This is a genomic window from Arthrobacter sp. 9E16, from assembly GCF_002929435.1.
Taxonomy (GTDB): Bacteria; Actinomycetota; Actinomycetes; order Actinomycetales; family Micrococcaceae; genus Arthrobacter_B; species Arthrobacter_B sunyaminii.
On the sequence record NZ_PJIU01000002.1, the window covers coordinates 171635 to 227177 of the forward strand.

The following is a 55543-nucleotide window of genomic DNA, read 5'->3' on the forward strand; positions in this document are numbered from 1 at the left end:
TCCCACAAGCCGGGTTTCGGCGTCGACAATCGGGAGCACCAGGACTTTCGCGTCGGCGCAGTACCTGGCCGCTTCCTCTGCATCCAGGGTGGCGGGGGCGGACAGCGGGTCCTTCATCAGGCTCGCCACAGGGTCTGATTCCGCGGCGCGCAACACATCCCGCAGGGAGACCACACCCACCAGGCGACGGCCCTCGTCGACAACCGGAATCGTGTAGATGCTTTCAGCATCATCCAGTTGGGCCCGGACGCGGGCCATTGTCTGGGCGGCGGTGAACCAGGGGCGGGCCGTGACAAACTGCGGGCTCATATAGCGGCCCACGGCACCCTGCGGGTAGCCGAGCACGGTGTTCGTAAGTGCACGGTCCTTGTCGCTGAGTCCCAGCAGCAGGCGCTTCGCCACTGACGCGGGCAGCTCATCGAGCAGCGCCACCCGGTCATCGGGGCTCAGCCCGGCAAAGACCTCGGCCACCTGCGCGTCCTGCAGCCCCGCCACGAGGTCCGCCTGGAGCAGGGCATCGAGTCTCTCGAAGACCTCCAGGGCCCGCCCCTTGGGCAGTGTGCGGAAGGCAAGCGCCCGGTCAATGCTGTTCAGCCGTTCGAGCTGCTCCATGGTCTCTGCCACGCTCAGCCGGTCCAAGGCGCGGGCAACATCGGGCAGGCTGTTTTTGTCCAGGGCGTCGGCCAGCAGTTCGGCGCGTGCATCAAAAGTCAGGGTGGGGGACTTAATCATGGTCCGGGGTTCCTCCGGTGGGGCACACCCAAAGGCAGCGGCATTACCGCGGCGGGTGCGGGAAAATGAGCGGGGATGCGAAATACCGCTGCCGCACAAGCTCACGCCCCAAAGAGCAGGTCGAGGTGCTTAGGGGACCCGGATGGGGAGGCGAGGCTCGCGCGGCGCGGTGGATCGACTATGTCCGTCGTCCATGCGTGCGGTTCACCTCCTGTCCTTCTAACCCTTCATAACCGGGTGGACGCGCCAAAGCAGCACATCAAACCCGGATTGTGCTCCGATCCTACTCCAGATGAGGCGTTGACCCGCCCCGATAGTGCGGGAGGACACCTTACCCCTGCATTTCTCCGGGACCTTGCTGGCGGACCCAAGGGATCAGGCGTTCGGACTGCAGCCTGGCGAAGAGGTCCTTGAAGGCGTCTTCGGTGCGGCGGTAGCCGGTGAACCCTGCCAGGCGGCTCTTGCTCATGTCGGTGAGGACCTCGATGTTTCGGCCCAGGTCGGCGTCGGTGTGCCACCAGGTTGCCAGCCGGGCGAGGTTCGGTTCAGCCAGGCCGTGGCGGGCGGCCAGCTTTTCCCACGCCTCGTCCATGTCCGCCATCTGCTCTTCGAGGGGGCGCAGCTTGGTGTCGAATCCGACCGGTTCCACGCCGAAATACTCCGCCAGGCGCGGCCACAGGGAACGCCAGCGGAACACATCGCCGTTGACCACGTTGAACGCTTCGTTGGCGGTGTTCGGGGCGGTTGCGGCCCACAGCATGTGCTCGGCCAGCAGGCCGGCATCGGTCATGTCGGTTACCGAATTCCACTGGGTTTCCGAGCCCGGGAAAACAAACGGCAGCCCAAGTTCGCGGCACAGCGTCGCCTGCGCAGCCAGCGTCTGGCCCATGTTCATGGCGTTGCCGACGGCGAAGCCTATGACGGTGTGTGCCCGGTGCACGGACCAGGCGAAACCCTGCCGCTGCGCGGCCGCCATCAGCTCGTCTTCCTGGGCGTAGTAGAAGTTGTCCACCGGAAGCCGAGGTTCATCCTCGGAGAACGGAGTGTCCGGCATGGGACCTTCGCCGTAGGCCTCGAAGGGGCCCATGTAGTGCTTGAGTCCGGTCATCAGGGCCACGTGTTCCAGCGGTGCGTGCTCCAGCGCCGTGAGGAGATTGCGGACCATGGCGGAGTTGACCGCAATGTTCTCCACTTCGGTTTCCTGGCGGGACCAGGAGGTGAAGAAGACATGCGTCGGACTCTTGTCAGCCAGCGCGGCAGTGAGGCTTTCGGCGCTGGTCAGGTCCGCGGCAACGGGTACGACGCCGGGACGCGCCGGATCGGGGGCGCCTCCCTTGCGTGACAGTGCCAGGACGGTCCAGCCCTGGTTGACAAGCAGGTCAACGATGGCGGCGCCGGCAATTCCGGTCGCTCCGGCCACCAGTGCAGTAGGGACAGCGCCGTTGGGCCGGGGTGCGGGGGTTTCTCGAAGCATGGTTCTCCTGAAGACTTGGGGGTAGTGCTTAGAGGCGACAACCGGGCACCGCCCGGGGAAATTCCTGACGCCGGCGCCCAATGCCCCTAGGCTGGGCCCATGGCACTCATCTATCACGCAGAATTGCACCCGGACAAAATGGAACTTCTTGCCTCCTGGCTGCCCACGAGGTCGTGGTTTCCCCGCGTGGGGCAGCTGCCCATAGAGCGCGTCGGCTCGTTCCGCTTCGATGACCCGGACGGCGAGGTGGGTATTGAGACCCACCTTGTCGCCGTCGGGGCCGATGTGGTGCAGGTTCCGCTCACCTACCGCGGAGCTCCGCTGGAAGGTGCTGAGAAACACCTGATTACCACCATGGAACATTCGGTGCTGGGCACACGGTGGGTCTACGACGCCTGCGGGGATCCCGCTTACGCTCAGGCGCTGACGGCGTCGATCCTTTCCGGACAGGGCCAGGCGCCGCAGTATTTTGAGAACGGCGGCGTCCGGGAAGACATTCCGGAGTCCGTCAGTGTGGTTGCCAGTGGGCTGCCGGGCGGCGAAGAGCTCGCCGAAGGCCCGCAGCCGGGTCCGGCCGATCTGACTGTGGCGCGGATCCGGGCCGGGGACTGGGACCTGTCCGTGGTGCGGGTGCTGGAGCTTGGGGGAGAGGCAGTGGCCGATCCGTCCCTGACCGCCACCTGGCCCGGGCAGGACGTTCCTGTCCTGCTGGCTTGGGCTATGCCGGCTCAGTAACGAAGCGGGGCCCGACCAGCCTCCCGGCGGGTCGGGCCCCGTCCAGCGGGTATCCGCCGTGCTTAGCCGATGAAGGAGTTCATGAAGCGGAAGAAGATTGAGGCGGCAGTGGCCACCCACAGGAGAGCCACAATGACCCAGGCCCATTCTGAAAGGAACTTCACCAGGCCTGCCGGGGCAGGAATAACGCCGTGGGCAAGATTGCGCACGGTCGTGAAGACGAAGAGCGGAATCATGGCGGCCCACACAACAATGCAGTAAATGCAGAGTACGTAAATGTCGAACAGTGCCTGGCTCCACAGCCACACGACAAACACCATGCCCAGTGTCACCCCGGCCTGCATGCCGAGCCAGTACCAGCGGGCGTACCTGGCTCCGGCCAGCATTCCCATGGCGGACGTGATGATCACGGCGAAGGCCACGATGCCGATCAGCGGATTGGGGAATCCGAAGATGGCCGCCTGCCAGGTTTTGAAGACGGTGCCGCAGGAAACCCAGGGATTGATGTCGCAGCTGGTGATGTAATTGGCGTCGGCAAAGACACGCAGCCGTTCCAGGACGAGGACGCCCGAGGCCAGCCAGCCGACGACTCCGGTCACGAGCATGATCCACGCAAAACCGCGCTCCGCACCCTGCTGCTCCGGGGCCCGGCGGATGGCTTGCTGATGGGCTGCGCTGGAAGGCACGAAGAACTCCTTTTGGCTGGTGGCGATACGGAATGAGTCTATGCGTTGTTGCGGGCCAAAAAGACGGCCGTGTGAGATAATGGCTTTGGCTGATGGCGGAACCACATTCCGGCACCGGTCCAGCGACAGGCTTCCGGTTCTGTCGGTGACGCTTCCCAAGCAGTTCGCCCATCAATCCGGATGGGAACCAGGGAATCCGCCGATAAGACCTACCCGCAGCGGCAACGTCGTGAACGTGCCGCGAGTAGCAGGAAAAGCGCCGCTGGTCTTCGAGTGATACCGCGCCCTACAGATGGCGCGACCTCGGATGACATCCAGACGACTTCCGGCTGGCGGCAGCAACTGATGCGCCGCACAGCCGACACATTGCCCGCTGGGCATTGGAATGTGGCCAGTGCCGCAGGGGCCGGAGCGAAGTTTTTTATGAGTGATGCACTGAATAATGACCTAGCAGCAAATGAAAGCAGCATCGAATCCGCACCTGCGGCAGATGCGTCCCAGGTTAAGGAACCGGCAAAACGTGCCACCCGCAGCCGCCGCAAGTCGGTGGCTGCTTCTGCACCCGCTGCCGATGAGGCAGCCAAGGGAAGCCCGGTAGCCGCCGATTCTGCGGATACTGCGGCGGCCGAACCTGCCGCCGAGAAGCCCAAGCGCGTGCGGGCCCCGCGCCGCAAGACGGTTCCGGCAGGGGAAGCCCCCGCCGCTGCTGCTGAAGTCACTGCAGAGCCGGCAGCCGAAAAGACCGGCACCGTTGAGACCGCTGCGGGAACTGAGCCTGCCGCCGCAGAGGCCGCGCCTGCTGTCGAAGCGCCCGCTAAAGCCGTGCGTCGTCGTCGTGCCCCCGCCAAGAAGCCGGTGACTGAGACCGCAGCGGCGGATGTTCCGACCGCTGAATCATCTCCGGCCGCTGAATCTGCTCCGTCCGAGGAAACCCCGGCCGGCGCTCCCGAGGTCAAGGCAGCACCCAAGACCCGTGCCCGCCGCCGCCCCGCAAAGGCTGCCGAAACACCGGTGGAATCCGCCGGGGGTGCGCCGGCCGACGTGCCTGCCGCCGACGCCGCAGCGGATGACACGGTTGCCTCCGCTGCCGCCGCGCAGACCCTGTCTCGCGAGGGGACCGCGGCCGCTGAAGCAGCCCCGGCTGGAACGGTGGAGCAGCAGGAAGCGAAAGCCGAAGAAGAGGATGCTCCCTCCAGCCTGAATCCGTTCGCGATTCCGGCGCTGCCCCTGTTCCATGCACCGGACCTGAGTGTTGTCCGTCCGGTCCCGGCGCACGCCGCCGAGGAGAGTGCCGAAGCCGATGAGGATTCCGAGGACAACCGCAGCCGCCGCCGCAGCCGGCGCGGACGCAGCCGTACCCGCAGCGAATCTTCCCAAGCCGCTGCAACTGAGGGTGAATCCGAAACCGGGGCTTCCCCGGAAGAGGCAGCCGCCGCCCCGGACGCCGCTGAAGGTGTCACCTCCCGCCGTCGCCGCCGGCGCCGCCGCGGGGACGCTGATCTTGAGCTCACCGGCGGGACCGACGATGATCCGCCCAACACGGTAACCCGGGTCCGGGCACCGCGCGCCCACGCCGATGCTCCTGTTTCCGACCGGGTGACCAGCGTCAAGGGTTCCACCCGCCTCGAAGCCAAGAAGCAGCGCCGCCGCGAGTCCCGCGAGTCGGGCCGCCGCCGCCACGTAATTACCGAGGCGGAGTTCCTGGCCCGCCGCGAGTCCGTTGACCGGCAGATGATTGTCCGCCAGCGCGACGAACGGATCCAGATCGGCGTCCTCGAAGACGGCGTCCTCGCCGAGCACTTTGTCTCCAACACGCAGCAGGACTCCCTGATCGGCAACGTCTACGTCGGCAAGGTCCAGAACGTGCTGCCCAGCATGGAAGCCGCCTTCGTGGACATTGGACGCGGCCGCAACGCCGTGCTGTACGCCGGTGAAGTCAACTGGGACGCCGCCGGCTTGGATGGCCAGCCGCGCCGCATTGAGCTCGCGCTGAAGTCCGGCGACTCCGTCCTGGTCCAGGTCACCAAGGACCCGGTGGGCCACAAGGGCGCCCGCCTGACCAGCCAGATCTCCCTGCCTGGCCGCTACCTCGTGTACGTGCCGGGCGGCTCGATGACGGGCATTTCCCGCAAGCTGCCCGACGTTGAACGCAACCGGCTGAAGAAGATCCTCAAGGACCACCTCCCCCAGGATGCCGGCGTCATTGTGCGCACGGCCGCTGAAGGCGCGTCCGAAGAGGAGCTGATGAATGACATCAACCGGCTCCGCGCGCAGTGGGAGAACATCGAAGCCAAGGCCAAGTCCACCAAGACCCTGGCACCTGAGCTCCTGTACGGTGAGCCGGACCTGACCATCAAGGTGGTCCGCGACGTCTTCAACGAAGACTTCTCCAAGCTGATCGTTTCGGGCGAGGAAGCCTGGGACACCATCGAGGCCTACGTCACCTACGTGGCACCGGACCTGGTGGGCCGGCTGGAGAAATGGACCAAGGACGAAGACATCTTCGCCGCCAGCCGCATTGACGAGCAGATCGCCAAGGCGCTGGACCGCAAGGTGTTCCTTCCTTCGGGCGGCTCCCTGGTGATCGACCGCACCGAAGCCATGACCGTGGTGGACGTCAACACCGGCAAGTTCACCGGCACCGGCGGCAACCTCGAAGAAACCGTCACCAAGAACAACCTGGAAGCGGCCGAGGAAGTTGTCCGGCAGCTGCGCCTGCGCGATATTGGCGGCATCATTGTCATCGACTTCATTGACATGGTCCTTGAAGCCAACCGGGACCTGGTCCTGCGCCGGCTCGTGGAGTGCCTGGGCCGGGACCGGACCAAGCATCAGGTTGCTGAGGTAACCTCCCTTGGGCTAGTCCAGATGACCCGCAAGCGCATGGGCACCGGCCTGCTCGAAGTCTTCGGTGAAGAGTGCGAGGCATGTGCCGGCCGCGGTGTCATCACGCACGACATTCCCGTGGAGCACCGCCGCAGCACCAGCTACAACGGCAACCCCGCAAACAGCGTGGTGGCTCATGCGGTGTCCGAGGACAACCACCAGCAGCACCTGAAGCAGGAGAAGCAGTCCCGCGGGGACCGCAAGCGCAACCGCAGCCGCGGCTCCGGCGCTCCGCAGCAGCACAACGCTGCAGCGCCGGCCGAGGAGCCGGCCAAGACGGTGGAATCCGGTCAGAGCGAAGCCGAGCGCCAGGCCAAAGCCAAGGCCGAGGCCGCCCGCGCCGCCCTGGCTACGATCGCTGCCGCCACCGCTGCAGCCCATGACACCGTCGAGTCGGGGGAGAAGGCCGCAGACCGGAACCGCCCGGAACAGCCCGGGTCGGAGCCGGCGGCCGCGTCCGCCGACGCCGGGGTCCCCGAGTCTGTTGCCGGCGCCGTCCTGAACATTCAGGGCGAGACCGTGGTGGTTCCGCGCCGGGACCGGCGCCAGCCGGCCCGGGAAGAGTCCCGGTTCACCCTTGAAAGCCTCACGGAGGCCTTCAATGAGGTAGCTGCAGCGGCGGCACCGGAGGAAAACCGCGAGGCGGAGGAGAAGCCTGCACAGGATACGCCGGCACGGCCGCCGCGCCGGTCCCGCCGAAGCAGTGCTGCCGCGCGGAACGTTCAGGCTCCCGCCGCCGCTGAAATGCCCGCCCGGGCGCCAGCTGCCACTCCGGCCCGGACAGAGGCGCCGGAGTCATCTGCTGCACCGGTTGCAGTTTCTGCGCCCGTGCGGCCTCCGCGCCGTCGTCGTGCTGCCGGCAGCCCCCAGGGTGCCTCAGGGGCGGACGCCATCCAGACCGGCGACACAGCCTCCGCTGTTCCTGCCGCTCCGGTGGCTGTGCGCCGCGCCGTTGCTCCCGCCGCGGTCCAGAAGCAGGAAAAGCGCCGCGAGAGCGGTGGCAGCGCGCCGGTGATCCTGGGCGTTGGTGTCCCTGCATCGGAACTCTAAGAAGCTGAGCGGCGCTCTGAACTGAACAGCGCAACGGAGGCGGCCATCCCCATCAAAGGGGGTGGCCGCCTCCCTCTTTGCCCGGGGGACACGGTGCAGCGCGAAATGCTATAAAGTAGAACGAGAGCAGTGACGTCCGAAGAGGCGGCGCGCCTGGAAGCCCAGCATTTGCGGGTTATCGGTTGCGTAGCGTAACCTTGAACTTCGGTGCGAACGCCTTCGAAACCGTTTTCGGTACAGGGCGTGACTGCATGGCGCAAGGCGGGCAATTTGAGCCCAGCCAAATGCGCATCCAAGTATTAACGTCGAGAGAAGTGAGTTCCCAAGTGGTGTACGCGATTGTCCGCGCTGGCGGCCGCCAAGAAAAGGTTTCCGTTGGAGACCTCGTAACCCTGGACCGCGTCCCCGGTGGAGCCGGCAGCACATTTGAGCTGCCCGCCCTGCTATTGGTTGATGGCGACCAGGTCACCTCTTCCGCACAGGACCTGGCCAAGGTCACCGTGACGGCAGAGATCGTTGAGAATTTTCGGGGTCCGAAGATTGTCATCCAGAAGTTCAAGAACAAGACCGGCTACAAGAAGCGTCAGGGCTACCGCTCCTCGCTGACCAAGGTCAAGGTTACGTCCATCAACTCCTGATTCTCGTGCCGGCTCCACCAGGAGCCGGGAACGCGGGAAGCATCCCGCCCCTGAGTTTCATAATCAGTTAGCAAAGGCAGGCAGTAGAAAATGGCACATAAGAAAGGTGCGAGTTCCACTCGCAACGGTCGCGACTCCAACGCCCAGTACCTCGGCGTAAAGCGTTTCGGCGGCCAGGTTGTTAAGGCAGGCGAAATCATCGTCCGCCAGCGTGGCACCCACTTCCATCCGGGCGAGGGCGTTGGCCGCGGAGGCGACGACACACTGTTCGCCCTCGAAGCAGGCGCAGTTGAATTCGGCAGCCGTCGCGGCCGCCGCGTCGTGAACATCGTGGCTGCTGCAGCCGCCGAGTAATCACCGGCAATTAGCTTTTCCGACGGGGCGGGCCTGATGGCCCGCCCCGTCGTCTTTTAAGCCAAGTAGAATTGGCATGATCAAGTAGTTCCTTTGAAGGAGAACCATGGCCAGCTTTGTAGACCGCGTAGTGCTGCATGTTTCGGGCGGTACAGGCGGCCATGGTTGCGTGTCCGTCAAGCGTGAAAAGTTCAAGCCCCTGGGCGGACCCGACGGCGGCAACGGCGGCGACGGCGGCGACGTCATCCTGCGCGTTGACTCCAGCTCCACCACCCTGCTCGACTACCACCACCTCCCGCACCGCCACGCCACCAACGGCGGCAACGGCATGGGGGACTGGCGCAACGGCAAGACCGGCGAGACCCTCATCCTGCCCGTTCCGGACGGCACCGTCGTCAAGAACAAGGACGGCGAAGTCCTCGCCGACCTCGTGGGTGAAGGCGCCGAGTACATTGCCGCCGCCGGCGGCCAGGGCGGGCTGGGCAACTCCTCTTTGTCCTCCCAGAAGCGCAAGGCTCCGGGTTTCGCACTGCTGGGTGTGCCCGGTGACGAGCGGGACATCGTCCTTGAACTGAAGTCCATTGCCGACATCGCACTGGTGGGCTTCCCGTCGGCCGGCAAGTCCTCGCTGATCGCCGCCATGTCCGCGGCCCGGCCGAAGATTGCCGACTACCCCTTCACCACCCTGGTGCCGAACCTGGGCGTGGTGCAGGCCGGCGACGTCCGCTTCACCGTGGCCGACGTTCCGGGCCTCATCGAGGGCGCCTCCGAAGGCAAGGGCCTGGGGCACAACTTCCTGCGCCATGTTGAACGCTGCGCCGCGCTGGTGCACGTCCTGGACTGTGCCGCGCTGGAAACGGACCGCGATCCGCTGGGCGATCTGGACATCATCGAAAAAGAGCTCGAGAAGTACGCCGTGGACATGAGCTTCGCCGGCGCCGACGGCGACGTCGTTCCGCTGAACCAGCGCCCTCGGCTTGTCGCCCTGAACAAGGTGGACGTCCCCGACGGCCGCGACATGGCCGAATTCGTGCGCCCGGAACTGGAGAAGCGCGGCTACCGCGTCTTCGAAGTCTCGGCCTCCAGCCACGAGGGCCTCAAAGCCCTGGGCTACGCCATGGCAGAAATTGTCCGTGACGCCCGTGCCTCCGTTGAAAGCGCGCCGCCCCGGGTCAAGACCCCCACGCTGCGGGTCCGGAACGCCGACGCCAAGGGCGGCTTCACCATCCGCAAGGAAGAGCGCAATCTGCAACCGCTCTTCCGTGTCCTGGGTGACAAGCCGGTTCGCTGGGTGCAGCAGACCGACTTCACCAACGACGAGGCAGTGGGCTACCTGGCCGACCGCCTGGCCAAGCTCGGCGTGGAAGACAAGCTCTTCAAGGCCGGTGCCAAGCCCGGCGATGCCGTGGTGATCGGCGAGGGCGACGGCGTCGTCTTCGACTGGGAACCGACCATGATCGGCGGCGCCGAGCTGCTGGCAGCCTCCCCGCGCGGATCTGACATCCGCATCGAGGAGTTCTCCCGTCCCACCCGCGAGGAAAAGAAGGAAGACCACCAGGCACGCCGGGACGCCCGCGCCGCAGCACGGGCCGAGCTGGAAGCCGAGCGTAAAGCCGGCATCTGGACCGAATCGGTGAACTATAAGCACAATCCGCCGGCAGCTCCCAAAGACGGCGAATAGCGGCTTCACACTGCCCGGTTGGGCGCAGGATATGCATAAAGTGGTGGGGACATGACTGAACACACAGCATCCCCGACCTCTGTTCCTGCGCCCAAACGGGCGCTTCGCTCCCGCTCCGGGCTCGCCCGGGCTCAGCGCATCGTCGTCAAGGTGGGCTCATCTTCCCTCACCACCGTTGCCGGCGGCATTTCCGATGAAGCCCTCACCGCTTTGGCGGATGTCCTGGCGGTCCGGCGGGCAGCGGGCACCGAAATCATCCTGGTGTCCTCCGGCGCCATCTCCGCCGGACTGGCGCCGCTGGGACTGGCCAAGCGCCCCACGCAGCTGTCCTCCCAGCAGGCTGCTGCCTCCGTGGGACAGGGACTGCTGATGGCCCGTTACACGGAAGCCTTCGGACGCCACGGCGTCACCGTCAGCCAGGTCCTCCTCACCGTTGAGGACCTGATGCGACGCACCACCCACGCCAACGCCAACCGGGCCATGGAACGGCTGCTGAACTTCGGCGTCGTGCCCATCGTGAATGAAAATGACACCGTCGCCAGCCACGAAATCCGTTTTGGCGACAATGACCGGCTGGCCGCCCTTGTTGCCCACCTCGTGAAAGCCGACGCGCTGATCCTGCTCTCCGACGTCGATGCGCTCTATGACGGGCCGCCCTCCGAAGGTGCCGTGCGCATACCGCAGGTCACCGGCATGCAGGACCTGGAAGACGTCCGGATCGGCAAGGTCGGCAAAGCCGGTGTGGGCACCGGCGGGATGGCCACCAAAGTGGAAGCCGCCACCATCTCGGCCCAGTCCGGGATTCCCGCGCTGGTGACGTCCACGGCCAATGCCGCAGCTGCCCTGGCAGGCGAGGACGTGGGCACCTGGTTTGTGGGCCGCGGCCGCCGCCAGCCGGTCCGGCTGCTCTGGCTGGCGCACGTAGCCCGGATCCAGGGCACGCTGGTGGTGGACGACGGCGCCGCCAAGGCTGTTGCGGACCGCCGCCGGTCGCTGCTGGCGGCGGGCATCACCGCCGTGACGGGACACTTCGAGCCGGGCGATCCGGTGGCCATTTCCGACCCGGCCGGAAACGTTATTGCCCACGGCCTGACCAACTACGCGTCCGATGAGCTGCCGCAGATGCTTGGACGGTCCACCCGTGAACTGTCCAAGGAACTGGGGCGCAGCTTCGAACGCGCCGTGGTGCACGTGAATGACCTGGTCATCCTGCAGGACCACAAATCCGGGGGAGCGCCTTCCGGACCGCCGTCCGGTGCGTCCGCGGCGCCCGGATCCGCCGTTGCCAGCCCCGAGTCTGCCAATACACTGGGAGGATGAGCACCGTGAATGCACATTCCGACACCGTCGAAGATGTAACAGCCGAAAGCGAACAGGCCGGATCCGGAACACCGGAGGAATCCGGTTCCCGAACTGCAGCCGAAGACGTCGAGGCAGGCGTCCACGCAGCGGCCGACCGGGCCCGAATTGCGGCCCGGCGCCTGGCCCGGGCGAACCGCGCCTGGAAGGACCTTGGCCTGCAGGAGATCAGCAGGAACATTGTTGCCAAACGGGACCTGGTGCTGGCTGCCAACGCGAAAGACGTTGCCGCCGGGAAGGAAAAGGGAACCTCCGAGGCACTCCTGGACCGGCTGACCCTGACGCCGGAACGGATTGACGGCCTGGCGGCCGCCCTGCAGATGCTGGCCGGCCTGCCGGACCCGGTGGGCTCGGTGGCGCGCGGGCAGACCCTGCCCAACGGGCTGCGGCTGCGCCAAGTGCACGTTCCCATGGGGGTGGTGGCAGCCATCTACGAAGCCCGCCCCAACGTGACCGTGGATATTGCCGGGCTGGCACTGAAGAGCGGCAACGCCGTCCTGCTCCGCGGCGGCAGCGCGGCGGAAAACACCAACGCCGTGCTCGTGGATATTATCCGCGACTCCCTGGAGGCCGTCGGGCTCCCGGCGGACGCCGTGCAGAGCGTCGACGCGTACGGGCGGGCCGGCGCCAATGTCCTGATGAAGGCGCGCGGAAAAGTTGATGTGCTGATTCCGCGCGGGGGACGCGACCTCATCCAGACCGTGGTCGCCAACGCAGCCGTGCCGGTGATCGAAACAGGGGAGGGCAACGTCCACATCTATTTGGATCACAGCGCCCCGGTGGAGATGGCCGTGGACATCCTGCTCAACGCCAAGACCCAGCGGCCCAGCGTCTGCAACACGGTGGAAACCCTCCTCGTGCACCGCGATGCGGCTGCCGCCGGGGACGTCCTGGCGGCACTGGCTGCGGCTGGCGTACGGCTCCATGCCGATGAAAGGGTTCGGGCGATGCTTCCGACCGGTGTCGATGCACAGCCGGCTGTCGATGACGACTGGGGCCGTGAGTACATGGACCTGGACCTCGCAGTGGCCATGGTTGATGACATGGATGAAGCGCTGGCCCACATCCGCCGCTGGACCACCGGCCACACGGAGGCGATTATCACCAATGACCTTGCCAATGCCGAACGCTTCATCGCGGAGATCGACTCCGCGGCGGTGATCGTCAATGCCTCCACCCGCTTCACCGACGGCGGGGAACTTGGGCTGGGCGCCGAAGTGGGCATCTCCACGCAGAAGATGCATGCCCGCGGCCCGATGGGGCTGCGGGAACTGACCACCACCAAATGGATCGTCCAGGGCGACGGCCAAATCCGGATCTGATGCGCAGCCGCAGCGGGTCCGGCGTGCGCGCATTGCGCCCCGGACCCCGCCGGGTGCGGGTCACCCGCGCTTACGCGTAGACTTGTTGGAAACCACTACTCCGTCTGCTGCGGCCGGCGGGCTCAACTACTCATAGCTCTCTAGGGGAGATTCATGCTGACCCAGCTTTCCAGCGCCGTACTTGCTGCCAGCGAGACGGCCGAACACCACGTCTCCATTCCGATGGACCCGATCATGTACGGCGCCATTATTATGGGTGTCTTCCTGGTGCTGATGTTCGCAACCATCTCTTTCCAGAGCGTGGGACAGCGTCACGACGCAACCCCCGAGCACGTTGATCCCCAGCGTCAGTTCCCGAACAAGCACGACCACGGCCAGGGTATCGAGGGCTGATTCCCCAGTGGGATCACAGGAAACGTATCTGCCGACGGCACAGCCGGAGCAGGAACACGCAGGCCGGCGGGTCCGGCTGGGCGTTATGGGCGGGACGTTTGATCCCATCCACCATGGTCACCTTGTGGCGGCCAGCGAAGTGGCCTCAGTTTTTGGTCTGGACGAAGTTGTCTTTGTGCCCACCGGGGAACCGTGGCACAAGTCGGCACGGGAAGTCAGTCCGCCGGAGCACCGGTACCTGATGACCGTCATTGCAACGGCATCCAATCCCCGTTTTACGGTCAGCCGCGTGGACATTGACCGTCCCGGACCGACCTACACCATCGACACGCTGCGGGACCTGCGGGAGTCGCGCCCTGATGCGGAACTGTTCTTCATCACCGGTGCGGATGCCATGGCACAGATCCTCTCCTGGAAAGACATCCAGGAGCTGTGGTCCCTGGCCCACTTCGTGGGTGTGACCCGTCCGGGACATGTGCTGGAAAACATGGGCCGGGATGATGTCAGCCTGCTTGAGGTGCCGGCCATGGCCATCTCCTCGACAGATTGCCGGGAGCGGGTGGCCGATGGAGAACCCGTCTGGTACCTGGTGCCGGACGGAGTGGTGCAGTACATCGCCAAGCACGGGCTCTACGCCGCTGAATCCCAGCATGGCAAAGAGCCCGCAACCTCAGAGCCAGTAGCTTAATCAAAGAAACCGGATGGGTAGGAAATGACTAACGGTCCAGAGTCCGCAGACGCACCGCGGCGCAGCCGCCGCGCGGCTGACGTACCGGTGGACGCCCCTGTAGGGCCCCGCGAAAGGGAGTCCCAGCAGCGGGCCAGGGACCGTGAGGCCCTGCGTGCGTACAAAGCCCTGGCCGACAAGCAGCCGCGCCCGGATGACTCGGCGAATCCGCCGACCCGCCGCCAGCTGAGGTTGATGCAGCAGCAGCGGGCCGGATCCGACCCCGCCCCCAAACCGGTTCCCTCCAAGCCTTCCGCCGACGCCGACGCCGCCGCTGTTGTGGACGCACCGCCCGCAGCGCTGCCTCCGGTCCGGGAAGGCGGACGCCGTGACCGGCGCCGCCGCGCCCAGCAGGACACTCCGCCGCAAGGCACACCGGCGCAGGATTCGGGATCGGAAGGGAAACCTGCCGCAGCCGCTTCGGCTGGCGGCAGCGGTCCCAAGAGTGCCGATCCCAATGCGGATATTGCCGGCATGACGGTGGAACAGGCGCTGGTGGCGCGGGAAGCGCTGCAGGCGCAGGCCCGGAACCAAGTGGCAGCCATGGAGGCCATTCAGGAGAAGGATCCCAGCGCCGTCGATCTTGAGCTGCTGGCCCAGCAGAAGGCGCTGGCGGAGCGCGCGGCGGTCCTGAACCGGCGCACGCAGAACATGCAGCGCATCTCGCAGGAGAACGAGCAGCGCAAGCCGTCCGCCAATGATCCCTCCACCGCCCACAACCTGGCGATGGTCACCCCGCTGGAATTCGTCAAGGTTCCGGGCGTGGACCGGCCGGTCATGCGGCGCCCGCCCACCTCGCACGTGCCTGTTGTCACTTCCACCACGCCGAAGCAGGCCGGCAAGACGGTCCCCGCACCGCCTCAGGCCTCTCCCCGCGGCGGAGACAAACGCTTCGAGGTTCGCCGGACTCCGGCTTCCGCCGATGTACGGCATTCGCGCATTCTGGCCCGGGCCGATGCCCTGGTCAACGCGCCACTTGATCCTGCTGACGGCGCCAAGCCCGTCGGTGCACGAAGCGCTTTCGGGCTTGACCCGTTGGACGTAAAGACGGCCGGACTCGGCCGCACCCGGCGACTGCGTTTTGTATCGCTGGGAGTTGGTGGTCTGGGCATTCTTGCCCTGATCATTTCAGTAGCAATGATCGTCGGCGGCTTTGGCAGCTGACGTTATACAAGGAGACACTTTGAGCGCCACCGAATCATCCATCGACATCGCACGGGTGGCAGCCCAGGCAGCCTCCGAAAAGCTGGCTAACGACATCGTTGCCATCGACGTCAGCGAACGCCTGGCCATCACGGACGTGTTCCTGATTGCCTCTGCCTCCAATGAGCGCCAGGTTAACGCCATAGTGGACGGCATTGAAGAAGAGCTGGCGAAGAAGAACCTGAAGCCGGTGCGCCGCGAGGGGCGCAGCGAAGGCCGCTGGGTCCTGCTGGACTATGCCAACGTTGTGGTGCACGTCCAGCACGAGGAAGACCGTGTCTTCTACGCGCTGGAACGCCTCTGGAAAGACTGCCCGGCAGTTGACCTGCAGATCAAAAACCAGACTGCTCCGGCTGCTTCCGCACCCGCCGTGCCGGATGCCGAATAACACCCGGCCGTGACTTCTTCCGCGGCCTGGGATCCTGCCCGTACCGGCAGGCGAGTTGTCTTTTGGCGGCACGGACGGACGGAATGGAACCGTGCGGGCAGGTTCCAGGGCCAGCAGGACATCGCCTTGGATCCTTCCGGCGCCCATCAGGCCGTGGAAGCAGCCGCTGTGCTGGCGCACCTGCATCCCGACGTCGTTATTTCCTCGGACCTGCGCCGTGCACTGGTAACCGCGCAGGCTCTGGGGACAGTCACCGGCAAACCTGTGGACACAGACCCCCGGCTGCGGGAAACCTTCGCAGGAGCATGGGAGGGCATGCTCTTCGCAGACATTTCCGCCAAGTTTCCCGAGGAACAGGCCGGCTGGTCTGCCGGCAGCGGTGACGTGCGGGCCGGCGGCGGCGAAAGCCGGGTCGATGTGGGGCGGCGGGTAGCCGAAGCCGTCACAGAGGCCGCCGATGCGCTGGCGCCGGGCGGAACCCTGGTGGCGGTCAGCCACGGAGGCGCCATTCGCGCCGGTATCTGCGCGTTGCTGGGTCTGCCCACTGACTCATGGACGGTCATCAGCGGAGTATCCAACTGCCACTGGTCGGTGCTGGAGGAACGCGATGTCTCCGGGGGCGGTGTGCGCTGGAATCTGGCCCAGCACAATGTGGGACTCGATTCCCTCCCCAGCGGCCCGCTGGAAGGCTAGTCCGCCGGACGGACACGTCCGCAGCAGGACACGAATTTCACTGGTGTAGTTCGATTTTGCACTCTGTTATTTCTGTACTAAAGTAGAGGAGTTGCTTCGGCCCGGGGGATACAAATTCCAAGGGTTCGGGCATAGTTGAAATAGATTATTGGGGCTGTGGCGCAGCTGGTAGCGCACCTGCATGGCATGCAGGGGGTCAGGGGTTCGAATCCCCTCAGCTCCACCAAACTCTTCGGGAAATCGAAGGATTTGCGGTGGAAACCCGGTAGAGAAGAAGTCACCGGATAATCACTTGTTTTGGGGCTGTGGCGCAGCTGGTAGCGCACCTGCATGGCATGCAGGGGGTCAGGGGTTCGAATCCCCTCAGCTCCACCAAAACTTTAATAAAAAATGTCCCGCCTAACAGCGGGACATTTTTTGTTGACGGACTGTCCGCCCGCACCGCCTCCGTGGCAGGATGCAGGGATGGGTGAACTGCCCGGATGCTGCCCCCGCGCTCTGGCAGCCGCGTGATAATGGAGAAGATTTCGGCCGCGCTGCTCCTTGCCTTCACCTTTATTGCGCTGCTGTGGGCCAACCTGCCTTTCGGGGCAACCTACGCGCAGTTCTGGGGCACCGCCGTCGACCTCCGCATAGGCGGCACCGCGGTGGAAATGACCTTTCACGACCTTGTGAATGACGGACTGATGGCTCTCTTCTTTTTTACCGTGGGGCTGGAGGTCAAGCGGGAGTTCACCATCGGTGAGCTCACCGAGCCGGGGCGGGCGGTGGTCCCCGTGGCGGGTGCCCTGGCAGGGCTGGTGGTTCCGGCCGGCATCTTTTTGCTCCTGAACCCCACCGGCGAGAATGCCGCAGTGTGGGGCGCAGTGATCTCCACGGACACGGCCTTTCTGGTGGGAGCCCTGGCGGTGGCAGGACCAAAGTCCTCCGGCCGGCTGCGGGTATTTCTTCTCACCTTGGCGGTGGTGGACGACATCGGAGCGCTGGCGGCAATTGCCGTTTTTTACACGACGGACCTGGACCCGGTTCCGCTGCTCGTCTCGGTGGCCCTGCTGGCTCTGGTGGGGCTGGTCCGGTTCCTGCCCGCTGGACGCGGGCCTGCATACGCAGTGCTTAGCCTGGCGACTTGGGCCGCGCTGTATGCCTCCGGAGTGCACCCTACGCTCGCGGGGGTGGCCATTGCACTGCTCATTCCGGTTTTCCCTCCGCGCCGCGGGCAGGTGGAGCGGACCGCGGAACTGGCCCGGGCCTTCCGGCAGTCGCCAAGCCCGGAATACGCAGCTGCCACGGCGCGCAGCCTGAAAGAATCCATTTCCATCAATGAACGTCTCCAGCGTTCCTACGGGCCGTATGTGTCCTTCCTGATACTGCCGCTGTTCGCCCTCGCCAATGCCGGTGTTCGACTGGACGGTGAAACTTTGGCGTCCGCAGCGACTTCCCGTCTGACGTGGGGCATCATTGCAGCGCTGGTGGTCGGAAAGATAGCGGGCATCACCGGAGCCGCCGCCATGATGCGCGCCCTAGGCCTTGGCCGGCTGGCGCCCGGGCTGACGCTTGCCCGGGTGGGCGGGGGAGCAGCACTGTGCGGAATTGGTTTCACCATCTCCCTGTTCATTGTGGAACTTGCAGTGGAAGATCCCGCCCTGCAGGCGCAGGCCCGGGTGGGAATCCTCGCTGCGTCCGGCACCGCCTTCGTCCTGGGCTGGGCCTGGTTTCGCATTCTGGACCGGGTGCAGCCTCCGTCCTCTACCGGGCGCATCCTGGCACGGCCGTTTGATCCGGAGCGGGACCACTTCCGCGGGGATCCTGCTGCCCCGCTGCAGCTTATTGAATACGGCGATTTTGAGTGTCCGTTTTGTTCGCGGGCCACCGGTTCCATTGATGAAGTCCGGGAGCACTTTGGGCCGCGGCTGGTCTATGTGTGGAGGCACCTGCCATTGAGCCGTGTCCACCCGCATGCGGAGGAGGCCGCGCGCGCCAGCGAGGCCGCGGACCGGCAGGGTGCATTCCGGGAATACGCCCAGCTGCTGTTCCGGCGGCAGGACCATCTGGATTCCGCGGACCTGATTGGTTACGCCGGAGATCTGGGGCTGGACATGGAACAGTTCCGCGACGACCTGCAGTCCGCACCGGTGGCCAATCGGGTCAAGGATGACGCGCTGGATGCTGAGTTCATGGACCTGTCGGCCACCCCCACCTTCTTTATCGGCATGGTGCGGCATGCCGGGCACATCGACGCATCAACCCTGATCCGGGAACTGAACGCATCCTCGGAGCGTCAGCAGTGAAGGCACGCTGCGATTCCATAGGGTGGCCGCATGATCAGTGAACCGTCTGCCGCCAATGAGCCGCGCTGCCCCGCAGCGCCGCCGGGACGTGCCACGGGCGCGCGGAACGCCGGTGATGCCTGGGTGGCTGGGCCGGACGGCCAGCGCTATTGGGGGAAATTCGGTGCTGCCGGGCTTCTCGCCGTGGATCCGGAGCGGGGAATCCTGCTTCAGCACCGTGCTTCCTGGAGCCATTACGGGGATACCTGGGCCCTGCCCGGCGGTGCCCGGCATGAGGGCGAGTCCGCGGCGGGGGCGGCATTGCGGGAAGCCGCAGAAGAAGCCGGTGTGCCGGCCGCGTCCATCCGGGTCCGCATGATGAGCGTGCTGGACCTGGGCGTGTGGACGTACGCGACCCTCATTGGTGACGTGACGGTACCGTTCGAGCCCGTGATCAGCGACGCCGAGAGCCATGCGCTGGCCTGGGTCCCCCCGGATGAGGTTCAGGCTCTTCCGCTGCACCCCGCTTTTGCCCGGTCCTGGCGGTGGCTGCGGCCGTTGCTGGACGTCCGCCCGGTGGTGGTTGTCGACGCCGCGAACGTTGTTGGGGTGGTCCCGGACGGTTGGTGGAAAGACCGCGCCGGGGCGGCAGCACGCCTGCTCCATGCAGTTTCTGCCCTGGCTTCACGGGGGCTTCCCGGAGAGCCCCTGGGGCTTCCGGACGCTGTCTGGTTCCCTGAATACGTGGTGGTTGTAGAGGGACAAGCGCGGAAGGTCGCCGGCCCGGAAGATCCGGACCCGCTGGTGAGGCTGGCCAGGGCGGATGGCTCCGGGGATGATGCGGTGGTGGCTGAGGTGGAGCAGTTGCTGTCCGGCGGTCGCAGCGTCACGGCTGTCACCAGCGACCGCGGGCTTGGTGACCGCTGCCGATCGGCCGGGGCGCGGGTTATTGGGGCCGGCGGGCTGCGGCTGTACTTCGCAGCAGGCCGGCAACAATGAGGCCCTGTCCCGCACAGTAGGTCAGCATGACCAGAGCGCTGGTCCAGTTTGGCATCACCTCGGGCATGAAGATGCGCAGTGCCAGAATCGTGTCCGAAGACAGAAACAGCACGCCGCCGGCTGAAACCATTGGACTGCACCGTGCGGCCGCGGCCGCTGTGCCGGCAAGCACGATCCCGTAAGCCGCCACGGCCAACGTCAGGTTGCCCAGGGTCGGCCACAGCACCAGCAGCATGAGTACCCACCACAACGCAAACACGAGCGCCCACCGGGGGAACGGCCGCTGTGCCACAAACCGGGCCATGAGCCAGATGTAACAGATGTGCGCGATGCCAAAGGAACCGAGCATCACCGGCAGCTCCGGGGCGAACGGGAAGAAGGTACCGGCGCCGTCGCCAAGCCAGGAGAAGAAAAGCGCCGCCAGCAGGAGAGCTGAGGGCAGAGCGGCGTTGGACACGCGGCCGGATCGGCGGAAGCCGGCACGGACGGCACCGCGGACTGCCCACACGGCGGCGACGGCGAGCAGCGGCATCAGTGTCAGCTTGGTCGGTTCCGCGATATCGGCTGCACCGGCGAGGCGGGCACCGACATGGATGACGGAGAATGCCGCAAACGGTGCGAAGCCCCACCACCACCGGGGGCGGGGTGGGGCACTGGTTCCACTAAGCGCGGGGGCGTTTGTCAAGGAGTTTCCTTCGATCGGCTGAGGCCCATAGTACGGCGTGACGGACGCGGGGATCCGCCGGATTGCACCAAGGAAGAACTATCTGTGCGTCCGATCACAAGGTTCTCGGCCGGATTCGGGTTAGGGTGGGAGATATCTATAGAGCAGAACTTGCTCGTATACCGACGGCTGGGAAGCCGAAAGACCCAGAGGGCCGCATGAGCACAACTGCACAACCAGCCAAACGAGCAGCATCGAAGACTCGCACTAATTCCGTCGTCAGCGCCTATTCAGGTTTGCTGAAGGCCGTCCGTGATGAAGGCCTGCTAAAGCGGCGCCGTTCCTTTTACATCACGACGTTTGTTTTTCTCTGCGCCGGGCTAGTGGCCGCAGGCACGGGTTTCTTCCTCATCGGTGAAAGCTGGTTCCAGCTGCTGATTGCTGCAGCGCTGGGTGTGCTGTTTACTCAGCTGGCATTTATTGCCCATGAGGCAGCCCATCGGCAGGTGTTTGAGTCCGGTCCCGCGAATGACCGCGCAGGCCGCTTTGTTGCCAACGCCGTCGTCGGGATCAGTTACCAGTGGTGGATGAACAAGCACAGCCGGCACCACGCCAACCCCAACACGGTGGGCAAGGATCCGGACATCGACATGGACACCATTTCCTTCCTTCCGGAGCAGGCTGCGCGCCAAAAGGGCTTCATGGCCTGGTTTGCCCGCCGCCAGGGCTGGCTGTTCTTCCCGCTGCTGATGCTCGAGGGAATCAACCTGCATGCCACGTCCATCAAGCACCTGTTTGCCAACAAGCAGATTAAGGGCCGCTTCACGGAATTGACCATGGTATTCCTGCGCCTGGGTCTCTACGTCGGTGCAGTGTTCTTCTTCCTGCCCGTGGGCATGGCCTTTGCCTTCCTCGGTGTCCAGCTGGCAGTGTTCGGCGTCTACATGGGTGCTTCCTTCGCTCCCAACCACAAGGGTATGCCGATCCTCCCCAAGGACTCCAAGGTGGACTTCCTCTCCCGCCAGGTCCTCACGTCCCGCAACATCAAGGGCAAGGGCATGAACACGCTGATGGGCGGGCTCAACTACCAGATTGAGCACCACCTGTTCCCGAACATGCCCCGCCCGCACCTGGCGCGCGCTTCGGAGATCGTCAAGGCCTACTGCGCCGAGCACAAGATTCCGTACACCGAAACGTCCCTGACGCAGTCCTACGGGATTGTTGTGCGGTACCTGAACACGGTGGGCCTTTCGGCGAGGGATCCCTTTGACTGCCCCATGACTTCACAGTTCCGGCGCTGATCCGCAGCCGGCAGAAACCGGCAGTGCTGTCTTCGGACAGTGCTGCCGGTTTTCTTTTTGTCTGTTCCCGCCCCGGTCAGCCGCACGGCCGGGTGCTTCGGCGGGCGACAGCAGCCGGCGGCCGTGTCTGACAGACTGGAGCCATGTCGTCTACACCCTCAGACCCGTCAGCCAGCCCCTCCGCGTCCGCCGGTGCTGCTCCCTCCGTCAAAGAGCAGGCCAGCCACATTGGCATGCGTCTGGAAGATGCCCTTCACAGTTACCGCGAAGGCCGGGCCCGCAAACGCGGTGAAATCCAAACCGTCCTGCCGTTCACCGGATATGGAACCACCGAGTGGGTCCGTGTCCTGGGACGGGTCATCCTCGCCAAGCCGGGTTATGCCTCGCCCGATGAGAATTCGGCCGGTGCCAAAGCGATCCGCGACGGCATCCGCGGCTGGCGCAACTTCATGAGCCCGCCCATCAACAAGGCATCGGTCACGGTGGAAATCGGCGATGAGTGCTATCCCGTGACCGCTGACCGCGGGGGTGTCATCGACGTCGTAATTCCCGTGCAGCTGACGCCGGGCTGGACCACCGTAACGCTGCGCTCGGAAGACTCCGAAGCCGCCGCCGCGCCCGTCTACATTGTGGAGCCGTCCGCCCGGGTGGGTGTGGTCTCCGATATTGACGACACCGTCATGGTGACCGCCCTGCCGCGGCCGTTCCTGGCGGCATGGAACACTTTCGTGCTGGATGAGCATGCGCGCACGCCCACTCCGGGAATGGCTGTGATGATGGACCGGCTGTCCCGGGAAAATCCCGGCAGCCCGGTGCTGTACCTGTCCACCGGCGCGTGGAACGTGGCAGCGACGCTGACCCGATTCATCACCCGCAACCTCTATCCGGCCGGTCCGCTGCTGCTGACCGACTGGGGTCCCACCCGGGACCGCTGGTTCCGCAGCGGACCGGAGCATAAGAAGACGCAGCTGGAGCGGTTGGCAAAGGAGTTCCCGCAGATCAAATGGCTGCTGATCGGGGATAACGGCCAACACGACGAAGCGATCTATGCTGAATTCGCCAAACGGCATCCGGAGAATGTCCGGGCCATCGCCATCCGCCAGCTTTCAGCCGGGGAGGCCGTCCTGGCCGGCGGCCGCTCGCCGTCGCGGTCGGGCGAGCGGCCGGCCGAGATTCCCTGGATCTACGCTCCGGATGGTGCCGGCATGACCCGGCAGCTGGCGGAGCTGGGCTTGCTGCCCGAGGCCGGTTAGCGGCTGGTGGGAACCGGCGGCGCTGTCTTCATCCGGTCGCTGCCGGAGACCGTCAGGGCCCAGGTTGCCAGTCCAGCGGCTAGGGCTGGTCTTCTTCGGTTCTAATCGTGCGCAGAACCCGGCGCATGCTCATCGCCAGGGATGCCGTGACGTCCACGGGACTGTCCGGGGACGCCGCGGTGTTCATATCGGTCTGGAGCTTGAGCACCGCATCCCGTGCTGCTGAGTATTCCTCGCTGTCCGCGTCCCAGTTTTCCACGGCCTCTCCGCAGGCCAGCATGGCCTCGGAAAGCTGTTCGGAGAGCTGATCGGGCACCGGCATGTCCTTCGGACTGGTCCAGATGGCGGTGGCAAGGACTTCCGTCATGTCCTCCACGTACAGCGTGACGCGCTCCATGGCACGCAGTGCCCGGTAATCAGCATCCAGATCGTGGTTGTGGCGGCGGCTGCGCAGGTTGCCGTGGCGGCTGCTGTCCGCCAGCTGGACGGACTCCCGCACCTCCCTGCTGAAGGAGATAAGTTCTGTGCGCCTGTTGGACCAGTCCTCATGTTTCGGCGGCCAGGACTCGGAGATGGCCTCGCCCATGTCCTTGAGCTGGCGCGCCAGCGACAGGCGCAGCGAGGCAAGACCGTCCACGGCGCCGGTGAGATGCAGCGGAGGGAAGACGACGGCGTTGATGGTCAGGCCCACCACGACCCCCACCAGCATCTGCACGGTGTAGCCCAGAGAGTAGCCGTCCGGATCGTCAATCCCAACCACCAGCACAAAAAGGGCAGCCATGGGCAGATAGTCCCGGCCCGCACCCAGCTTGGGGATGCCTGCGAGCAGGACTCCGAAGCCGACAACCAGGGCGATGGTCCAAGTGGAGGGGCTGCCCAGGAGCAGGCCCGCCAGGGCCAGCCCGATGCCCGTAACAAGGCCTGCCAGCGTTTGAAGGCCCGCTTTCACCGAACCTGAGATGGTGGGGTACATGCTGACCAGGGCGCCCAACGGAGCGTAGTAGGGGTACTGCGCGGCGACTCCGGGCACGAAGGGGGCAACGGTCCAGGCGATTGCCACGGCCAGGGCAGCTTTGATGGCCAGCTGGACACGGGTGTACCGCAGTACGCCGGCGAAACGCTTCGGGAGGGCAGTGAGCGAGGTTCCCCGCAGCAACTGGCCGGTTCGGCGAAAGAGGTTTCCTGTAGAGGGCATCAGCTCAGTATGGACCGAGCCCCGCCCGCGGGCCGATTTCAGCAAGGCAGATCACACAGGCGCCGGTACCGGTTCGGTTCAGAGTCCCGCCGCCGTTCGCGGTGCGATGCTCTGGGTCCTCAGTACTTCGGCCAGCTGATGCAGGAACAGCCGGACCTGCGGATTCTCCCGTTCATTGATGAGCAGCGCGAAGATACTGCGGGCAAGACGGATTTCGGGCACATCCAGAACCACTACGTCGTCGTGCCGGTTGAGCATCGCCAGCTCCGGGACCAGTGCCGCTCCGAGTCCTGCGGCGGCCATCTCCAGGCTTGCGTTGAAGTCATCGCAGTACGCAGCGACGCGGGGATGCAGATTGCAGCTGGCGAAAAGCCGTTCAATGACCAGGGCATCGGGCGTCCCCGGGTGGTGCATGATCCATGGCATGTCCGAGAGCTGCTCGGCGGAGACCTGTGATCCCTCCCGGATGCCCCAGGCGCGGGGGAGGACCACCCGGAAGTCGTCGTCGCCGAGCCACTGGCGGCTCATCGTGGAGGGCCAGGCCAACCCGCCCTGCCCCACCTGGTAGATGAGTGCGACGTCGAGCTCGCCTCCGGTGCGCAGTCCCTGAATGGTCTGGCCCGGTTCAGCGACGTGGATTTTGAGGTTGATGCCCAAATCCTGCCAGCCGGGGGAACGGATCAGGCGGGGCAGGGCAAAGGTGGCGAGGCTGGGAAAGATGCCCAGGCGCAGCTCGTGGCTGGTTCCTGCCTCAGCCCGGGCCGAGGCTGCCATTAGCGCTTCCATATCGGTGAGAACCTTGGCTGCGTGGCGGGCCATGACGACGGCGGCCTCCGTGGGCACTGCCGTTCGGGCCGAGCGTTCGAACAGGCGGGTGCCGGTGGCGCGCTCCAGCGCCGACATCTGCTGGGAAACGGCGGAAGCGGTGTATCCGAGCCGGAGGGCGGCGGCGGCAAAGGACCCCACCCGGATGACTTCCAGGAGGGTCTTGAGGTGGATCGGGTTTACCACTGGTGCCGCCTTTCAGGGCCAGGGCGAGGTTACGGGGGATGCCGCCGTCGACCACTTTATCCGCGCCGGACGCGACACGCCGTGGTACCGCGACACGCGATGAAATTGTGGCCTTCGCTACGCCGCCGAAGCTGTGCGTTCGCTCTGCACAGGCTGTGGAGAACCCTCGGCCCTCCGGCGGGAATTCACGGAATTTTCCTGCCGGCCCTGTGCATTAGCTGTGGACGACGGGCTGGGGGAATGACATACTTGTAATACATCATCTTGGGGTTCCCGCTGGAGCTGCGCACTAGATGTAGTGTCTGGATGTAGTATCAATGGACAGACTTCAAGGCTTCACATAGGGGAGACCAACCATGACCGTTACGGTTTACACCAAACCTTCCTGCGTTCAGTGCAACGCTACCTACCGGGCGCTGGACAAGAAGGGCATCACGTACCAGATCGTGGATATGTCCCAGGATGCCGAGGCCCTGGAACGGGTCCGCGCACTGGGCTACATGCAGGCTCCCGTCGTCGTTACCGAGCAGGATTCCTGGTCAGGTTTCCGGCCGGACAAGATCGACGCGCTGGCTCAGGCATCGGTCACCTCGGTCGCCTAAAACGGCTTCCGCAGCACCCGCACCACAACCGCAATACCCGCACCGTCAGGAGCGCAGGAACCATGTCACTGGGGATAGCAGACCGCACCGGGCTTGGCCCGGAAGCGGGATCCGCAGCAGATGAGCATCCGATGACCGATGCGCCCCTGATTTTCTTTTCATCGGCATCCGGTTACACCGGGCGCTTCGTCGAAAAACTGGACACGCAGGCGGGAAGAATCCCGCTGCACACCTCCGAACCCACCCTGCTGGCCCAGCGGCCTTTTGTCCTGCTGCTGCCCACCTACGGGGGCACCGCGGCGCAGCCCGGTGCAGCAGCACGCGGCGCCGTTCCCAAGCAGGTCATCAAGTTCCTTAACAACGAACGCAACCGCTCCCTGATTCGGGGAGTCATTGGCGCCGGAAACACAAACTTCGGGGAATCCTATTGCCTTGCGGCGGACATCGTCTCCGTGAAGTGCAAGGTCCCCGTTCTCTATAGATTTGAACTCATGGGCACGTCCGACGACGTCGCCAAAGTTAACGAAGGATTGGAAGAGTTTTGGACGCATCAGTCGCAGAAGCCGGCATGACGGACTCCAAGGAGCTCCCCGCGGCCTATAAGGACCTCGGTTACCACGAGCTCAACGCCATGTTGAACCTGTACGGCAAGAACGGCGAGATCCAGTTCGACGCCGACCGCGCTGCTGCGCGCCAGTACTTCCTTGAGCACGTGAACAACAACACCGTGTTCTTCCATGACCTGGAAGAGAAGCTGGAATACCTGGTCAAGAACGAGTACTACGAGAAGGAAACTCTCGACCAGTACTCCATGAACTTCATCAAGGACCTGTACCAGCGCGCCTACAAGAAGAAGTTCCGCTTCGAAACCTTCCTCGGTGCCTTCAAGTTCTACACCTCGTACACGCTGAAGACCTTTGACGGCAAGCGTTACCTGGAGCGCTACGAAGACCGTGTGTGCATGGTTGCCCTGCACCTGGCCCGCGGCGACGAGAAGCTTGCCACCCAGATGGTGGACGAAATCATCGGCGGCCGCTTCCAGCCGGCCACCCCCACCTTCCTGAACGCCGGCAAGGCCCAGCGAGGCGAGCTCGTTTCCTGCTTCCTGCTGCGCATCGAAGACAACATGGAGTCGATCGGCCGTTCCATCAACTCCGCCCTGCAGCTGTCCAAGCGCGGCGGCGGCGTGGCCTTCGCCCTGACGAACATCCGCGAAGTCGGCGCGCCGATCAAGCAGATTGAGAACCAGTCCTCCGGCGTCATCCCCGTGATGAAGCTCCTCGAAGACAGCTTCTCCTACGCCAACCAGCTCGGCGCCCGCCAGGGTGCCGGTGCCGTATACCTGCACGCCCACCACCCGGACATCAACCGGTTCCTGGACACCAAGCGGGAAAACGCCGACGAGAAGATCCGCATCAAGACCCTCTCCCTCGGCGTCGTCGTTCCCGACATCACCTTTGAGCTGGCCAAGCGCGACGAGGACATGTACCTGTTCTCCCCGTACGACGTCGAAAAGGTCTACGGCGTGCCGTTCTCCGACATCTCGGTCACCGAGAAGTACTACGAGATGGTGGACGACGCCCGGATCAAGAAGACCAAGATCAAGGCCCGCGAGTTCTTCCAGACCCTGGCGGAAATCCAGTTCGAGTCCGGCTACCCGTACATCATGTTCGAGGACACGGTGAACCGGGAAAACCCGATCGACGGCAAGATCATCATGTCCAACCTGTGCTCCGAGATCCTCCAGGTTTCCGAGCCCACCACGTACAACGATGACCTGTCCTACGCCGAGACCGGCAAGGACATCTCGTGCAACCTCGGTTCGCTGAACATCGCCAAGACGATGGATTCCCCGGACTTCGGCCAGACCATCGAGACGTCCATCCGCGCCCTGACCGCTGTGTCGGACATGAGCCACATCGGTTCCGTGCCGTCCATCGCCAAGGGCAACGATGCCTCCCACGCCATCGGCCTGGGCCAGATGAACCTGCACGGCTACCTTGCACGGGAGCGGGTGTACTACGGCTCCGAAGAAGGCATCGACTTCACGAACATCTACTTCTACTCCGTGGTCTACCACGCGGTGCGGGCCTCGAACCTGCTCTCGATCGAGACCGGCCGCAAGTTTGCCGGCTTCGAGCGCTCCAAGTACGCCACCGGAGAGTTCTTCGACAAGTACGTGAACCAGGAGTGGGTCCCGAAGACGGAGCGTGTGCGCGAACTGTTCCAGGGCATCCACATTCCCACCCAGGAAGACTGGGCTGCGCTGCGGGCTTCGGTCATGGAGCACGGCATCTACAACCAGAACCTGCAGGCTGTGCCGCCCACGGGTTCCATCTCCTACATCAACAACTCGACCTCCTCCATCCACCCGGTGGCCGCGAAGATCGAGATCCGCAAGGAAGGCAAGCTGGGGCGCGTTTACTACCCGGCTCCGTACCTGACGAACGACAACCTGGAGTACTACCAGGATGCGTACGAAATCGGCTACGAGAAGATCATCGACACCTACGCCGCTGCCACGCAGCACGTGGACCAGGGCCTGTCCCTGACGCTGTTCTTCAAGGACACCGCCACCACGCGTGACATCAACAAGGCGCAGATCTACGCATGGCGCAAGGGCATCAAGACCATTTACTACATCCGCCTGCGCCAGCTCGCGCTTGAGGGCACTGAGGTTGAGGGTTGCGTCAGCTGCATGCTGTAGCGTTTCCGCCTGCTGTGACTGCCTAACCCCTCGCACTCTTTTCAAGACAAGGAATCATTCATGACCGAGAAGCTGAAGCTGATCGACAGCGTCCAGGCGATCAACTGGAACAAGATCCAGGACGATAAGGACGTGGAAGTCTGGAACCGCCTGGTCAACAACTTTTGGCTGCCGGAAAAGGTGCCGCTGTCCAACGACGTGCAGTCGTGGAACACGCTTACCCCGGAAGAGCAGCAGCTGACCATGCGCGTGTTCACCGGCCTGACCCTGCTGGACACCATGCAGGCCACTGTTGGCGCCGTCTCCCTGATCCCCGACGCGCTCACCCCGCACGAGGAAGCGGTTTACACGAACATTGCGTTCATGGAATCCGTACACGCCAAGAGCTACTCCTCGATCTTCTCCACCCTGTGCTCGACCAAGGAGATCGACGAGGCCTTCCGCTGGTCCACCGAGAACGAGAACCTGCAGAAGAAGGCACACATCGTCACGGATTACTACCGCGGCGATGACCCCCTGAAGCGCAAGGTGGCCTCCACACTGCTGGAGTCCTTCCTCTTCTACTCCGGCTTCTACCTGCCGATGTACTGGTCCTCGCGGGCCAAGCTGACAAACACGGCAGACCTGATCCGCCTGATCATCCGCGATGAAGCCGTACACGGCTACTACATCGGCTACAAGTTCCAGAAGGGCCTGGAAGGCGCCTCCGAGGAGCGCAAGGCCGAGATCAAGGACTACACGTTCGAGCTGCTTTTCGAGCTGTACGAAAACGAAGTCCAGTACACGCATGACCTGTACGACGGCGTCGGCCTGGCTGAGGATGTCAAGAAGTTCCTGCACTACAACGCCAACAAGGCACTGATGAACCTGGGCTACGAAGCCATGTTCCCGTCCACCGTGACGGACGTGAACCCGGCCATCCTGTCCGCACTCTCCCCGAACGCGGATGAGAACCACGACTTCTTCTCCGGGTCCGGTTCCTCCTACGTGATCGGCAAGGCCGTGAACACGGAAGACGACGACTGGGACTTCTAGTCTTTATGTAAATGTGCACCATTACCGCAGCATCGGACCGACAGGTCCGGTGCTGCTGTCTTTAACGCCGAGCCGCAAACGGCCAACTTGCGAAGTGCGCACCCCGGATGGAGGAACTACTGGTCTTTTATGCTGGCCCGGGATTCCCAAAACTGCTAGCCTCGGGCTCGGTCACGGGGAATGAAGACTTCGATGTGCACGGATCCCAACGAGAAATGGACACCCATGTCGGTGGAAAGAATGTCGCTGTTTGCTCAGGGTGACAACGGTGGTGGCGGCAACGTGATTCTTTTCGCGGCACTTATTGCAGTGGTGCTGCTGGTTGTCTTTATCTGGAAGTCTTTCAAACCGAAGAGGACGCCGGATGGTATGGCAGCGCCTCAGGAGAAGCCCAGACCGACGTCAAGGATGAAACAGGCCATGACTGCCGAGGAAGTTGCCTCCAAGCGGTTCCAGCCGGTGAAACTCGGGGAGGGATACGACGGGCTGGAGGTTAATGCCTTCCTTGACAGAATAGTTCGGGAATTCCAGCGGCTCCAGGACGAAAACGAACGCCTGCACCTGAAGAAGGCGAACCCACTGAGCGAACCTGTCACTATTACCGAACCCATTCTCACGGCAAAACAGGTGGTCTTACACGACTTCCCTCCCAACAAACTCCGCGGAGGTTATTCGCCGGACGAGGTTGACGACTTTCTCGACCAGGTTGTTATTGGGCTCAGGCAGTGGACCTCTGAGAATGAGGAGCTCCGGGCCGAGCTGGCCGGAAACATAAGCCCGGCATGACCGACAACAACTCGGCCGGCCGCATTGAGCCGCCGCTGGCCGGGACCGAAGCGGAAACCCTTGCCGGTTCCCTGGACCGGCAGCGGGCAACTTTCGCATGGAAAACAGCGGGTCTGGATGCCGAAGCACTGGCCGTGAAACTGGGCTCCTCTGCCATCACACTCGGTGGGCTGCTCAAGCATCTGGCCGGGGTGGAGGATATCTACTTCTCCTGGCGGCTGTGGGGCCGGGACCCTGGTGCTCCGTGGAACACCGTGGACTGGGAGAACGATCGAGACTGGGACTGGCACACTGCCGCCAACGACAGTCCCGAGGATCTCTACCGCCTGTGGAACGATGCCGCAGCGCGTTCCCGAATAAGCCTTGCCGAGGCGCTGGACAACGGAGGGCTCGACCAGTTGCTGCCGGCGGCTGGCGGGGAGGTGGGGAGCCTCCGCCGGATGCTGATTGACCTGATCGAGGAGTATGCCCGCCATGTGGGGCACGCAGATCTGATCAGAGAGTCGATTGACGGGCTGGTGGGGGAGGACCCTCCGACCGAAACGTAAAGTCCGGCGCTAGGGCAACCGGCCGGGGCGGAGCATCGAGGGCACATGCGCCTGGGCGGGATCCAGCGGAACAGGACTGATCAGCTGCGCCGGACCCCGCTGGAGGATTCCGCTGGTCAGTGGCCGGCAGCGCAGGCCGCCCCGGCCACGCATCGCCTTGTGTGCGCCGGGGGCCAGGACCGTATCCATCCAGGCACAGGGGTGTGCATGCCGGCCTCCATGGACGTCAACGCTGCCGGCGGCTGATCTGAGCGTGAAGTCCTGCCCGATAAGAGGTGCGAGTTCAGCGCCGCGGAGCACCACATTGCGGCGGGGGAGCAACGGATCGAACTGATCAGCGCCGAGGTCCGCGGCGATGGCCTCCAGGGACTCGACGGCAAACAGGGTGACGGCAGCATCCATGTGGGCCGCCTTGCCGAAGAACCGGTCACCCACAATTCCCTTCCCCGCTACTACCTCCACCCGCTCGGCATCGGTGGTGGCGACGTCGGCTGCACCGTCCCGGGCGCGGCCGAAATAAGCGTGGGCGCCGGAGACGAGCAGGTGGAGGATCTCGACGTCGTACTCGTAGCTCATGCTCTCTACGTTAACCGTCCATGAGTCGCATGACGTGTCGAGCTAGTCGCACGCAGCTCGCTTACCGATGCGAATTCGAGGGACGTTGACCCGGGCTGAGACCAGGTTCATCCTTGAGGGAGATCTTCCGTAGAGGGGGGAGCAACGTCGTGGATGATGGTTCCTCGTGGGAGCTAGCTATCGCTTTTCTGCCCGCGTTAATGACTGCAGGCCTGACAACGGCTGGGTTCTGGTTCTCTGAGCGACGCAAGGATAAGGACGCTGTACAACAAAGAATGAAAGCGATCTCCGAAGAGCGAAATCGCGTTTTGTACTTGCGGACGTGGCTTGAGACCTATGGCTTAGTCGTTGAAGCCGATAACGACAACGACGGGGCCTCTAGTGTGCGCCGCGAGGTTTCCAGAGATTTGGTGGACTCCCGCGACCGCCTGTCTCATGCCCTCCAGCCAAGGCTAACCAATGAGCAGACTCCATCTGTGAGTTACCGAGCTTTGAGAAGGGCGTTACTTCTGCCTCTGAAAAGTCCAAGTGCCCGTGCATTTCGGTGGGGATACTGGCTCTTCTTAGCGCTCAGCGTCCTCTTCACCTTGGCGATTGTGACAAGTGGATACGAATCGAGTGATGGCACTCCAGCCGGGCCTGCGACTGTCTTGGCCACCGGCTTTGTCATGTTCTCAATGTTTTTTGCAATTGCCTTGATCTTCCGCGCAATGGCGGCATGGTTGGACCGGCGTTACATGGTTCGAAAGAAAGAGAGACTCGGCTCGCAGTTCCACGTTGGAGCGAGCAATCTTGACTTCCCAATCACGTTCAACTCCGCTGCCTACCGATATGGGCCATAGCATTCGACTGTGAGCACTCAGTTTGCCCACGTACTCCGCCAGGAGCAGGGGGCTGGGCTTTCAGTGAGTGATACCTGCAAGGAATGCTTAGCGCGGGTCCTGTCGCTACAGGGGAGTGAGGCGGTCCCGCAGGTTCATGGTGGTGTTCCAGCTGCGGATGGTCATGGACTTGTACAGCGGCGATGCAATGACCGCGCTCAACCGGCTCTTGGTTAGTTCAGCACTGAGGCGCTGTGAATAGATGACGCCGTCGCCCGGCCAGACCCGGTCCACGCCTTCCCGCGGTCGAAACGCCGTCATGGCCGTTTCCGCATCGATGCCCATCAGGAAAATGGTGTCGGAATGGTACTTCTCCGGCTGCTCACCGAACCCCTCCGGCCTGGAATCGATCACGCTGTGCAGCTGGTCGGGACTGAGGACCAGCACCTTGATGAGGTCATCATCAAGGTCGAACTTCTCCACCAGAGCCGCCTCAACTTCCCTTCCCACCTGTTCCGGGGAATCGGGTGAGGCAAGCAGGACGTTGCCGCTCGCAATATACGTGGACACCTGCTGGTATCCCATATCCTCAAGATGCTCCCGCAACGGTTTCATGGGGATCTTGTTCCTGCCGCCCACGTTGATGCCGCGCAGAAGGACCAGATAGGAATTCATTTCACGTCCCCGTCCCCTTCGCCTGGTGCAGCCGGTCCGTCGGCAACAGAATGTCGATGGACGTGGTCATATCGGCGGCCTTGGCGATGGCACCGGAAGCAGTGAAAGCCACGGACACCCCGTCACGCCGGACTTCCCGGATGAGGACCGGTACCTGTTCGCCGTCGAGATCGAGCCACCAATCCTCCACGAACATCGCCAGGCCGAGGTCATCCAGGAGATTCTCGGCCTCCTCCAGTTCCAACGCCTCCGCCCGCTGCCGGTGCAACAGATCAAACGGTATGAAGCCACCAGCATCTGTCATATGGATGTACCCCACATGCTCGCCGTCACCGGAGCGGCGGTGATCAAAGGTATTGTCCGGCGGGAGTTGCTGCAGCATGCAAGGACCCTAACACCGCTGCCGGCCGGGGAACATCGGTCCGAGTCGCTGCCACACACGGCACGGCCGTTATGGAACAGTCGGGAGTGGAGGTAGAGATGCCACGACAGCGCGCCAGGTTATTGAGGACTGTGATCGTCTGCGTCTTTCTCGGCCTGCTGATCTACCTATTCTGCCCCGGTTCCAAAGAGCTCCCGGCCCAGTCAGCGCAGCCCGCTGCGGCCGCCGTGCTGGACTTCGATTCCCCGGACAGCACGCTGGTTGTGGTTAATAAGAAGCGCCCGGTGCCTGCGGACCACGCTCCGCAGGACCTTGCCGACGCCGGCGGCGTGCCGCTGCGGGCCGAGGCTGCAGGGGCCTACCGGCAAATGGCAGCGGAAGCGGGCGCCGCCGGAGTTCCCATGTCCGCGGTGAGCGGCTTTCGGACCGGAGCAGAGCAGGACCAGCTGTACGTCTCCTACACGGAGAACTTTGGGCCGGAGGCAGCCGACGCCATTTCGGCCCGTCCCGGGTACAGCGAGCATCAGACGGGGCTGGCCATCGACATCGCCAACCCGGACGGAACCTGCGCCCTGGAATCCTGCTTCGCCGAAACCTTGGCGGGTTCGTGGGCGGCCGCCAATGCCCAGCACTACGGCTTCATCATCCGTTATCCGGCAGGAGCCGAGCACATCACCGGGTACGCCCATGAACCGTGGCATCTGCGGTACGTGGGGACGGAACATGCCCGGACAATGCACGACGCCGGCACCACCTTGGAAGAATATCTGGGACTTCCTGCCGCGCCGGGTTACTGACCTTCGTCCTTGGCGCCGTTGAACCGCTCCAAAGCGGCGGCGAAATCCCGAAGCTCGGCTTCGCTCCACCCGTCCAGACGGTTCCGCACGGCCTCACGGTGAATGGCCAGGGACCGCTTAAGCCGGTCTGCTCCCTCCTCCGTCACGGACAAGGCCCGGCCGCGGCGCGGCTGGCTGTCACTGTCGCCCTCAACCACCAGGCCAAGTTCCGCCAGGGCGTGGATCTGGCGCGAGACGGTGGAGCGGTTCAGTGAGAAGGCGGAAGCAATATCCGTGGCGCGGCACCCGGGGTTGCCGCCGATGAAGGCCAGGAGGGACTGTTCGACCTGCGTCAGCGGGGCGTTGATCCGCCGTGATCGGGCCACGGCCCGCCGGTAGATCGCATCGATCTGGTCGTAGACGCTTCCCACTGCAATGTCCCTGGATCTGTCCTGTTGTGCCACTCCTCCAACTTACCTTCTGGGAGCGATGACACGCCGCGGTATCCAAGTGATGTTGCACTATGCAACAATAGAACGTTGCATAGTGCAACTTACGGAAGTTCTCCGTCGTGTTTCCTGAGAGGCCCCATGCCTGACCCGTCCCTTACCGCATCGTCACCTGAATCAGTCCGTCCGGAGCCGATCGTGCAACCAACCCGGCACGGGGGTTCCGTTCCTGGTGTTTCCTTCTGGAAGTCCCTGGGAATGCACCTTCTGATTCCGTTCTTCCTTGCCGCGGGAATGGGACTGGCCTATCTGGGCGCGTTCCATGAGCCCGAACCCAACCATCTGTCCCTCGGAATCATCGGTACCGGGACTTCGGCGGAGGTTTTCGCCCAGCAGCTCAATGACGCGGAGCCCGGGCGTCTCGATACCCGGGTGGTGGCCGACGCCGAAACGGCCCGCCAGCTGATGGTCGACCGCGAAATCTCCGCGGCCTACGAGCCCGGCGACGTAGAGGCGACGCTGTACGTTGCGTCAGCGGCCTCCGCGACGACGGCGGAGGTGGCCAAGAAGATTTTCCAGCCCGTCGCTTTTGACCAGCATCTGCCGCTGGACATCGTTGATGTGGTACCCACCAACGAACATGATCCGACCTCCCAGGGGCTGTTTTTCCTGCTCGTCGGGCTGAGCGTCGGAGCATACTCGAGTGCGGTGGCAATCTCCGCCGTTGCCGGACAGGTCTCCGTTCCATGGCGGGCCGCCGCCGTCGTCGGCAGCTCTGCGGTGATTGCGGGGATGGGCGTGATCATCGCCGGCCCCATTTACGGGATCCTGGAAAACGGGCTCTGGAGCATGTGGCTGTTGTCCTGGCTCTATGTCACCACGATTGCACTGCTGGGCGTCGCCCTGCATCCGGTGCTGCGGAAATGGACCACGCCCACCCTCACGATGCTGTTTGTCATGCTCAACTTCACCAGCAGCGGCGGCATTTTTACGTCGGAAACACTGCCGCCGTTCTTCGCCGCGCTGGGGACGTTCTGGAACGGTGCGGCCTGGCTGCACGCGGCGCAAAGCATGGTGTATTTCCCGGGCCAGCCGTTCGGCATTGACGGGCTAAAGCTGGCACTGTGGCTGGTTGCTGCCGGAGTCCTGCTGGTCCTGACTCATCGGTGGAGCGTGCGGAGGATCCGATTGTCCGATGAACGCGCACGGGTGCGGGAAGAGGAAGGCATCGTAGCTGCCTAGTTCTGGTCCGGACGGCCCTCTCCCGAAACGCCGTCGCGGGTGCTGCCGCTCAGAGGCCGGACCAGGTGAACCTGCCGCCGAGCAGCGTTGCCGAGACCGGCATGGTGCGCAGCTGCTCACCGGGCGTGGTCAGGGGATTCATCTCGGTGACGGCAAGGTCGGCCGCCTCGCCCACCCGCACCCCGGACCGGCCGCGGGCGCTCGCGGCCAGGGCAACCTCCGCGGGCACGCACTGCTCGGGGTGCCACGGTTCCCGGCCGTCCCGGCTCCGGCTGACCGCTGAGGCCAGCGCAAACCAGGGATCCAGTGGAGCCACCGGGGCATCGGAACCCAGCCGCAGGTTTGCCCCGGCACGGTGCAGGGAGGCCAGTGCGAACGCCCGCTCGGTGCGTCCGGGCCAGAACATATCGGCCACATCCCGGTCATCCATGGCGTGCTCGGGCTGGACGCTGGCGGCCAGGCCCAGCTCCTCGAAACGGGCAAAGTCCGTCTCCCGCACCAGCTGTGCGTGCTCGATCACACCGGTCATGCCCAGCTCTTCGAAGATATCCAGGACCTCCGTGTTGGCCCGGTCGCCGATGGCGTGAATTGCGGCACCGATACCGGCGTCGCGCGCGGCAGCCATGAGCATCCGCAGCTCATGCATCGGGACTGTGTTTTGGCCGCAGGAGTGCTTCCGGCCCGCGGGGAGCTCCGGATACGGGTCCCAGCACCAGGCTGTGCGGGTGTTCAGTGACCCGTCCACGATGACCTTGAGCGGACCCATGGTGATGAGCCCGCACTCGTCCAGCACGTCGCCGGTTTTCACTCCGAGTTCGATGGCGCCGGCCAGCCGGTCCGGCCACACCGAGACCTCAACCCGCAACGCATCAACACCGTGACGGACGCGCTCGGGCCAGAGCTGCAGGTTGTCGGCGTTTTCAAAGTCCACAATGCCGACGACGCCGCGGCGGGCTGCCGCTTCAGCGGCCCGCCGGTAGGCCTCGAACGAGATGGTGTCCGGATCCTCAAGTTTCTCCAGTGTCCGGAAGCACTCCGCTTCCCGGACCAGGCCGCCGTCGGCCCCTGTGATGCCCAGAGTGCGGACTGCCGCCGTGTTGACCCAGAGGCAGTGCAGGTCAGCGCTGATCAGGACCACCGGCGTCGTGCCTGAGGCGGCGTCCAGGCCGGCGCATGTTGGGCTGTCCGGCCAGAGGGCATCGCGGAAACCGAACCCCACCAGGGGTTCCCCTGCGGTTCCGGTCGGAATGGCTGCTGCCACCAGTGCGAGGACATCCGCGGCGCTGCCGCTGCCCGTCAGGTCCAGCCGCTGCTGCCGGATCACCCACTGGGTGAAGTGAACGTGGTTGTCCCACAGGCCGGGGAGAACAAAGCGTCCGTCGAGGTCGTGGACCTCATCAGTGCCCCGCCCCGGTGCAGTTCCCCGCGCCGGACGAATGGCCGCGATGCGTCCGGCGTGCAGCGCGACGTCGTGCAGTCCCGGGAGGGAAGGGAACGAAGCGTTCCTCAGCAGGATGCTGTGCGGGTCCATGAGTGTCCTTTGTGGCTGCAGGGCGTTCATAGGCTGTACGGGCGGGTTCCCGGCGGCTTGTCAGCCAAGGGTTTCGGCGTTGATCTGCCGCATTCGCACGGCCAGCGGCGGATTGGCGTAGGGTCCCGGCCGCTCCAAGTGGTCGATGACGCTCCGGACTGTTTCGGGGCTCTTGCCCTGGCTCATCTTGTCTTTGCCCTCCATCCGGGTGACCCGCAGCCGGAAACCAACGGTGCCGTGGACAATGCGGCGGGCATACTCGCTGTTCTCGCTGGTTGAATGCAGCAGATGCGGCTCCGGCAGCGGCGCTTCGAAGTGTTCCACCAAGCGGTCCAGAACTGCCAGGTTTTCGGCGTCCGACAGGATTTCCGGCGTGCCCCAGAGATGGGCGACGGCGAAGTTCCAGGTGGGGACGCCGGGACCGCCGTCGTACCAGCCGGGGGAGATGTAGCCGTGGGGACCCTGGATGATCGCCAGCATTTCGTGCCGCCCCAGCTCGTGTATCTCCTCGTCGGGCCGGCCAACATGGCTGAGCAGGACTATCCCCTCGGCGTCCTCGTCCAACAGGACCGGATAGTGGGAGGCGACCAGTCCGCGGCCGTCCACCTGGCTGATGAAAGTGCACCAGGGATTGCTGCGGACCAGGTCCTTGATGGCCTCTGCATCATCAAGTGCATAGCTGGGGTTGTCTCTCATCGGTCCTTCCTTAGCGCGTGCCGCGTTCGGGCCACCCTAACAGGACGCGGTGGGGCCGCTGCTGCGCGCTGGCATTGAACACGTGCATACTTCGTTTATGACGGCTCAGACCCCCGTACCGGAACTGTGGCGCAGCCTGGCACCGTTGCTTCCGGATGGTTTTGAACCAGCTGCCCGGACCGGAGCGCGGTGGTGGTGGGCGGGCCCGCTCGACGTCGAAGGCCTCGGGTTAGGGGCTCTGCAGGCGCTCGCTACGGCGGTCTCCGCTTACGCGTCTTCCGCCGGCCGCCGGGACCAGGTTGGTTTGGCGTCCGACGGCGCGGCGGCGTCATTTGCTTCATTTGCCCACCTGCGCGTCAACGGCGATCCGGTCAGGGGATTCGCTCCGCTTTCCGGGTTCCGGCGCAGCGCCGACGGCTGGGTTCGGCTGCACGCCAATTATCCGCACCATGAACGTGCCCTGCTGGCGGCTCTGAATATCAGCAGGCCTGAGGAGGTGGACGCCGAGGTGCGCCGGCGCACCTCGGCGGATGTGGAGGAAGCGGTCACGGAACACGGAGGTCTGGCCGCGGCGGTGCGCACCCCTGAACAGTGGGCAGCCTCCGAGCCGGGGCGCGCCGTACTCCACGAACCCTGGCTCCGGTTGAACCTCGAAGCAGTGGAGGCGGCATCCCTGCCGAGCGGCCGCGGCGGCATCCTGGCGGGACTGCGCGTTCTGGACCTGACCCGGGTCATTGCCGGCCCGTCGGGCAGCCGGATCCTCGGCTCACTGGGTGCTGACGTGTTGCGCGTGGATCCGCCGGCCTTCCCGGAACTGGAGGACCAGTATGTGGACACCGGGTTCTCCAAACGCAGCGCCGTCGCGGACTTTGGCGACCCGGACGCCTACCGGAGGCTGCGCGCGCTGCTGGAGAGGGCCGACGTCGTCCTCACCGCCTACCGTTCAAAGGCGCTGTCCCGCTTCGGGCTCGAGGCAGCGACGCTGCGTGCTGATCATCCCGGGCTGGCGGTGGTCTCGCTGGATGCCTGGGGGGACCGCGGAGGGTGGGCCGGCCGGCGCGGTTTTGACAGCATTGTGCAGGCTGCCGCGGGTATCTCCCACCTCTACGGGGGCACCGGGGAGGACGGTCAGTGGCGGCCGGGTGCGCTCCCTGTGCAGGTTATGGACTACGCCACCGGGCTGGGGATGTCTGCTGCCGCCGTCGCCCTGGTGGCTGCCCGTGCACGTGGACTGAGCGGATCCGCTCATTTGTCGTTGGCGCGATCGGCTCTGGAATTGATGCGGCTGCCCGGTCCTCCGGCCGGCACCGAGCCGGTGGTGCTCGAGCCGGTGCTGCGCGGCTGCCGGAGTGACTACGGTGACCTGATCTTCGTGCCCCCGCCGCTGCTGATCAACGGAGCACAGCTTGAGTACCGTTGGCCACCGCCGCGTTATGGCAGCGCCGCATTGGTTTGGAATGGATCGGACCGAGTGGATTGAGGGCTGGCGCTAGCCCGCCACGCGTGCGCGCTGCGCGGCGTCGAGGGCGGCTACCACACCGCCGTCGACCAGCAGGTCCATGCCGGTGATGAAACTGGCATCGTGTCCCAGCAGGAAAGCCGCCGCGTTCGCGATGTCTGCCGGTGTGCCCACGCGCTTGGTGCCCGAGCCTTCGATCATGGCCCGCATCTGCGCACCCGATTCACCGGCGAGTTCCTGCTGGCCCATGGGCGTGGAAATGACGCCGGGGCTGATGCTGTTGACCCGTGCCCCGCGGGCGCCCCAGGCAAGGCTGGCCGCCTGCACCCGCACCTGGTTGGCGCGTTTGGCGATGCCGTAGGCGTATCCGGGGTTGCCGATGCCGGCGAGGAACGGGACCAGAAGCAGATCATCCGTCGGCACTGCGGCAAGGCTGGCCAGAACGTCAGCAGGAATCTGGCCGCCCACCATGTACGCCGACATGCTGGAGATGAAGACGCCGGAGCCTCCCGGGGCAATGACCTTCTGGAATTCGTCCAGGACCACCGCGGTACCAAACAGGTCAACCTTCCAGATGGCCTCCACCGGCGCTTGGACGGGAGAAAGCCCCGCGGTATGCACGACGCCGGTGACCGTTCCCAGTTCCGCGGCCGTTGCCGCCAGCGCCGCCACGGAATCGCGGGAGGAAACGTCCACCCGCTGGGAAACGACGTCGTACCCGTCCCCCAGCGCGGTGGAAACGACAGTCTCCAATAGGGATTCGTCAAAATCGGCCAACAGGACCTTGCGGCCGGCGCCCGAACGGCGCAGGACGGCCTGTCCCATGCCGCCCATTCCAACAATTACCAGTACGTCCGTTGCCATGATGCTCCAATGCCCATCGGATTCCGGCAGGGGAGCCTGCCGGATAATTCTGACAGTACCCGCTGATGTGCAGCAGGTGGCTGGTTTCCCCAAAGGCCAACGCCTCAGTGCTGACCGGGGAACATTCTGCGGCAGAGGTTATTCGGATGGCGGATCCGGTTGCCAAGGCAATGAACTTCAAAAATGTGAGTATGTAACGATTTACCTGCAAAGTACTCTAGTCGGCCCGTGCAACCTGACGTCCGGAATTATCTTGGCCTACCGTAATAGCAGGCTCCGGGAATCAATCCCCTCGCCGCGACAAACGGTGAATCAGTTCTCCATTCCCATCATTTCCCGGGAGAGGCGGCTGCATCGGGGACCGGAACAGCCGAACGGCAAGGCTGGGGGGCTGTGCAGTGCGGCAAAACGGTAATCGAAAACCTTTGTGGTTTTTCACATCTGCGTAATGCGCGGGAACACCAACAACACCATCCAGGAAATAAATGAAAACGACGACGCTTTCCACAGGCCTCACATCGGCAGCGCTGGCAGCCTTGCTGGCCGTCACCTGCTTGGCGGGTCCGGCCGCGGCTGCCGTCCCCGCCATGGGCACTGACATGCCTGCCTCCAGCCTCAGTGAGGCCGAGCAAGCCAAAATCATTGGTGAGAACGGTGCACGGATGGGCCAGGGTATCCACCGCCTCACCGTGTCCGGCGATGCCCAGCTGCCGGCCCCCGATGAGATGCTCGAAACGCCCGGAGCCGGCGACCCTTCGGCGTCGGATCCCGAGGCGGGGACATCGTCGCCTACCGGATCCGAACCGCAGACTGCTGGGCCTGACACTGCTGCTCCTGACGCGGCCGAACCCCTGGGCGGAAACTGGCGTCCCCCAGGAATCCAGGGCATGGATGTCTCCAGCCACCAGGGCAACGTCGATTGGAACCGTGCCTGGGCTCAGGGAGCCCGGTTTGCCTACGCAAAGGCCACCGAGGGAACGAGCTACAAGAACCCGAACTTCAACCAGCAGTACGGCGGGTCGTACAACGTGGGTATGGTCCGCGGCGCCTACCACTTTGCGCTGCCCAGTGTGTCTTCAGCTGTTGATCAGGCCAACTACTTCGTCAACAACGGCGGAGGCTGGTCAGCGGACGGAAAGACACTTCCGCCCCTCCTGGACATCGAGTACAACCCCTATGCTTCCCTGGGGAATACCTGTTACAACATGAGCGCAACCCAGATGGTCAATTGGATCAAGGCGTTCTCCAACCAGGTGAAGGCCCGCACCGGCCGCACCCCGATGATTTATACGACCACCGACTGGTGGTCACGGTGCACCGGCAACAGTGCGGCCTTCGGGGACAACCCCCTGCATATTGCCAGCTACAACGAGGTGGGCGCCGGTCCGCTCCCGGCGAGCTGGAGTTACTACAGTGTGTGGCAGTACAGCAGCACCGGACCGTTTGTGGGGGATTCAAACGTTTGGAACGGGACTCAAGCCGCATTGACCGCTTTCGCCCGGAACGCGCCTGCGGCGGCGGGACCGTTCAAGGATGTACCGGCCAATTCACAATTCGCCAAGGACATTACCTGGCTTAGGGATGCCCGGATTACCACGGGATACGCGGACGGGACCTACCGTCCCCTGGAACCGGTCAGCCGCGAAGCCATGGCAGCCTTCCTGTACCGGGTTGAGGGCAGACCCGCCTACACCCCGCCGGCCCAGTCCAAGTTCAAGGACATCGCGGGAAGCGAGTTCTACAAGGAGATCAACTGGCTTCGTGCAAAGGGTGTGGCCACCGGCTGGAACGGCACCCAGTTCGGACCGAAACTGGCCATCAACCGGGACGCCATGGCCGCCTTCCTCTACCGGTTGGCGGGAAGCCCCGCCTACAGCGCTCCGCGGGTCTCGCCGTTCAAGGATGTTGCGGTCAGCAACATGTATTACAAGGAGATCAGCTGGCTGGCCGCCACCGGGATCTCCACCGGCTGGAGCGACGGAACTTTCCGTCCCTACGAACCGATTAAGCGTGATGCAATGGCGGCTTTCCTGCATCGCTACGACACCAAGTTCTAGACCGCTGCGCACGGCACCCGGCGGAGGGCCGCTTCATGCACCGGGTGCCGGGTGCCGGGTGCCGGGTGCCGCCGAAGGGTGACGTAATGAACTCCGGATCGGTCACCCGGGGTCTGCGGCGCCGATACGATTTAACGCATGAACATTGAACTGCGGATCCCGCCGAAACTGGGACGGGAGCTGGAGGAGCTGGCTGAAGAACAGGGGGTTCCCGTGGAAACCCTCATGATTAACGGAGCCCGGCTGCTCCTGGAGCACCGCAACCGCCGGAATCACCTCGCCTAACCGCATTCCAATAACCAGCGGACAGGGTTTCCGGCATTCCTGCCTTCCGGCTGGGACAATAGATTCCAGCGGATTCTTGCGGGCATCAATCGCTGATGTGTCGGACGATAAATCCGGCAAATCCATTTATCGTCCGGACGATGGACTAATATCGCAGCGTGCCGCTACGATAAACCCAATCATGAAAAAGAATACCGCCTTCCGGACTGCTGCCGTCCGTGTCATCTGTGCCTTAGCCCTTGCGTCCGTTGCCGTTCCGGGAAGTGCTGCAGCCGCTGCGCATCCGGCGCGCGGAACTGTTGCCGTACCGGCGGTTGAGGTGCAGCAGCCGGAGGTTCCCGACATTCCTCCCGTGGCTCCGGATACCCCGAAACCTGACCCCGGTCTTCTGTCTCCCGAAGCGGCTCAGGCATCCGTCGATGCGGCGGCCGCTGCGGCCGGAGTATCCGGCTCGGGTGCAGCCGTTCCGGATGCCTCAGTGGAAGCGGTCCGGAGCGACGCCTTCGCTTCAGCGGTGTTTGACCTGATGAATGCCAAGCGCCGGGCGGCGGGGGTTCCCGCACTGATCTGGAACCAGCAGATCGCTGACGGTTCCCAGGGCTGGGCGAACCATTTGCGGGTTGCCACAGCAGATCCGAACTTTGACTGGAACGGCATTCACCGCCCCGATGCCGGCCTGTCCGTCATTCCTTCCGGCGCCAACTGGTACGGGGAAATCATCGCGTTCAACTTTTCAGCGGCGTCCGTGGTGGATTGGTGGATGAATTCTCCAGCCCACCGGGCTGCGATGCTGGATCCGCGGGAGACGCATGCCGGGGTGGGCTACGTAGTGCCCACCAGCGGACCGTACAAGGGGTGGCATCTGGTGGTCTCCAACCTGGCCGGTTACCCCAAGGCTGCTCCGCCGGCTCCGGTGTCTCCCTTCAGCGATCTGCAGAGCGGACAACAATTCCTGTCCGAGATGAACTGGATGCACGCCAAGCGCGTCTCCACCGGGTGGACGGAAAAGAACGGGACCAAGACATACCGTCCTTTTGAAGCGGTGTCCCGGGAAGCAATGGCGGCTTTTATGTATCGGCTTTCCGGTTCACCCGCATACACGCCGCCGAAGAAATCCCCCTTCGCGGATGTTAAAACTTCGCATCCTTATTACAAAGAAATAGCGTGGTTGTCGGCCAAGAAAATATCGACGGGCTGGAAGCAGAAAAACGGCACACAGATATTCCGTCCCGGTATTCCGGTGTCCAGGGACGCCATGGCCGCCTTCCTGTACCGGCTGAAGGGGTCTCCAAAATACACGGCGCCCAAAACATCGCCTTTCACCGACGTTACGAAATCCCACCAGTTCTACAAGGAAATCTCCTGGCTCGCGGCCAACGGAGTGTCCACCGGCTGGCCCGCCGCAGGCGGCGCTTCGGAGTACCGGCCAGGACAAACCATCGCCCGTGACGCCATGGCCGCATTCATGAAACGCTGGGCTTCCTAGCACGTTCTGCGGTGCAGGACCCTTTCGGATCAGCCCGCCGCGGCGGCCAGCTGGTCCGAAAGGGCCATGAATCCCGGGTCAATCTTCTGTTCCGCGGGGTGGGCGTCGTACCAGGCGAGGATTTCCGCCGCACCCTGGACGAAGGGGATTTGGGCGGCGAACCCCGGCACCAGCGACTTGATCTTGGTGTTGTCGAAGATGACCGAGTGGGACTTGTCGCCCAGCAGGCCCGGCCCGCGTCCGGGATCGTGGGCGGCAATGGTGTCCGACGGGACATGCACCAGCCGCGGTTCGGGCACACCCGCCGCCGCCGCCAGGATCCGGTAAATCTCATTCCACGGCAGGAACTCATCCGAGGTGATGGTGTAGCTGTCGCCCACGGCCGCGGGCCGGCCGAGCAGGCCGGTGAACGCACGCGCAAAGTCTCGGCTGTGTGTCAGGGTCCACAAGGAGGTGCCGTCCCCGTGGACGAGGACGGGCAGCCCCGCCCGCATCCGGTGCAGGTCCGTCCATCCTCCCGTGAGCGGAATCATGGTTTGGTCGTAGGTGTGGGAGGGGCGGACCACGGTTCCGGGAAAACCCTCGTCCCGGTAAGCGGCAGTGAGCAGTTCCTCGCAGGCAATCTTGTCCCGCGAGTACTGCCAGAAGGGATTGCGCAGGGGAGTGGACTCCAGGATGGGCAGCCGGGCCGGCGGTTTCTGATAGGCCGAGGCTGAGCTGATGAACACATACTGGCCGGTGCGGCCGCGGAAGAGCTTCATGCTCGCCGCCAGCTGCTCCGGAACAAACGAGATGAAGTCCGCAACGGCGTCGAACTCGCGGCCGGACAGGACTTCGGCAGCCGCCCTCGGATCACGGATGTCCGCGTGCAGAACCTCGGTTCCAGCGGGAGCCGGCCGCGAGGTTGAGGCTCCGCGGTTGAGGAGGGTGACCCGGTGGCCCAGTTCAGCCGCATGCCCGGCCACGGCGGAGCTGATGACCCCGGTTCCGCCGATGAGAAGAATGTCCATGTGTGCTCCCTGCTCGGATCCAACGGCTGCCGGAGCCCAGTCTACGGAGTCTCGGTTTCTGCGCCACCGGTGCGCTCGCCAAGGCCCGTCTTTCGGCCGCCGCTGGTGCGCCGGGTGACGGCTGATGCCCACACCCACGTGGCGCGCCGGATGCCTGCGTCAGTCCACAGCACCTGGACCGCCTTGGCATTCCAGGTGCAGGCTTCGCCCTTGACCCGCTCGGCGGAGCTGGGAAACCGGATCCAGGCCCAGACAGGAATCCCCGGCACCGACGTGGCGGCGGGGTGGTGTTCGAAGTCCAGCTCTTCGGGGGTGAGTTCAATCGGCTCCGCTCGCCGGGCGTAGCGGGCGGCGATCCGGGCTGCCGCATCCTGATCCATACTTAAAAGTAGAACACATATTCGAATAAGGCCTGCTCTGGAGTTCTCCGCTGCGGCGGGCACAATGGGAGCATGTGCGGACGATATGTGATGGCCAAGGCAACATCTGACCTGGTGGCAGCCTTCGCCGCGGAGCAGGCTGTGGGGGAGGACATCGCTCCGTCCTGGAATGTGGCCCCCACCGACAATGTGCGCATCGTCACCGAGCGTTTCCACCGCAGGGGAGAGCACGACGACGACGGCCGGCCTGCCGTGGTCCGCCGGCTGGCCACGGCCAAGTGGGGTCTGGTGCCGGTATGGGCGAAGGATCCGAAAATCGGATCCCGGATGATCAATGCCCGCCGGGAAACGGTGCTGGAAAAGCCGGCGTTCCGCAAAGCCGCCGTGAAGCGCCGGGCGCTGGTGCCGGCCGACGGCTACTACGAATGGGAAAAGTCCGGCAAGACCAAAATCCCCACGTACCTGTATTCGCCGTCCGAGGATCCGCTGGCCTTTGCCGGTCTGTATGAGTTTTGGCCTGATCCTTCCCTGCCCGAAGACCATGAACACAAATGGCTGCTGAGCTTCACCATCATCACCACCGAAGCCAGCGATGCACTGGGCCATATCCACGACCGCACACCGCTGATCGTGCCCCCGGACCTCTACTCGGATTGGCTGGACCCGCAGCTGACGGAAACCACGGGTGTGCAGCAGCTGCTGGATGCCATCCCGGAACCGGTGCTGACCCCGCGGGTGGTGTCCAGCGAGGTCAATTCGGTGCGCAACAACGGGCCGGAGCTGATCCTCCCGGCGCAGGAGGCATAGCGGGCGAAAGACGAATTCACCGTATCTTTCGCCCGCTGCCCCTCACCAGGCGTAGTCCTCCGGCGCGGTGCGGTGACCGGGGAAGATGGTGTCGAGCCTGGCGAGCGCCTCGGCGTCGAGCTCCGTGTCCAGCGCCTTGAGTGCGTCGTCGAGCTGTGCCTGAATCCGCGGACCGACAATTGGGGCTGTGACGGCGGGCTGGTGCAGCAGCCAGGCCAGGGCCAGGATGCCGGGGGCAACACCGAGCTCGTCGGCGAAGTCCTCGTACTGGACCAGCGCTTCCCGGTGGGTTTCCAGCGCTTCCTTTGCCCGTCCCTCCGTGCGCCGGCCACCCTCTTCGGTCTTCTTGATCACGCCGCCGAGCAGGCCGCCTTCCAGCGGCGACCACGGCAGCAGTCCCAGACCGTACTGCTGTGCCGCCGGGATCACTTCCAGCTCCACGGCACGGGTGATGAGGTTGTAGATGCTCTGTTCACTGACCAGCCCGGTGAAATTCCGGCGCTGGGCAGCCTCCTGGGCGCGGGCGATGTGCCAGCCGGCAAAGTTTGAACTGCCGTTGTAGATGATCTTGCCCTGCTGCACCGCCACGTCCATGGCCTGCCAGATCTCGTCCCACGGAGTGTTCCGGTCAATGTGGTGGAACTGGTAGAGGTCAATGTAGTCCGTTTGCAGCCGCTTCAGGCTGGCATCCAGAGCCCTGCGGATATTCAGTGCCGACAGGAACGTGTCATTGGGGCGTTCACTCATGGATCCGTACAGCTTGGTGGCAATGACCGTATCCTCGCGCCGGCCGCCGCCCTTGGCGAACCAGCGGCCCACAATTTCTTCGGTCCAGCCCTTCTTGTCCCAGCCGTAGACGTTGGCGGTATCAAAAAAGTTGATGCCTGCCTCCCGTGCGGAGTCCATGATGGCATGGGCGTCCGCTTCCTCGGTCTTGGGGCCGAAGTTCATGGTGCCCAGGCACAGGCGGGAGACACTGAGGCCGGAACGGCCCAGGTGGGTGTACTGCATGGAGGAATCCTCACGTAGTGGACGGCTGAGCACCGGCCCCGGGCAGCGGGACCGCGGATGCAGGACCCATTCTGCTCGTCCGGACACTCCCGGGCTAGGGGTATCCAACAGTTCCCGCGGGAAATAGGGTGGAGGCCAAACGCAATGAAAGGCACTCAATGACGCATGAACATGTCCCGGGACTGGATCTGAACAACGGAGTCCGCATTCCGCAGCTGGGCTACGGAGTCTTCCAGATTCCCCCGGAGAGCACCCAGGAAGCCGTGGAAAGTGCCCTCGAAGCCGGCTACCGCCACATCGACACGGCAGCCGGTTACAAAAACGAAGCAGCGGTGGGAGCCGCCGTCGCAGCGTCCGGGATTGCCCGCGAGGATCTCTTCATCACCACCAAGCTCCGCAACGGGGACCAGGGCCGGGCACGTGCCGCATTCGAGGACAGCAGGGAAGCGCTGGGCCTGGAGCACGTGGATCTGTACCTGATCCACTGGCCGGTTCCCTCGCAGGGACTGTACCTGCAGGCCTGGCAGGACCTGGAGCAGATCTACGCCGACGGGCTGGCGCGCGCCATCGGCGTGTCCAACTTCCTGCCGGAGCACCTGGATGAACTCACCCAGGCCGCAGACGTCCCGCCCGCCGTCAACCAGATCGAGCTGCACCCCACCTTCCAGCAGCGGGCGCTCGCGGATGCGTCCCGCCGCCACGGCATGGCGGTTGAGGCGTACAGCCCGCTGGGGCAGAGCCAGGATCTGACGACCAGCACTGTAATTGATATTGCGCGGCGCCACGATGCAACACCGGCCCAGGTGGTGCTGGCCTGGCATCTGGCCTCCGGGAACATCGCCATCCCCAAAACGGCCACTCCGGAGCGGATGCGGGAAAACCTCGCCGCCGTGAGCCTGGAGCTCGCTCCCCGCGACATGGAACAGATCAACGAGCTCGACGCCGGCTCAAGGATCGGCGCGGACCCCGCCACGGCCGCCTTCAGCCAGTACTGACTCAGGCACCCCGGAGCCGCCGCTGATGTAGCCTGAGACACAAACCTGAACCACAAGGAGGGCACATCTGTGGCCGAGTCGTATTACCGCGCCCTGGGCGAGGAAACCTTTGAATCCACCATCCATACGCAGGGCGCCTGGAATGAGCACGAGCAGCACATGGCACCCGTGGCCGGCCTGCTCGCCCACGCGCTGGAAACCTGCAGTCCGCGTCCGGACATGCGCGTGGCACGGATCAGCTACGACATACTCGGCGTCATCCCACGCGGCACCTTCGACGTGCGGACCAAGGTCCTGCGCCCGGGCCGCACCATTGAACTGCTGGAAGCGGAACTGATTGCCGGCGGTCGGGCGGCGGTGCGGGCCACCGCCTGGCGTCTGGCCCTGGGATCCACCGGCGAAGTGGCAGCCCTGGAGGACGCTCCCATGCCCGGGCCGGACGGCCTTGAAGAAGCCCGCGGAATGACCGAGTGGCCGGGGGAGTTCATCGGATCACTGGACTTCCGTGCCGTGCCGGGCCTGCGCCCGGGCCGGGGCCAGGTGTGGATCCGCACGCCCCACTCCATGCTGGAGGGGGAAACGACGTCGGACCTGGCGCGGATGGTGGGCCTGGTGGACACCGCCAACGGCATTGCGGCCCGGGTACCGCCGGGCGGGGACAGCTACATGTTCCCCAACGTCGACCTGCAGATCCACCTTCACCGGACGCCCCGGGGGGAGTGGCTGGGGCTGGACACCCGGGTCACGTTTGGAACCGACGGCATCGGGCTGACCTCCTCCGTGCTGCACGATGAGCAGGGGCCGTTCGGCCGCAGTGAGCAGATCCTGACCGTGCGCCGGCTCGGCGGGCAGGCCTAGAAACCTTGTCCGCTGACGCCTTCCTCCCCGCCGGCGGAGCCGCTGCTGCAGAGCCGCTCACCGTGGTGCGACAGGAACAGAGCCTGGGTGCGGCGGAGGATCTGGACTTTGCGCTCGGGATGCTGGACGCAGCCAAGCGGGGGGAACTGGGGCCGACGCTCCGCCTCTACCGTCCCCGCCCCACCGTGGCGCTGGGCCAGCGTGACGCCCGCCTTCCGGGGTTCGATGACGCCGTGCGGGCCTGCCGTGCGCAGGGATTTGAGCCGCTGGTGCGCAAGGCCGGAGGTCGTGCAGCGGCCTACCATCAGGGCTGCCTGGTAGTGGACCATGTGGAGCCCGGGGCCAATGCAGTGGCAGGCTCCCGGGCACGGTTTGCCGCCTTCGGTGACATGTATGCCTCGGTGCTGCGGCGGGCAGGTGCTGATGCAGCAGTGGGTGAGATTCCCGGAGAATACTGCCCGGGCGAGTTCACTGTCCACGGCACCACCGCCGGCGGTCGGAAAATCAAGCTCGTCGGCACGGCGCAGCGTGTGGTCTCCGGTGCCTGGCTCTTTTCCTCGGTGTTTGTGGTGCAGGATGCCGCGCCTCTGCGGCGGGTGCTGGACGAGTGTTACGCGGCACTGGGCCTGGACTGGAACCCGGACACGGCCGGCGCCGCGGAGGACACCGGCACCGTTGACCTGGAAGGCGTCGAAGCGGCCCTGATCGAGGCATATGCCGCCCGCGCTTCGCTGGGCTTTGGTGATTTCGGCACCTTGGCACGGTCCCTGCACCCCGCCGCCGCAGTGTCCGGCGCCACTGCAAGCCAGTGATCCCTGGTGTGATCAGTAAGCTGGGTGATGGATCTGCACGTGAGAAACGAAGGAGAGACGTTGGCAAAGAACAGCATTGAAAATACGGCACTGCGGCTGAGGGCAGTTTTGGAGGTCCTGGCAGCGGAAGATCCCTCTGCCGAGCGCCGGATCAGCAGGGGAGAAGTCCTCTCTGCCGCCGTGACCCGGGTGCCCTTGACCGGCAGCGAGGCGGAGCTGCTGGCCAGCGGGGCGGCACGCGGAGAACGTGCCCTGTCCAACGCCAGCAGCAAACTGGTCAAAGCAGGCTGGATCACCAAGGAAGGCCGGGCCGGCTGGAGCATCACCGCCTCGGGCCGCCGGGCACTTCAGGATTTCCCGGACACCGCCGATCTGCTGGCTGCCATGAACGGCAAGGCTCCGGCCGCCGCTTCGCCCGCAGCGTCCGCTGACGTGGAGGAAGTCATTGAAGAGGCGCTGCAGGAAGCTGCGGCAGTTCCCGGAATTCCGCCGGAACACCACGGTGCCCACGAGGGCGCCGAGCTGCCCGAACCCTCCTTTCCGCAGCCGGACGCCGTCGTTATTGCCGGCAACATGGGCAGCGCCCTGGGCCGGGCGGACTGGGACCCCGCCGGTCTGCAGCTCACTTTTGACCGCAGTGACGAGCTCTGGAAGCTCACTGCGGACCTGCCCGCGGGCCACTACGAATACAAAGTGGCGCTGGACGGATCCTGGGACGAAAACTATGGACAGCACGGACACCGGGACGGCGCCAACATGAACATGGTGCACGACGGCGGCTCGCTGACGTTCCTGTACGACCATGCAACGCACACGGTGGTCACCAAACCGGACGTCAGCGCCTAATCAGGTACCAGCCTGATCGGGTACTAACCGTCCGCCGGTTCCGGCGAGAGCCCGTGCCGGTCCAGGAACCCCAGCACGGCTTCGGCCAGAATCTGCCACCCGTGGTCGATCACCAGGGAATGGCCGCTGCCTTCCAGCTCCGCGTACTCGGTGACTGACGCCGAGGAACGGTAGCGGCGCGCAGCTGCCCGGACCACCGAGGCCGGAACCACGCGGTCACGGCCTGCACCCACCAGCAGCAGCGGACCCCTGGCCGCGGCGGTGTCCACCCGGACCGGCGTGCGCGGATTAAGGTTCGCCGCCGCGGCCTGGAACAGCGGCCGTCCCGGTGCCGGCATCACACAGGTGGCGTGCAGGTCATAGGATTCGCGTTCGGAAACGGCATTGGCGAAGTTCCGGCGGAAACGCTGCGGGGTTTGGCGGACGATTGTGTGGACGTTCCGCGGGTTCCGCAGCACAGGCAACAGTGACGCCAGCTGGACAGGCGGCAACCGCAGGACACCCCGGAATTGAACCGGAGCAACCGCAACTGCCCCTGCTGCCAGCCCGCGGGCCAAAAGCTGCTGGGCCAGCAGCCCGCCAAAGGAGTGGCCCACCAGCACCGGAGGGCGGGGCAGCCTCCTGATGAGTCCCTCATAATGGCTCAGGGCTTCGGCCACTCCGGTTCCGGCCATCGGTTCCGGAAAGGCATTGGCGGCAGGAAGGCTATCCGGTTCGCCCGGCCAACCCGGGGCCCACGGCGCATAACCGCGCTCGTGAAAGAGCTCCAGCCAGGGGTCCCAGCTGGTGGAGTGGAGCCACAGTCCGTGGATGAACACCACGGGGGTGCGGTCCTCGAACTCCGGGGCGTCCGAATCCAGGGCAGCGAAGGGAATGGGCGGGCTCCCCACTGGGGTCATGGTCAGGGCTCCTCGCATCGGCGGTAATCCGGTCCGCAGGCTGGGTGGTAACTGGTAAGTCTGCCATTGCCGGGTTTCCCGGCGGTAGGTGTCAGGGAACGATTCGCCGGACCGGATCGATGAGAAAACCCGCTGGCTCGCGGACCCACCACACCCCGTCGGCCCGGCGTTCCGCAGCCGTGGAAAAACGGTAGCGGTACACCCGCGCACGCACCCACCGGGGAAGTGTGCCGGCAAAGGGATCGGTGCGCAGCAGGGCGAGGGTGCGGCGGTCGCCGTCGAGCAGTTTCTGCAGCAGCACGGGAAACCAGGAACCGCCGGAAGCGCCCAGCGCCAAAAACCACATCAGCCAGTCCAGCCGCAGATGGTACGGAGCGAACTGGTGGGGCATCCTGCCCGGATCACCGGGCTTCCCCTTGAATTCGTACTCCCGCCACTGGGCATCGGGACCCGGCTCGTCCAGTGTCCCCTCGATGACCACCTCGTTGCGGGACCGGGTGATGCTGCCGAACGCGCCGTACGCGTTGGACAGGTGCCAGCGGTTGAAACTGGCGTTCATCAGCTGGTTTTTGCTGAACAGATTCCGCAGCGGCTCCCACGCCCAATAGAGCATCAGCAACGTCACAGCCAGTACGACGACGGCGAACCAGACCGGGGTGGCCTCAGCGGGCGGGGTGCTGAAGGCGGCTCCGGGCAGCAGCGCCTGGAGGTTCGAATCTGCGACTGCGCTGAAGGCGAGCAGGACGGTGAGCACGTTCAGCCAGGCGAAGTTGCCGGAAAGGATGAGCCACAGCTGGGTGATGATGACGATGAGCGCCGCAACTCCGGCCACCGGCTGCGGAAAGAACAGGAAAAAGGGCACCACCAGCTGCGCGAAGTGGTTGCCGAGCACTTCGGCCTTGTGCAGCGGTTTGGGCAGGTGGTGGAAGTACCAGCTGGCCGGATTGGGCATCGGCTGGGTCTCGTGGTGGTAATACAGTGCGGTCAGATCCCGCCACACCCGGTCCCCGCGCATCTTGATCAGTCCGGCGCCGAATTCCAGCCGGAACACCAGCCAGCGGAAGAGGAAAAGGATCGTGACCGGGGGAGCCGTCTCGTTGGAACCCAGGAACGCGGCCAGGAAGCCGGCCTCAAGCAGCAGGGATTCCCAGCCGAAGCCGTAAAACGTCTGGCCGATGTTCACGACGGACAGGTACAGCCCGAACAGCAGCAGGAAGGCCAGCATCGGCAGCCACGGCGGTCCCGTTTGCGGCAGTCCGGCCACCAGCAGGGCTGCGACCGCGGCGCCGGTCCAGGCCACCGCCAGCAGGAACCGGTCCGAATAATGCCAGCGGAACAGGGTGGGAATGCCGCGTCCGGCGGTCCGGGCCAGATACCGCGGCGCCGGCAGCAGTCCGTGTTCACCCAACAGTGCCGGGAACTGGTTGGCGGCGGAGATGAAGGCGATCAGGTAGACGGCGGCGATGCCGCGCTGGAGCACCAGGCGTGCAAACTCGTATCCTTCGGCGTTGAGAAGATCCATGGCACGTCAGCCGTTGCGCTCAGAGTGCGGCGTTCGTTGGACGATGCGGTACACCGTGCTGCGGGCGACCTTGAAGAGTTCGGCAATCTCGGTGGTGGTGTGTTGGCCCGCGTTATACGGGGAGACCGCGTGTGCTTCCTGCGCTTTGGAGAGTTTGGGCTGCTTGCCGCGAAGCCGGCCCTTTGCCTTGGCGATCTGCATGCCTTCCCGGGTGCGGGCCCGTATGAGGTCGGATTCGAACTCGGCAACCATGGCCAGGACGTTGAACAGCAGGCGGCCCACAGGGTCCGACGGATCATGGATGGATCCGCCGATACTCAGCTTCACATTTTTCTTCGTGAGTTCTTCGAGGATGTCCCGGGCATCGGGCAGGGAGCGGGCGAGGCGGTCCAGCTTGGTGATGACAAAGGTGTCCCCGTCACGGACCGCAGCCAGGGCCTGACGCAGTCCTGGCCGGTCACGGTTGGTGCCGGTCAGCCCATGGTCGGTATAGATCAGGTCCTCGGGGACACCGAGAGCTGCGAGCTGGTTTTGCTGAACAGTGAGGTCCTGCTCGCTGGTGGAGACGCGGGCATAACCGACAGTGTGGGCGCTCATGGATCCGAATGTAGCGGTTGCGCTACCTTCACCGGGCATACGAGTGGGCGGGGTATACGCGAATTCGCAGGTCAAACAGGTATATGGACATTCCGGGACAGGTAAGTTAGGGCGGATGCGCCCTGGTGGGGGACCCTTCTGCGCGTCAACGCTGGGTGCGCAAAATGGGTGGAGAGCGTTATTCGGCTAGGGGAGTCCAGCCTGACGGCAAAGGTCCGCTGATTACTCCCCGCCGGGAGAGAACTAACCTACCCGACCGCCGGTGGCAGCCTGTCGCTGGGGTACGGTCGACTACGACAGATTCAATGACTCGGGGGAACAATGAATACGCGTGGAGTAATAACGGCAGCACTGCTGATAACCGGATCGCTTGTCCTAGGCGGCTGTAGCAGCGAAACCCAAGCGGCCGCTGCTTTAGAACCCTCGCCCACAATGGAACCCATCATCGGTGGGTATGAGGGATGGTGGAACTCAACGCCCGTTTCAGGCGACACCACAGGGCTGCCCGACGAGACGGTTGCGGTGCGCACGGACACTGGTGAAATTGTGGATGCTTCGACCCGGAATGCCAGCGGACAGGCAGAGGCAGTGCACCCGGACGACGTCGAATACGCGGTAGTAACGGACCCAGTATGGCCCAAGCAATCAGTTGTCATCATCGACACGGAAACCAGTGAAGTCATTGAGAGCTTCCCCATCGATTCGACAGGCGAACCCACTGCCTGACGAGCTGGAGGCAGAAATGAATGTTGACTCCGTGGCAGTTCCTGACGAGGTTCATCCGTCCACCCGTGGACATATCGGGAGCACGATCGGAATCCTCGCCGGCGCTGTACTGTGCCTTCTGCCCGCCGCGATGTTCGGAACCGCTCTGGGTACGTATCCGAACCGTATGGTCTGCACTCCGGCGACCGGGTATGGCTCGGGATGTTACGAGGGCGACTTGATGATCAGCTTTTTTGTGTTTGGATTTGTTTTCCTCTTTTGCGCAGCATTCTGCTTCGCGCTGACAAAGGCTTACCGCTACAACCTTCCCAAATGGAGGCGGTGGCTGCCCTTCGAGGTATTCTGCTTCATCGTGCTGATGGCCGTCACAGTGCTTGCGTTCACCACGGGGACGGCTCCTGGGCAATATGTGTAAGCGGTATCAGCGGCGGGTGGAGCATAGTTTGACCGTAGCCAGTTGAAGATCGTTTTCTGAGACGCCCGTCCAACGGGCCGCCAAGCCCACTCCAACCGCGGATTACAGGGGGGGAATCCCCCAAAGAGCGCGGGGGATTATTGGGGGGGGTTGGCTCCGAGAAGCAGTTCTCCTGCACAGAGAAGGGGCCCAGCCCGGACAACTGCCGGGACGGGCCCCTGGAGAATCTGGTATCGCTACCGCTGGCGGAAGAGCTTGCTGTGCTTGCGGATCAGAGCAATATGATTCGGGTGCAGCTCAGGGCTGCGCGGGCCGAGCAGGTTCACCACCGGCTCGTACCATCTCATGACGCAGACCGCGTTGAGCCGTCCGAAGGAGATGATGTCATCCTTGGAGAGGTCCTCGCCGTTAATGAGGCGAACAACGGCGTCTTCGGCTTGCGCAGTTTTGATTGCCAGGGTCAGGTCGGCGCCGGCGAGCTGGGTGTCCTCCCATGGGCGCAGAGGCTCGCCTGGGCGATGGTTGGAGGATACTTGAATGCCTTCAGGAAGATTATCCATGCCTAATCCTAGCAATCGTCCCAACCTTCCTGGGTGTAGCCGTTGACGGTGACGGTCACGTACACGCGGGTCCCATTGGGGCCAGTGTGCCCGGTCGAAGTACCGCTGGAACCGATG

The 55543-nt window shown here is 64.4% G+C and carries 57 protein-coding genes and 2 tRNA genes (2 of these 59 cut by a window edge); 38 read left to right on the forward strand and 21 right to left on the reverse strand.

What is annotated here, in order from left to right:
• Positions 1 to 732 carry the 5' portion of a magnesium transporter gene (gene mgtE, locus CXR00_RS07505; RefSeq protein ID WP_104053913.1) on the reverse strand. Its footprint begins 627 nt before the window's first position, so 732 of the gene's 1359 nt are visible here — the first part of the coding sequence; it begins with the start codon at positions 730 to 732; its stop codon lies beyond the left edge, outside the window.
• A gap of 331 nt (positions 733 to 1063) precedes the next feature.
• On the reverse strand, positions 1064 to 2206 hold the full coding sequence (locus tag CXR00_RS07510; protein ID WP_104053914.1) for an SDR family oxidoreductase: 1143 nt from the start codon (positions 2204 to 2206) through the stop codon (positions 1064 to 1066).
• 99 nt (positions 2207 to 2305) lie between these two features.
• On the opposite strand from CXR00_RS07510, the gene CXR00_RS07515 reads away from it, so the two are divergent.
• Positions 2306 to 2941 carry a hypothetical protein gene (locus CXR00_RS07515; RefSeq protein WP_104053915.1) on the forward strand — a complete coding sequence of 212 codons (636 nt, stop codon included), beginning with the start codon at positions 2306 to 2308 and terminating at the stop codon, positions 2939 to 2941.
• Between the two features lie 62 nt (positions 2942 to 3003).
• Here CXR00_RS07515 and CXR00_RS07520 read toward each other — a convergent pair whose 3' ends face one another.
• On the reverse strand, positions 3004 to 3546 hold the full coding sequence (locus CXR00_RS07520) for a vitamin K epoxide reductase family protein (RefSeq protein ID WP_104054787.1): 543 nt from the start codon (positions 3544 to 3546) through the stop codon (positions 3004 to 3006).
• Positions 3547 to 4050: 504 nt separating this feature from the next.
• Between CXR00_RS07520 and CXR00_RS07525 the strand changes: the two genes are divergently transcribed.
• The 15 genes from CXR00_RS07525 (at position 4051) to CXR00_RS07595 (ending at position 19587) form a co-directional block, all read left to right on the forward strand.
• Entirely contained in the window at positions 4051 to 7563 is a 3513-nt protein-coding gene (locus CXR00_RS07525; RefSeq protein ID WP_219815992.1) for an Rne/Rng family ribonuclease, read from the forward strand.
• Between the two features lie 326 nt (positions 7564 to 7889).
• Positions 7890 to 8201, forward strand: coding sequence for a 50S ribosomal protein L21 (gene rplU, locus CXR00_RS07530; protein ID WP_104053917.1), 312 nt, complete (start codon positions 7890 to 7892; stop codon positions 8199 to 8201).
• 90 nt (positions 8202 to 8291) lie between these two features.
• Positions 8292 to 8555 (forward strand): 50S ribosomal protein L27, encoded by a 264-nt coding sequence (rpmA, locus tag CXR00_RS07535; RefSeq protein ID WP_104053918.1) that lies wholly within the window; start codon positions 8292 to 8294, stop codon positions 8553 to 8555.
• A 106-nt stretch (positions 8556 to 8661) separates the two neighbouring features.
• Complete coding sequence (obgE, locus tag CXR00_RS07540; RefSeq protein WP_104053919.1) at positions 8662 to 10236, forward strand: GTPase ObgE; 1575 nt, start codon at positions 8662 to 8664, stop codon at positions 10234 to 10236.
• 51 nt (positions 10237 to 10287) lie between these two features.
• Positions 10288 to 11556: a glutamate 5-kinase gene (gene proB, locus CXR00_RS07545; RefSeq protein WP_104053920.1), complete on the forward strand. Its 1269-nt coding sequence runs from the start codon at positions 10288 to 10290 to the stop codon at positions 11554 to 11556.
• Positions 11553 to 12917, forward strand: coding sequence for a glutamate-5-semialdehyde dehydrogenase (locus CXR00_RS07550; RefSeq protein WP_104053921.1), 1365 nt, complete (start codon positions 11553 to 11555; stop codon positions 12915 to 12917). Before proB ends, CXR00_RS07550 begins: the two co-directional genes overlap by 4 nt.
• A gap of 153 nt (positions 12918 to 13070) precedes the next feature.
• A complete protein-coding gene (locus tag CXR00_RS07555) occupies positions 13071 to 13310 on the forward strand; it encodes a hypothetical protein (RefSeq protein WP_104053922.1) in 240 nt (79 codons plus the stop codon).
• A gap of 76 nt (positions 13311 to 13386) precedes the next feature.
• Positions 13387 to 13998, forward strand: coding sequence for a nicotinate-nucleotide adenylyltransferase (gene nadD, locus CXR00_RS07560; RefSeq protein WP_258060417.1), 612 nt, complete (start codon positions 13387 to 13389; stop codon positions 13996 to 13998).
• A gap of 24 nt (positions 13999 to 14022) precedes the next feature.
• A complete protein-coding gene (locus tag CXR00_RS07565) occupies positions 14023 to 15201 on the forward strand; it encodes a hypothetical protein (protein ID WP_104053924.1) in 1179 nt (392 codons plus the stop codon).
• Positions 15202 to 15220: 19 nt separating this feature from the next.
• A complete protein-coding gene (gene rsfS / locus CXR00_RS07570) occupies positions 15221 to 15628 on the forward strand; it encodes a ribosome silencing factor (protein WP_104053925.1) in 408 nt (135 codons plus the stop codon).
• Positions 15629 to 15637: 9 nt separating this feature from the next.
• Positions 15638 to 16321 (forward strand): histidine phosphatase family protein, encoded by a 684-nt coding sequence (locus tag CXR00_RS07575; RefSeq protein ID WP_104053926.1) that lies wholly within the window; start codon positions 15638 to 15640, stop codon positions 16319 to 16321.
• A gap of 150 nt (positions 16322 to 16471) precedes the next feature.
• Positions 16472 to 16547, forward strand: a tRNA-Ala gene (locus tag CXR00_RS07580).
• A 73-nt stretch (positions 16548 to 16620) separates the two neighbouring features.
• Positions 16621 to 16696 (forward strand) — tRNA-Ala (locus CXR00_RS07585).
• Between the two features lie 140 nt (positions 16697 to 16836).
• Positions 16837 to 18609: a Na+/H+ antiporter NhaA gene (nhaA, locus tag CXR00_RS07590; RefSeq protein ID WP_258060317.1), complete on the forward strand. Its 1773-nt coding sequence runs from the start codon at positions 16837 to 16839 to the stop codon at positions 18607 to 18609.
• Between the two features lie 30 nt (positions 18610 to 18639).
• Positions 18640 to 19587: an NUDIX domain-containing protein gene (locus tag CXR00_RS07595; protein ID WP_104053928.1), complete on the forward strand. Its 948-nt coding sequence runs from the start codon at positions 18640 to 18642 to the stop codon at positions 19585 to 19587.
• Here CXR00_RS07595 and CXR00_RS07600 read toward each other — a convergent pair.
• Positions 19535 to 20272 (reverse strand): lysoplasmalogenase, encoded by a 738-nt coding sequence (locus tag CXR00_RS07600; RefSeq protein WP_258060319.1) that lies wholly within the window; start codon positions 20270 to 20272, stop codon positions 19535 to 19537. The genes CXR00_RS07595 and CXR00_RS07600 overlap by 53 nt on opposite strands.
• A gap of 197 nt (positions 20273 to 20469) precedes the next feature.
• Here CXR00_RS07600 and CXR00_RS07605 point away from each other — a divergent pair, with 197 nt between their 5' ends.
• Together CXR00_RS07605 and CXR00_RS07610 are read left to right on the forward strand one after the other, a co-directional pair.
• Positions 20470 to 21552, forward strand: coding sequence for an acyl-CoA desaturase (locus CXR00_RS07605; RefSeq protein ID WP_104053929.1), 1083 nt, complete (start codon positions 20470 to 20472; stop codon positions 21550 to 21552).
• Between the two features lie 233 nt (positions 21553 to 21785).
• Positions 21786 to 22805 (forward strand): App1 family protein, encoded by a 1020-nt coding sequence (locus CXR00_RS07610; protein WP_237685346.1) that lies wholly within the window; start codon positions 21786 to 21788, stop codon positions 22803 to 22805.
• Between the two features lie 79 nt (positions 22806 to 22884).
• On the opposite strand, the gene CXR00_RS07615 is transcribed toward CXR00_RS07610, so the two are convergent.
• Positions 22885 to 24000, reverse strand: a complete 1116-nt coding sequence (locus CXR00_RS07615; RefSeq protein WP_146068459.1) for an aromatic acid exporter family protein — start codon at positions 23998 to 24000, stop codon at positions 22885 to 22887.
• A 78-nt stretch (positions 24001 to 24078) separates the two neighbouring features.
• Positions 24079 to 25011: a LysR family transcriptional regulator gene (locus tag CXR00_RS07620; protein WP_104053932.1), complete on the reverse strand. Its 933-nt coding sequence runs from the start codon at positions 25009 to 25011 to the stop codon at positions 24079 to 24081.
• A 356-nt stretch (positions 25012 to 25367) separates the two neighbouring features.
• Between CXR00_RS07620 and nrdH the strand changes: the two genes are divergently transcribed.
• From nrdH to CXR00_RS07650, 6 genes are all read left to right on the forward strand, one after another.
• A complete protein-coding gene (nrdH, locus tag CXR00_RS07625; protein ID WP_104053933.1) occupies positions 25368 to 25613 on the forward strand; it encodes a glutaredoxin-like protein NrdH in 246 nt (81 codons plus the stop codon).
• Positions 25614 to 25744: 131 nt separating this feature from the next.
• Positions 25745 to 26185: a class Ib ribonucleoside-diphosphate reductase assembly flavoprotein NrdI gene (gene nrdI, locus CXR00_RS07630; RefSeq protein ID WP_237685344.1), complete on the forward strand. Its 441-nt coding sequence runs from the start codon at positions 25745 to 25747 to the stop codon at positions 26183 to 26185.
• Positions 26182 to 28320 (forward strand): class 1b ribonucleoside-diphosphate reductase subunit alpha, encoded by a 2139-nt coding sequence (gene nrdE, locus CXR00_RS07635; RefSeq protein WP_104053935.1) that lies wholly within the window; start codon positions 26182 to 26184, stop codon positions 28318 to 28320. Before nrdI ends, nrdE begins: the two co-directional genes overlap by 4 nt.
• 60 nt (positions 28321 to 28380) lie before the next feature.
• On the forward strand, positions 28381 to 29355 hold the full coding sequence (gene nrdF, locus CXR00_RS07640) for a class 1b ribonucleoside-diphosphate reductase subunit beta (RefSeq protein WP_104053936.1): 975 nt from the start codon (positions 28381 to 28383) through the stop codon (positions 29353 to 29355).
• Between the two features lie 240 nt (positions 29356 to 29595).
• On the forward strand, positions 29596 to 30141 hold the full coding sequence (locus CXR00_RS07645) for a DivIVA domain-containing protein (RefSeq protein WP_181035566.1): 546 nt from the start codon (positions 29596 to 29598) through the stop codon (positions 30139 to 30141).
• The gene (locus CXR00_RS07650; RefSeq protein WP_104053938.1) at positions 30138 to 30689 is read left to right on the forward strand and encodes a DinB family protein; all 552 of its coding nucleotides are present in this window, start codon (positions 30138 to 30140) and stop codon (positions 30687 to 30689) included. The genes CXR00_RS07645 and CXR00_RS07650 overlap by 4 nt, the downstream gene beginning before the upstream one ends.
• A gap of 9 nt (positions 30690 to 30698) precedes the next feature.
• Here the strand turns inward: CXR00_RS07650 and CXR00_RS07655 are convergent, their stop codons facing one another.
• Positions 30699 to 31265 carry an MOSC domain-containing protein gene (locus tag CXR00_RS07655; protein WP_104053939.1) on the reverse strand — a complete coding sequence of 189 codons (567 nt, stop codon included), beginning with the start codon at positions 31263 to 31265 and terminating at the stop codon, positions 30699 to 30701.
• Between the two features lie 149 nt (positions 31266 to 31414).
• On the opposite strand from CXR00_RS07655, the gene CXR00_RS07660 reads away from it, so the two are divergent.
• Positions 31415 to 32107 (forward strand): hypothetical protein, encoded by a 693-nt coding sequence (locus CXR00_RS07660; RefSeq protein ID WP_104053940.1) that lies wholly within the window; start codon positions 31415 to 31417, stop codon positions 32105 to 32107.
• A gap of 105 nt (positions 32108 to 32212) precedes the next feature.
• Here the strand turns inward: CXR00_RS07660 and CXR00_RS07665 are convergent, their stop codons facing one another.
• Together CXR00_RS07665 and CXR00_RS07670 are read right to left on the reverse strand one after the other, a co-directional pair.
• Positions 32213 to 32761, reverse strand: a complete 549-nt coding sequence (locus CXR00_RS07665; protein ID WP_104053941.1) for a DUF1697 domain-containing protein — start codon at positions 32759 to 32761, stop codon at positions 32213 to 32215.
• A gap of 1 nt (position 32762) precedes the next feature.
• Positions 32763 to 33143 carry a serine/threonine protein phosphatase gene (locus CXR00_RS07670; RefSeq protein ID WP_104053942.1) on the reverse strand — a complete coding sequence of 127 codons (381 nt, stop codon included), beginning with the start codon at positions 33141 to 33143 and terminating at the stop codon, positions 32763 to 32765.
• A gap of 98 nt (positions 33144 to 33241) precedes the next feature.
• On the opposite strand from CXR00_RS07670, the gene CXR00_RS07675 reads away from it, so the two are divergent.
• Positions 33242 to 33940 carry a D-alanyl-D-alanine carboxypeptidase family protein gene (locus CXR00_RS07675; RefSeq protein WP_181032504.1) on the forward strand — a complete coding sequence of 233 codons (699 nt, stop codon included), beginning with the start codon at positions 33242 to 33244 and terminating at the stop codon, positions 33938 to 33940.
• Here the strand turns inward: CXR00_RS07675 and CXR00_RS07680 are convergent.
• Positions 33934 to 34383, reverse strand: a complete 450-nt coding sequence (locus CXR00_RS07680) for a MarR family winged helix-turn-helix transcriptional regulator (protein WP_104053944.1) — start codon at positions 34381 to 34383, stop codon at positions 33934 to 33936. The two genes, CXR00_RS07675 and CXR00_RS07680, sit on opposite strands and share 7 nt — an antisense overlap.
• A gap of 243 nt (positions 34384 to 34626) precedes the next feature.
• Between CXR00_RS07680 and CXR00_RS07685 the strand changes: the two genes are divergently transcribed.
• Positions 34627 to 35610, forward strand: coding sequence for a hypothetical protein (locus tag CXR00_RS07685; protein WP_104053945.1), 984 nt, complete (start codon positions 34627 to 34629; stop codon positions 35608 to 35610).
• A gap of 49 nt (positions 35611 to 35659) precedes the next feature.
• On the opposite strand, the gene CXR00_RS07690 is transcribed toward CXR00_RS07685, so the two are convergent.
• Positions 35660 to 37141, reverse strand: coding sequence for an amidohydrolase (locus tag CXR00_RS07690; protein ID WP_104053946.1), 1482 nt, complete (start codon positions 37139 to 37141; stop codon positions 35660 to 35662).
• A 60-nt stretch (positions 37142 to 37201) separates the two neighbouring features.
• The gene (locus CXR00_RS07695; protein ID WP_104053947.1) at positions 37202 to 37837 is read right to left on the reverse strand and encodes an FMN-binding negative transcriptional regulator; all 636 of its coding nucleotides are present in this window, start codon (positions 37835 to 37837) and stop codon (positions 37202 to 37204) included.
• A 97-nt stretch (positions 37838 to 37934) separates the two neighbouring features.
• On the opposite strand from CXR00_RS07695, the gene CXR00_RS07700 reads away from it, so the two are divergent.
• Positions 37935 to 39317, forward strand: a complete 1383-nt coding sequence (locus CXR00_RS07700; RefSeq protein ID WP_104054789.1) for a CoA transferase — start codon at positions 37935 to 37937, stop codon at positions 39315 to 39317.
• 9 nt (positions 39318 to 39326) lie between these two features.
• On the opposite strand, the gene CXR00_RS07705 is transcribed toward CXR00_RS07700, so the two are convergent.
• Positions 39327 to 40160, reverse strand: a complete 834-nt coding sequence (locus CXR00_RS07705) for an SDR family oxidoreductase (RefSeq protein ID WP_104053948.1) — start codon at positions 40158 to 40160, stop codon at positions 39327 to 39329.
• Positions 40161 to 40645: 485 nt separating this feature from the next.
• Here CXR00_RS07705 and CXR00_RS18510 point away from each other — a divergent pair, with 485 nt between their 5' ends.
• The 3 genes from CXR00_RS18510 to CXR00_RS18515 all read left to right on the forward strand — a co-directional run bounded on the left by CXR00_RS18510 (position 40646) and on the right by CXR00_RS18515 (position 43988).
• Positions 40646 to 42217, forward strand: coding sequence for a GH25 family lysozyme (locus CXR00_RS18510; protein ID WP_258060321.1), 1572 nt, complete (start codon positions 40646 to 40648; stop codon positions 42215 to 42217).
• A gap of 138 nt (positions 42218 to 42355) precedes the next feature.
• Positions 42356 to 42502 (forward strand): hypothetical protein, encoded by a 147-nt coding sequence (locus tag CXR00_RS18235; RefSeq protein ID WP_181032299.1) that lies wholly within the window; start codon positions 42356 to 42358, stop codon positions 42500 to 42502.
• Positions 42503 to 42683: 181 nt separating this feature from the next.
• The gene (locus CXR00_RS18515) at positions 42684 to 43988 is read left to right on the forward strand and encodes an S-layer homology domain-containing protein (RefSeq protein WP_104053949.1); all 1305 of its coding nucleotides are present in this window, start codon (positions 42684 to 42686) and stop codon (positions 43986 to 43988) included.
• 29 nt (positions 43989 to 44017) lie between these two features.
• On the opposite strand, the gene CXR00_RS07720 is transcribed toward CXR00_RS18515, so the two are convergent.
• Complete coding sequence (locus CXR00_RS07720) at positions 44018 to 44998, reverse strand: SDR family oxidoreductase (protein ID WP_104053950.1); 981 nt, start codon at positions 44996 to 44998, stop codon at positions 44018 to 44020.
• Between the two features lie 41 nt (positions 44999 to 45039).
• Complete coding sequence (locus CXR00_RS07725; RefSeq protein ID WP_104053951.1) at positions 45040 to 45378, reverse strand: hypothetical protein; 339 nt, start codon at positions 45376 to 45378, stop codon at positions 45040 to 45042.
• A 72-nt stretch (positions 45379 to 45450) separates the two neighbouring features.
• Here CXR00_RS07725 and CXR00_RS07730 point away from each other — a divergent pair, with 72 nt between their 5' ends.
• Positions 45451 to 46185, forward strand: coding sequence for an SOS response-associated peptidase (locus CXR00_RS07730; protein ID WP_104053952.1), 735 nt, complete (start codon positions 45451 to 45453; stop codon positions 46183 to 46185).
• Positions 46186 to 46227: 42 nt separating this feature from the next.
• Here the strand turns inward: CXR00_RS07730 and CXR00_RS07735 are convergent, their stop codons facing one another.
• Positions 46228 to 47196: an aldo/keto reductase gene (locus CXR00_RS07735; RefSeq protein ID WP_104053953.1), complete on the reverse strand. Its 969-nt coding sequence runs from the start codon at positions 47194 to 47196 to the stop codon at positions 46228 to 46230.
• Between the two features lie 158 nt (positions 47197 to 47354).
• Between CXR00_RS07735 and CXR00_RS07740 the strand changes: the two genes are divergently transcribed.
• The 4 genes from CXR00_RS07740 (at position 47355) to CXR00_RS07755 (ending at position 50707) form a co-directional block, all read left to right on the forward strand.
• A complete protein-coding gene (locus CXR00_RS07740) occupies positions 47355 to 48191 on the forward strand; it encodes an aldo/keto reductase (protein WP_104053954.1) in 837 nt (278 codons plus the stop codon).
• 69 nt (positions 48192 to 48260) lie between these two features.
• On the forward strand, positions 48261 to 49049 hold the full coding sequence (locus tag CXR00_RS07745; RefSeq protein ID WP_104053955.1) for a thioesterase family protein: 789 nt from the start codon (positions 48261 to 48263) through the stop codon (positions 49047 to 49049).
• Between the two features lie 5 nt (positions 49050 to 49054).
• A complete protein-coding gene (locus CXR00_RS07750) occupies positions 49055 to 49861 on the forward strand; it encodes a lipoate--protein ligase family protein (RefSeq protein ID WP_104053956.1) in 807 nt (268 codons plus the stop codon).
• A 60-nt stretch (positions 49862 to 49921) separates the two neighbouring features.
• Positions 49922 to 50707 (forward strand): winged helix-turn-helix domain-containing protein, encoded by a 786-nt coding sequence (locus CXR00_RS07755; protein WP_258060325.1) that lies wholly within the window; start codon positions 49922 to 49924, stop codon positions 50705 to 50707.
• 23 nt (positions 50708 to 50730) lie between these two features.
• Here CXR00_RS07755 and CXR00_RS07760 read toward each other — a convergent pair whose 3' ends face one another.
• From CXR00_RS07760 to CXR00_RS07770, 3 genes are all read right to left on the reverse strand, one after another.
• Positions 50731 to 51606 carry an alpha/beta hydrolase gene (locus CXR00_RS07760; RefSeq protein WP_104053958.1) on the reverse strand — a complete coding sequence of 292 codons (876 nt, stop codon included), beginning with the start codon at positions 51604 to 51606 and terminating at the stop codon, positions 50731 to 50733.
• Between the two features lie 91 nt (positions 51607 to 51697).
• Positions 51698 to 53128, reverse strand: coding sequence for a lipase maturation factor family protein (locus tag CXR00_RS07765; RefSeq protein ID WP_104053959.1), 1431 nt, complete (start codon positions 53126 to 53128; stop codon positions 51698 to 51700).
• A gap of 6 nt (positions 53129 to 53134) precedes the next feature.
• Complete coding sequence (locus tag CXR00_RS07770) at positions 53135 to 53725, reverse strand: recombinase family protein (protein ID WP_104053960.1); 591 nt, start codon at positions 53723 to 53725, stop codon at positions 53135 to 53137.
• Positions 53726 to 54157: 432 nt separating this feature from the next.
• Here CXR00_RS07770 and CXR00_RS07775 point away from each other — a divergent pair, with 432 nt between their 5' ends.
• Positions 54158 to 54451 carry a hypothetical protein gene (locus CXR00_RS07775; protein ID WP_104053961.1) on the forward strand — a complete coding sequence of 98 codons (294 nt, stop codon included), beginning with the start codon at positions 54158 to 54160 and terminating at the stop codon, positions 54449 to 54451.
• Positions 54452 to 54482: 31 nt separating this feature from the next.
• A complete protein-coding gene (locus tag CXR00_RS07780; RefSeq protein ID WP_146068460.1) occupies positions 54483 to 54866 on the forward strand; it encodes a hypothetical protein in 384 nt (127 codons plus the stop codon).
• A gap of 236 nt (positions 54867 to 55102) precedes the next feature.
• Here CXR00_RS07780 and CXR00_RS07785 read toward each other — a convergent pair whose 3' ends face one another.
• Complete coding sequence (locus CXR00_RS07785) at positions 55103 to 55426, reverse strand: hypothetical protein (RefSeq protein WP_104053963.1); 324 nt, start codon at positions 55424 to 55426, stop codon at positions 55103 to 55105.
• Between the two features lie 8 nt (positions 55427 to 55434).
• A protein-coding gene (locus CXR00_RS07790) for a hypothetical protein (protein WP_104053964.1) crosses the window boundary here: on the reverse strand, positions 55435 to 55543 show its 3' portion. Its footprint extends 164 nt past the window's final position; the window shows 109 of its 273 coding nt (coding positions 165-273); the start codon falls outside the window, past its right edge; the stop codon is at positions 55435 to 55437.

What these genes read in the sequence shown, in the direction of transcription:
- CXR00_RS07690 (WP_104053946.1), bottom strand. Translation starts at nt 37,141, where the DNA reads ATGGACCCGCACAGCATCCTGCTGAGGAACGCTTCGTTCCCTTCCCTC.
- CXR00_RS07615 (WP_146068459.1), bottom strand. Translation starts at nt 24,000, where the DNA reads ATGCCCTCTACAGGAAACCTCTTTCGCCGAACCGGCCAGTTGCTGCGG.
- CXR00_RS07775 (WP_104053961.1), top strand. Translation starts at nt 54,158, where the DNA reads ATGGAACCCATCATCGGTGGGTATGAGGGATGGTGGAACTCAACGCCC.
- CXR00_RS07685 (WP_104053945.1), top strand. Translation starts at nt 34,627, where the DNA reads ATGCACCTTCTGATTCCGTTCTTCCTTGCCGCGGGAATGGGACTGGCC.
- CXR00_RS07760 (WP_104053958.1), bottom strand. Translation starts at nt 51,606, where the DNA reads ATGACCCCAGTGGGGAGCCCGCCCATTCCCTTCGCTGCCCTGGATTCG.
- CXR00_RS07730 (WP_104053952.1), top strand. Translation starts at nt 45,451, where the DNA reads ATGTGCGGACGATATGTGATGGCCAAGGCAACATCTGACCTGGTGGCA.
- CXR00_RS07645 (WP_181035566.1), top strand. Translation starts at nt 29,596, where the DNA reads ATGTCGCTGTTTGCTCAGGGTGACAACGGTGGTGGCGGCAACGTGATT.
- CXR00_RS07705 (WP_104053948.1), bottom strand. Translation starts at nt 40,160, where the DNA reads ATGGCAACGGACGTACTGGTAATTGTTGGAATGGGCGGCATGGGACAG.
- CXR00_RS07720 (WP_104053950.1), bottom strand. Translation starts at nt 44,998, where the DNA reads ATGGACATTCTTCTCATCGGCGGAACCGGGGTCATCAGCTCCGCCGTG.
- CXR00_RS07525 (WP_219815992.1), top strand. Translation starts at nt 4,051, where the DNA reads ATGAGTGATGCACTGAATAATGACCTAGCAGCAAATGAAAGCAGCATC.
- CXR00_RS07695 (WP_104053947.1), bottom strand. Translation starts at nt 37,837, where the DNA reads ATGAGAGACAACCCCAGCTATGCACTTGATGATGCAGAGGCCATCAAG.
- CXR00_RS07510 (WP_104053914.1), bottom strand. Translation starts at nt 2,206, where the DNA reads ATGCTTCGAGAAACCCCCGCACCCCGGCCCAACGGCGCTGTCCCTACT.
- nrdH (WP_104053933.1), top strand. Translation starts at nt 25,368, where the DNA reads ATGACCGTTACGGTTTACACCAAACCTTCCTGCGTTCAGTGCAACGCT.
- CXR00_RS07650 (WP_104053938.1), top strand. Translation starts at nt 30,138, where the DNA reads ATGACCGACAACAACTCGGCCGGCCGCATTGAGCCGCCGCTGGCCGGG.
- CXR00_RS07520 (WP_104054787.1), bottom strand. Translation starts at nt 3,546, where the DNA reads ATGCTCGTGACCGGAGTCGTCGGCTGGCTGGCCTCGGGCGTCCTCGTC.
- CXR00_RS07665 (WP_104053941.1), bottom strand. Translation starts at nt 32,761, where the DNA reads ATGAATTCCTATCTGGTCCTTCTGCGCGGCATCAACGTGGGCGGCAGG.
- CXR00_RS18515 (WP_104053949.1), top strand. Translation starts at nt 42,684, where the DNA reads ATGAAAAAGAATACCGCCTTCCGGACTGCTGCCGTCCGTGTCATCTGT.
- CXR00_RS07565 (WP_104053924.1), top strand. Translation starts at nt 14,023, where the DNA reads ATGACTAACGGTCCAGAGTCCGCAGACGCACCGCGGCGCAGCCGCCGC.
- CXR00_RS07550 (WP_104053921.1), top strand. Translation starts at nt 11,553, where the DNA reads ATGAGCACCGTGAATGCACATTCCGACACCGTCGAAGATGTAACAGCC.
- CXR00_RS18235 (WP_181032299.1), top strand. Translation starts at nt 42,356, where the DNA reads ATGAACATTGAACTGCGGATCCCGCCGAAACTGGGACGGGAGCTGGAG.
- CXR00_RS07555 (WP_104053922.1), top strand. Translation starts at nt 13,071, where the DNA reads ATGCTGACCCAGCTTTCCAGCGCCGTACTTGCTGCCAGCGAGACGGCC.
- CXR00_RS07725 (WP_104053951.1), bottom strand. Translation starts at nt 45,378, where the DNA reads ATGGATCAGGATGCGGCAGCCCGGATCGCCGCCCGCTACGCCCGGCGA.
- CXR00_RS07595 (WP_104053928.1), top strand. Translation starts at nt 18,640, where the DNA reads ATGATCAGTGAACCGTCTGCCGCCAATGAGCCGCGCTGCCCCGCAGCG.
- CXR00_RS07700 (WP_104054789.1), top strand. Translation starts at nt 37,935, where the DNA reads ATGACGGCTCAGACCCCCGTACCGGAACTGTGGCGCAGCCTGGCACCG.
- rpmA (WP_104053918.1), top strand. Translation starts at nt 8,292, where the DNA reads ATGGCACATAAGAAAGGTGCGAGTTCCACTCGCAACGGTCGCGACTCC.
- nrdI (WP_237685344.1), top strand. Translation starts at nt 25,745, where the DNA reads ATGACCGATGCGCCCCTGATTTTCTTTTCATCGGCATCCGGTTACACC.
- nrdF (WP_104053936.1), top strand. Translation starts at nt 28,381, where the DNA reads ATGACCGAGAAGCTGAAGCTGATCGACAGCGTCCAGGCGATCAACTGG.
- proB (WP_104053920.1), top strand. Translation starts at nt 10,288, where the DNA reads ATGACTGAACACACAGCATCCCCGACCTCTGTTCCTGCGCCCAAACGG.
- CXR00_RS07655 (WP_104053939.1), bottom strand. Translation starts at nt 31,265, where the DNA reads ATGAGCTACGAGTACGACGTCGAGATCCTCCACCTGCTCGTCTCCGGC.
- CXR00_RS07605 (WP_104053929.1), top strand. Translation starts at nt 20,470, where the DNA reads ATGAGCACAACTGCACAACCAGCCAAACGAGCAGCATCGAAGACTCGC.
- CXR00_RS07785 (WP_104053963.1), bottom strand. Translation starts at nt 55,426, where the DNA reads ATGGATAATCTTCCTGAAGGCATTCAAGTATCCTCCAACCATCGCCCA.
- CXR00_RS07610 (WP_237685346.1), top strand. Translation starts at nt 21,786, where the DNA reads ATGCGTCTGGAAGATGCCCTTCACAGTTACCGCGAAGGCCGGGCCCGC.
- nhaA (WP_258060317.1), top strand. Translation starts at nt 16,837, where the DNA reads ATGGAGAAGATTTCGGCCGCGCTGCTCCTTGCCTTCACCTTTATTGCG.
- obgE (WP_104053919.1), top strand. Translation starts at nt 8,662, where the DNA reads ATGGCCAGCTTTGTAGACCGCGTAGTGCTGCATGTTTCGGGCGGTACA.
- CXR00_RS18510 (WP_258060321.1), top strand. Translation starts at nt 40,646, where the DNA reads ATGAAAACGACGACGCTTTCCACAGGCCTCACATCGGCAGCGCTGGCA.
- CXR00_RS07765 (WP_104053959.1), bottom strand. Translation starts at nt 53,128, where the DNA reads ATGGATCTTCTCAACGCCGAAGGATACGAGTTTGCACGCCTGGTGCTC.
- CXR00_RS07675 (WP_181032504.1), top strand. Translation starts at nt 33,242, where the DNA reads ATGCCACGACAGCGCGCCAGGTTATTGAGGACTGTGATCGTCTGCGTC.
- CXR00_RS07770 (WP_104053960.1), bottom strand. Translation starts at nt 53,725, where the DNA reads ATGAGCGCCCACACTGTCGGTTATGCCCGCGTCTCCACCAGCGAGCAG.
- nrdE (WP_104053935.1), top strand. Translation starts at nt 26,182, where the DNA reads ATGACGGACTCCAAGGAGCTCCCCGCGGCCTATAAGGACCTCGGTTAC.
- CXR00_RS07735 (WP_104053953.1), bottom strand. Translation starts at nt 47,196, where the DNA reads ATGCAGTACACCCACCTGGGCCGTTCCGGCCTCAGTGTCTCCCGCCTG.
- CXR00_RS07740 (WP_104053954.1), top strand. Translation starts at nt 47,355, where the DNA reads ATGACGCATGAACATGTCCCGGGACTGGATCTGAACAACGGAGTCCGC.
- CXR00_RS07670 (WP_104053942.1), bottom strand. Translation starts at nt 33,143, where the DNA reads ATGCTGCAGCAACTCCCGCCGGACAATACCTTTGATCACCGCCGCTCC.
- CXR00_RS07515 (WP_104053915.1), top strand. Translation starts at nt 2,306, where the DNA reads ATGGCACTCATCTATCACGCAGAATTGCACCCGGACAAAATGGAACTT.